Origin of the sequence: Archangium violaceum Cb vi76, from assembly GCF_000733295.1 — a bacterium.
GTDB lineage: Bacteria > Myxococcota > Myxococcia > Myxococcales > Myxococcaceae > Archangium > Archangium violaceum.
Map to the genome: position 1 here is coordinate 1 of NZ_JPMI01000062.1, position 45,837 is coordinate 45,837.

38 protein-coding genes and 1 tRNA gene are annotated in these 45,837 nt (G+C 67.7%); 32 read left to right on the forward strand and 7 right to left on the reverse strand.

Annotated elements, in window-relative coordinates; translation table 11 throughout:
• Positions 1-116: 116 nt before the first annotated feature.
• The 31 genes from rpmG (at position 117) to Q664_RS10370 (ending at position 39,745) form a co-directional block, all read left to right on the forward strand.
• Positions 117-281, forward strand: coding sequence for a 50S ribosomal protein L33 (gene rpmG, locus Q664_RS10220; RefSeq protein WP_043392848.1), 165 nt, complete (start codon positions 117-119; stop codon positions 279-281).
• Between the two features lie 24 nt (positions 282-305).
• Positions 306-381: transfer RNA gene (locus Q664_RS10225), tRNA-Trp, on the forward strand.
• Positions 382-467: 86 nt separating this feature from the next.
• Entirely contained in the window at positions 468-911 is a 444-nt protein-coding gene (gene secE, locus Q664_RS10230; protein WP_043392850.1) for a preprotein translocase subunit SecE, read from the forward strand.
• Positions 911-1,453: a transcription termination/antitermination protein NusG gene (gene nusG, locus Q664_RS10235; RefSeq protein WP_043392853.1), complete on the forward strand. Its 543-nt coding sequence runs from the start codon at positions 911-913 to the stop codon at positions 1,451-1,453. The genes secE and nusG overlap by 1 nt, the downstream gene beginning before the upstream one ends.
• Positions 1,454-1,555: 102 nt before the next feature.
• On the forward strand, positions 1,556-1,999 hold the full coding sequence (gene rplK / locus Q664_RS10240) for a 50S ribosomal protein L11 (protein WP_043392856.1): 444 nt from the start codon (positions 1,556-1,558) through the stop codon (positions 1,997-1,999).
• Between the two features lie 38 nt (positions 2,000-2,037).
• On the forward strand, positions 2,038-2,751 hold the full coding sequence (gene rplA / locus Q664_RS10245) for a 50S ribosomal protein L1 (protein ID WP_043392859.1): 714 nt from the start codon (positions 2,038-2,040) through the stop codon (positions 2,749-2,751).
• A 414-nt stretch (positions 2,752-3,165) separates the two neighbouring features.
• Positions 3,166-3,684 (forward strand): 50S ribosomal protein L10, encoded by a 519-nt coding sequence (rplJ, locus tag Q664_RS10250; RefSeq protein WP_043392860.1) that lies wholly within the window; start codon positions 3,166-3,168, stop codon positions 3,682-3,684.
• Between the two features lie 86 nt (positions 3,685-3,770).
• Complete coding sequence (gene rplL / locus Q664_RS10255) at positions 3,771-4,145, forward strand: 50S ribosomal protein L7/L12 (protein WP_043392862.1); 375 nt, start codon at positions 3,771-3,773, stop codon at positions 4,143-4,145.
• Between the two features lie 183 nt (positions 4,146-4,328).
• Positions 4,329-8,561: a DNA-directed RNA polymerase subunit beta gene (gene rpoB / locus Q664_RS10260; RefSeq protein WP_043392864.1), complete on the forward strand. Its 4,233-nt coding sequence runs from the start codon at positions 4,329-4,331 to the stop codon at positions 8,559-8,561.
• Positions 8,562-8,666: 105 nt separating this feature from the next.
• On the forward strand, positions 8,667-12,887 hold the full coding sequence (rpoC, locus tag Q664_RS10265) for a DNA-directed RNA polymerase subunit beta' (RefSeq protein ID WP_043392866.1): 4,221 nt from the start codon (positions 8,667-8,669) through the stop codon (positions 12,885-12,887).
• 293 nt (positions 12,888-13,180) lie between these two features.
• A complete protein-coding gene (locus tag Q664_RS10270; protein WP_043392869.1) occupies positions 13,181-13,525 on the forward strand; it encodes a phasin family protein in 345 nt (114 codons plus the stop codon).
• Positions 13,525-14,268: a lytic transglycosylase domain-containing protein gene (locus Q664_RS10275; RefSeq protein WP_043392872.1), complete on the forward strand. Its 744-nt coding sequence runs from the start codon at positions 13,525-13,527 to the stop codon at positions 14,266-14,268. Before Q664_RS10270 ends, Q664_RS10275 begins: the two co-directional genes overlap by 1 nt.
• Before the next feature lie 107 nt (positions 14,269-14,375).
• Positions 14,376-15,104, forward strand: a complete 729-nt coding sequence (locus Q664_RS10280; RefSeq protein ID WP_043392948.1) for a hypothetical protein — start codon at positions 14,376-14,378, stop codon at positions 15,102-15,104.
• A 19-nt stretch (positions 15,105-15,123) separates the two neighbouring features.
• Positions 15,124-15,591 (forward strand): hypothetical protein, encoded by a 468-nt coding sequence (locus Q664_RS10285; protein WP_043392875.1) that lies wholly within the window; start codon positions 15,124-15,126, stop codon positions 15,589-15,591.
• A gap of 38 nt (positions 15,592-15,629) precedes the next feature.
• The gene (gene tgl, locus Q664_RS10290; RefSeq protein ID WP_043392878.1) at positions 15,630-16,379 is read left to right on the forward strand and encodes a social motility TPR repeat lipoprotein Tgl; all 750 of its coding nucleotides are present in this window, start codon (positions 15,630-15,632) and stop codon (positions 16,377-16,379) included.
• An 18-nt stretch (positions 16,380-16,397) separates the two neighbouring features.
• Positions 16,398-16,787: a helix-turn-helix domain-containing protein gene (locus Q664_RS10295; RefSeq protein ID WP_043392881.1), complete on the forward strand. Its 390-nt coding sequence runs from the start codon at positions 16,398-16,400 to the stop codon at positions 16,785-16,787.
• Between the two features lie 9 nt (positions 16,788-16,796).
• The gene (recO, locus tag Q664_RS10300) at positions 16,797-17,531 is read left to right on the forward strand and encodes a DNA repair protein RecO (protein WP_043392885.1); all 735 of its coding nucleotides are present in this window, start codon (positions 16,797-16,799) and stop codon (positions 17,529-17,531) included.
• Between the two features lie 24 nt (positions 17,532-17,555).
• A complete protein-coding gene (locus Q664_RS10305) occupies positions 17,556-18,539 on the forward strand; it encodes a carbohydrate kinase family protein (protein WP_043392888.1) in 984 nt (327 codons plus the stop codon).
• 47 nt (positions 18,540-18,586) lie between these two features.
• Positions 18,587-20,788 (forward strand): serine/threonine protein kinase, encoded by a 2,202-nt coding sequence (locus Q664_RS10310; protein WP_043392891.1) that lies wholly within the window; start codon positions 18,587-18,589, stop codon positions 20,786-20,788.
• A 54-nt stretch (positions 20,789-20,842) separates the two neighbouring features.
• A complete protein-coding gene (gene glyQ, locus Q664_RS10315) occupies positions 20,843-21,823 on the forward strand; it encodes a glycine--tRNA ligase subunit alpha (protein WP_043392894.1) in 981 nt (326 codons plus the stop codon).
• Positions 21,813-23,912, forward strand: a complete 2,100-nt coding sequence (glyS, locus tag Q664_RS10320; protein ID WP_043392896.1) for a glycine--tRNA ligase subunit beta — start codon at positions 21,813-21,815, stop codon at positions 23,910-23,912. The genes glyQ and glyS overlap by 11 nt, the downstream gene beginning before the upstream one ends.
• Positions 23,913-24,028: 116 nt before the next feature.
• Positions 24,029-25,489, forward strand: coding sequence for a YncE family protein (locus Q664_RS10325; protein ID WP_160174376.1), 1,461 nt, complete (start codon positions 24,029-24,031; stop codon positions 25,487-25,489).
• Positions 25,486-27,693: a hypothetical protein gene (locus Q664_RS10330; RefSeq protein WP_043392901.1), complete on the forward strand. Its 2,208-nt coding sequence runs from the start codon at positions 25,486-25,488 to the stop codon at positions 27,691-27,693. Before Q664_RS10325 ends, Q664_RS10330 begins: the two co-directional genes overlap by 4 nt.
• 63 nt (positions 27,694-27,756) lie before the next feature.
• Positions 27,757-28,650, forward strand: a complete 894-nt coding sequence (locus Q664_RS10335; RefSeq protein ID WP_043392905.1) for an FHA domain-containing protein — start codon at positions 27,757-27,759, stop codon at positions 28,648-28,650.
• A gap of 109 nt (positions 28,651-28,759) precedes the next feature.
• Positions 28,760-29,296 carry an A24 family peptidase gene (locus Q664_RS10340; RefSeq protein WP_043392908.1) on the forward strand — a complete coding sequence of 179 codons (537 nt, stop codon included), beginning with the start codon at positions 28,760-28,762 and terminating at the stop codon, positions 29,294-29,296.
• A gap of 29 nt (positions 29,297-29,325) precedes the next feature.
• Positions 29,326-30,774 (forward strand): type II and III secretion system protein family protein, encoded by a 1,449-nt coding sequence (locus tag Q664_RS10345; RefSeq protein ID WP_043392911.1) that lies wholly within the window; start codon positions 29,326-29,328, stop codon positions 30,772-30,774.
• A 156-nt stretch (positions 30,775-30,930) separates the two neighbouring features.
• Positions 30,931-32,703, forward strand: a complete 1,773-nt coding sequence (locus Q664_RS10350; protein WP_043392914.1) for a TadA family conjugal transfer-associated ATPase — start codon at positions 30,931-30,933, stop codon at positions 32,701-32,703.
• A gap of 6 nt (positions 32,704-32,709) precedes the next feature.
• Positions 32,710-34,980 carry an FHA domain-containing protein gene (locus Q664_RS10355; RefSeq protein ID WP_043392916.1) on the forward strand — a complete coding sequence of 757 codons (2,271 nt, stop codon included), beginning with the start codon at positions 32,710-32,712 and terminating at the stop codon, positions 34,978-34,980.
• A 93-nt stretch (positions 34,981-35,073) separates the two neighbouring features.
• On the forward strand, positions 35,074-37,800 hold the full coding sequence (polA, locus tag Q664_RS10360; RefSeq protein WP_043392919.1) for a DNA polymerase I: 2,727 nt from the start codon (positions 35,074-35,076) through the stop codon (positions 37,798-37,800).
• Positions 37,800-39,170, forward strand: a complete 1,371-nt coding sequence (locus Q664_RS10365; RefSeq protein WP_043392922.1) for an AHH domain-containing protein — start codon at positions 37,800-37,802, stop codon at positions 39,168-39,170. Before polA ends, Q664_RS10365 begins: the two co-directional genes overlap by 1 nt.
• Positions 39,167-39,745, forward strand: coding sequence for an imm11 family protein (locus tag Q664_RS10370; RefSeq protein WP_043392925.1), 579 nt, complete (start codon positions 39,167-39,169; stop codon positions 39,743-39,745). The genes Q664_RS10365 and Q664_RS10370 overlap by 4 nt, the downstream gene beginning before the upstream one ends.
• A gap of 287 nt (positions 39,746-40,032) precedes the next feature.
• On the opposite strand, the gene Q664_RS10375 is transcribed toward Q664_RS10370, so the two are convergent.
• The 5 genes from Q664_RS10375 to proC all read right to left on the reverse strand — a co-directional run bounded on the left by Q664_RS10375 (position 40,033) and on the right by proC (position 43,669).
• Positions 40,033-40,560, reverse strand: coding sequence for a hypothetical protein (locus tag Q664_RS10375; RefSeq protein WP_043392927.1), 528 nt, complete (start codon positions 40,558-40,560; stop codon positions 40,033-40,035).
• Between the two features lie 229 nt (positions 40,561-40,789).
• Positions 40,790-41,983: a peptidase MA family metallohydrolase gene (locus tag Q664_RS10380; protein ID WP_043392929.1), complete on the reverse strand. Its 1,194-nt coding sequence runs from the start codon at positions 41,981-41,983 to the stop codon at positions 40,790-40,792.
• A 7-nt stretch (positions 41,984-41,990) separates the two neighbouring features.
• Positions 41,991-42,290: a DUF167 domain-containing protein gene (locus Q664_RS10385; protein WP_043392930.1), complete on the reverse strand. Its 300-nt coding sequence runs from the start codon at positions 42,288-42,290 to the stop codon at positions 41,991-41,993.
• Positions 42,291-42,293: 3 nt separating this feature from the next.
• The gene (locus Q664_RS10390; RefSeq protein WP_043392932.1) at positions 42,294-42,821 is read right to left on the reverse strand and encodes a DivIVA domain-containing protein; all 528 of its coding nucleotides are present in this window, start codon (positions 42,819-42,821) and stop codon (positions 42,294-42,296) included.
• A 20-nt stretch (positions 42,822-42,841) separates the two neighbouring features.
• The gene (gene proC / locus Q664_RS10395; protein WP_043392936.1) at positions 42,842-43,669 is read right to left on the reverse strand and encodes a pyrroline-5-carboxylate reductase; all 828 of its coding nucleotides are present in this window, start codon (positions 43,667-43,669) and stop codon (positions 42,842-42,844) included.
• Between the two features lie 119 nt (positions 43,670-43,788).
• Between proC and Q664_RS10400 the strand changes: the two genes are divergently transcribed.
• Entirely contained in the window at positions 43,789-44,337 is a 549-nt protein-coding gene (locus tag Q664_RS10400) for a J domain-containing protein (protein WP_043392939.1), read from the forward strand.
• Here the strand turns inward: Q664_RS10400 and Q664_RS10405 are convergent.
• Positions 44,328-45,002, reverse strand: a complete 675-nt coding sequence (locus Q664_RS10405) for a hypothetical protein (protein ID WP_152622017.1) — start codon at positions 45,000-45,002, stop codon at positions 44,328-44,330. The genes Q664_RS10400 and Q664_RS10405 overlap by 10 nt on opposite strands.
• A 17-nt stretch (positions 45,003-45,019) precedes the next feature.
• Positions 45,020-45,837 (reverse strand): PilW family protein (locus tag Q664_RS10410; RefSeq protein WP_043392945.1); only part of this gene is annotated, 818 nt, incomplete at its 5' end.

A 45,837-nucleotide genomic window follows, 5' to 3' on the forward strand; every position in this document is an offset into this window, starting at 1 on the left:
CGCCGAGATCATCGCCTAGTTGGCTGGCGGGCTTCCGGCCCGTCCCAACAGGTGGTTAACCCCGAGGGGGGAGCTGTGATAAACGGCTTTCCCCTCGTGCTTATCGAGTTCAAGCCATGCCCAAGGGTAACCGCAGCATCATCTCGCTCGAGTGCACGGTGTGCAAGGAGCGGAACTACTACACCACCAAGAACAAGCGGAAGAGCCAGGACAAGCTCGAGTTGAGCAAGTACTGCCCCCGCGACCGGAAGCATACCGTCCATAAGGAAGGTAAGGTCTAGTTCGGTTGTTGTGGTCGGGTGTTTAGGCCAGTAGCTCCAACGGTAGAGCAGCGGTCTCCAAATCCGCGTGTTGGGGGTTCGAATCCCTCCTGGCCTGCCAGTTGTTAGTTGCAGGGACCCTCGGTACCCAGGTACCGGGGGTCCCTGTGTTTCCGGGATCAGGCAGTTTTCAGTCAGCGAGGAATCATGGCAGCGGCATCCGAGGCCAGCCAGCAGGCGAACCGTTCAGGGATGGACCCGAAGCGGCTCGTGGTCATCTTCTTCCTCATCGCGGGTCTCATCTTCGCGCTCTTCCTGGAGCACGTCTGCGGTCTCATCTGGGCCCGGGCCGGCTGGAGCGACCCCGTCATCATCGACGGTGTCGACTGGCAGGTTTCCACCCTGGTGGGCTTCCTGCTCGCCGCGGGGCTCGTGGTGGGTGCCTACGTGCATCCCAAGACGCACGTCCTCTCGCTCGAGGTCGCCTCCGAGTTGATGAAGGTCACCTGGCCTTCCTGGGCGGAGACCAAGGCGTCGACCGTGGCGGTCATCGTCGCCTCCGTTGTGGCGGCCGTCCTGCTCTTCTGCATCGACACCCTCGCCTACAACCTTATGGTTGAGTGGATACCCGCCATCTGGGGGAAGTTGTAATGGCGATGAAATGGTACGTGGTCCACACCTACTCGAACTTCGAGAACCAGGCGAAGAAGAGCCTGGAAGAGCGCATTCGTCTCGAGGGGTTGCAGGACCTGTTCGGCGAAATCCTGATTCCGATGGAGCAGGTCGTCGAGATGGTGAAGGGCGAGAAGAAGACGTCCCGGCGCAAGTTCTTCCCGGGCTACATCTTCGTGCAGATGGAGCTCAATGACCGCTCCTGGCACCTCGTGAAGAACACGCCGAAGATCACCGGTTTCCCCGGTGCGGCGCAGAACGAGCAGCCCACGCCCATCTCCGACAAGGAAGTGGCCCGGCTCACCTCTCAAATCTCCGAGGGCACGCTCAAGCCCAAGCCGAAGGTGCAGTTCTCCGACGGCGACACCGTCCGCGTCATCGACGGCCCCTTCGCCAACTTCAATGGCACGGTGGAGGAGGTCAACGCGGAGAAGGGTCGCGTGAAGGTGCTCGTGAGCATCTTCGGCCGCGCCACGCCGGTGGAGCTCGATTTCATGCAGGTGGAGAAGACCACCGGCTAGCAGTCTTCCCCGGCGTGCGAGCGCTCGGGGATACCCAGGGTGGGAGGGCCGCCCGTCAAGCGGCCCGTGTGAACCACCGTCTCGAAAGGCAGTTTTCAGCAAATGAAGAAGGTCACAGGGCAGGTCAAGCTGCAGATTCCCGCCGGTAAGGCGAACCCCGCTCCGCCGATCGGCCCCGCGCTCGGTCAGCAGGGCGTGAACATCATGGAGTTCTGCAAGCAGTTCAACGCCAAGACCCAGGCGGAGGCCAAGGAAGGCCTGATCATCCCGGTCATCATCACCGTGTATCAGGATCGCTCCTTCACCTTCATCCTGAAGACGCCTCCCGCGGCCGTCCTCATCAAGAAGGCGGCGGGCCTGCACACCGAGAAGAAGAAGGGCTCGGGCGCCAAGAAGCCGGGCAAGGAGAAGGTGGGGCAGATCACCCAGAAGCAGCTCGAGGAGATCGCCAAGAAGAAGATCGACGACACGACCGCTGGTTCTCTGGAGGCCGCCAAGCGCACCATCGCTGGCACCGCGCGCTCCATGGGCATCGACGTCGTCTGACCCTCTCCCTCCACTCCTTCTGAAACAGGATATTTCCCATGCCTCAGACCGGTAAGAAGTTCCGCGCGTCCGCCGCCAAGGTGGACCGCAACAAGCGCTACACCATCGCCGATGGCTTTGCTCTCCTGAAGGAGACCACGGCCCTTCGCGGGACCAAGTTCGATCAGACCGTCGAGGTGGCGCTCAACCTCGGCGTGGACCCGAAGCACGCGGACCAGATGGTCCGTGGCGCCGTGGTCCTCCCGCACGGTACGGGTGCCACGGTGCGCGTGGCCGTGTTCGCCAAGGGCGAGCGCGCCACCGAGGCCGAGGGTGCCGGCGCTGACGTGGTCGGCGGCGACGAGCTGGCCAAGCGCATCGAGGGCGGCTTCCTCGACTTCGACACCGTCATCGCCACCCCGGACATGATGGGTGTGGTCGGCCGCCTCGGTAAGGTGCTCGGTCCCCGTGGCCTCATGCCCAACCCGAAGGTGGGCACGGTGACCATGGACGTGGCCAAGGCCGTCCGCGACGCCAAGGGCGGTAAGGTGGAGTTCCGCGCCGAGAAGGCCGGCATCGTCCACGTCAAGGTCGGCAAGGCCTCCTTCACCCCGGAGAAGCTCACCGAGAACTTCAACACCCTGGTGGACCTGGTGATGAAGCTCAAGCCGGCCACCGCCAAGGGCGTCTACCTCAAGGGCGTGGCCATCTCGGCCACCATGAGCCCGGGCATCAAGATCGACACCAACGAGATCCTCGCCCGCCACCGGTAGTCAGGAGTAGGGCAGGGGGGTCGTCGGTCCAGACAGAGGGGGGCCTCTTCATCCGGGAGGCCCCTTTCGTCGTCTGATTGACGCCCGCAGTCATAATTTGCTGGACGTTTCGCGAAGCCGCGGGTATAGCGCCCCGGCTTTTGCAATTGAGGCGCCACGTCGATGAGACGGGACGCTTCAACATCCCTGGTCCCAGACAGCAGGGACCCGGGGTGGGACTCGTGCCCTCCGTTGGCAACCGGACAACCGGTCGGAGTCACGAAGAACACCCAGGGTTCAAACGACTCGCGGAGTCGCCCTGCCGAGACTGGAGGTGCGGTGTGGTGCCTTACGGGGCTCCTCTCGCTCTGCCACTTGCGTGGCCCAGGTAATCCAGCCCGCCTTCGGGTGGGTGTCGTGAGGAGGTGAAACCAAGTGATCAAGAGCGAGAAGGAAGAACTGATCAAGGAGCTCAACGAGAAGTTCTCGAGGGCTCAGACCGCGATTGTCGCCGAGTTCTCCAAGCTGAACGTGGAGACCGTGACCAAGCTGCGCAAGAAGTTCCGCGACGGCAAGGTGGACTACAAGGTCCTGAAGAACACGCTGGCCAAGCGCGCCGCGAAGGGTACCCCGGTGGAGGTCATCGCCGAGGACTTCGTGGGGCCCGTGGCCATCGCCATCAGCTACGACGACGTCGTGGCCCCGGCGAAGATCCTCGTGGACTTCATCAAGGATCTCGAGACCATCAAGGTCCGCAGCGCGTCCGTGCAGGGCCGCCGTGTCGACGTCGAGGGCGTGAAGTCCCTGGCGAAGATGCCCGGTCTGCCCGAGCTCCGCGCCCAGCTGCTCGGCATGCTCAACCAGCCTGCCGGCAAGCTCGTTCGCACCATCGCGGCCCCCGGCTCCCAGCTGGCCCGCGTGCTCCAGGCGAACGTGGACAAGCAGCCCCAGTAATAGCCCCCAGAAGCAGACCCACCGCAAACCTCTGGCCTTTTCCTCCCCATGGGGAGGCAGGCCGCTAGAACAAGAAGGACATTGAAATGGCCGCTGACCTGAATGCGATCGTTGACCAGCTCTCCACCCTCACGGTGATGGAGGCCGCCGAGCTCGTGAAGCAGCTCGAGAACAAGTGGGGCGTCTCCGCCGCCGCCGTTGCCGTGGCCGCTGGCCCCGCCGCCGCCGCCGCCGCCCCCGTCGAGGAGAAGACGGAGTTCAACGTCATCCTCGCCGACGCCGGCGCGAACAAGATCAACGTCATCAAGGAGATCCGCGCCATCACCGGCCTGGGCCTGAAGGAGGCCAAGGACCTGGTCGAGGGCGCCCCGAAGACCGTCAAGGAGGGCGTCAACAAGGACGACGCCAAGAAGATCAAGGACCAGCTCACCGCGGCTGGCGCCAAGGTCGACATCAAGTAGTTTGTTGTGACTCAGGTTGGCGACGGGTTTCGGAAAATTCCCGCCGCCTCCTGACCGGATGAGCAGGCCGGCGTGCCCGGAAAGGGTGCGCCGGCTTTGCCCTTTCCGTATCTCTAAATTTTCCGCTGCCGCTGCGCGTTACCCAAGCTCGCCCCGCCTGAGCTTGCTCGCCCCGGAGTTCGAATGCCGACGCAGATCCAGAACAACTTCCGAGTGCGGAAGACCTTCGCGAAGATCGCGAAGACCATCGACATTCCCAACCTCATCAACATCCAGAAGCAGTCCTACGAGAAGTTCCTCCAGGCTGATATCCCGCCGGAGAAGCGTGAGGACATCGGGCTTCAGGGAGTTTTCAAGTCGGTCTTCCCCATCCGGGATTTCAACGAGACGTCCTCGCTCGAGTTCGTCAGCTACCACCTCGAGAAGCCCAAGTACGACGTGGATGAGTGCCACCAGCGTGGCATGACCTACTCGGCACCCATCAAGGTCGTCGTGCGCCTGGTCGTCTGGGACAAGGACGAGGAGACGGGCGCCCAGTCCATCCGCGATGTGAAGGAGCAGGAGGTCTACTTCGGCGAAATCCCGCTGATGACCCAGAACGGCACCTTCATCATCAACGGGACCGAGCGCGTGGTGGTCAGCCAGCTGCACCGCAGCCCGGGTGCCTTCTTCGACCACGACAAGGGCAAGAGCCACTCGTCGGGCAAGCTGCTCTACAACGCCCGCATCATCCCGTACCGCGGCTCGTGGATCGACTTCGAGTTCGACCACAAGGACATCCTGTACGTCCGCATCGACCGGCGCCGCAAGCTGCCGGCCACGGTGCTCATCCGCGCCTTGGGCGCGGTGGCGGACACCGCCAAGAAGAACCCTCTGGAGTTCCGTGGCTCCACCGAGGAGATCCTCAACTACTACTACGCCACGGAGACCATCTACCTCCAGAGCAACACCGACTTCGAGAAGTCCGTGGAGCTGGAGCTGTTGCCCGGTCAGCGCGCTACCCGCGACATCAAGACCAAGACGGGCGACATCATCGTCAAGAAGAACCGCAAGTTCACCCGCGCCGCCATCAAGAAGCTCGAGGCGGCCAAGATGAAGACGCTCCCCATCGACGCGGACGAGCTCTTCACCAAGGTGTCCGCCTACGACGTGGTGGACGAAAACACCGGTGAGGTCATCCTCGAGTGCAACGAGGAGGTCTCGCAGGAGAAGATCGACGAGCTCCTCAAGCGCGAGATCAAGGAGTTCAAGGTCCTCTTCATCGACAACCTCAACGTGGGTCCCTACCTGCGTGAGACGTTGATGCTGGACAAGATCGAGTCGCCCGAGCAGGCGATCATGGAGATCTACCGCCGCCTGCGCCCGGGTGATCCCCCGACGCCGGAGACGGCCACCAACCTGTTCAGCAACCTCTTCTTCAACCCCGAGCGCTACGACCTGTCCAAGGTCGGCCGCCTCAAGCTGAACTTCAAGTTCGGCCTCGAGGAGCCGCTCGACGGGCAGATCCTCACCAAGCGCGACATCCTCGAGGTCATCCGCTACCTGGTGGACCTCAAGAACGGCAAGGGTGTGATCGACGACATCGATCACCTCGGCAACCGCCGTGTGCGCGCGGTGGGCGAGCTGCTGGAGAACCAGTACCGCATCGGTCTGGTGCGCATGGAGCGGGCGATCAAGGAGCGCATGAGCCTCCAGGAGATCGAGACGCTCATGCCGCACGATCTGATCAACGCCAAGCCGGTGACGGCGGTCATCAAGGAGTTCTTCGGGTCCAGCCAGCTGTCGCAGTTCATGGACCAGACGAACCCCCTGTCCGAGGTCACGCACAAGCGTCGTCTGTCCGCCCTCGGGCCCGGCGGCCTCACCCGCGAGCGCGCGGGCTTCGAGGTGCGCGACGTGCACCCGACGCACTACGGCCGCATCTGCCCCATCGAGACGCCGGAAGGTCCGAACATCGGCCTCATCGCCTCGCTGTCCACCTTCGCTCGCGTCAACGAGTTCGGCTTCGTCGAGACGCCGTACAAGAAGGTGGAGGCCGGCTCGGTCACCGGTGACGTGGCCTTCTACTCCGCCCTCGAGGAGGAGAAGCATACGATCGCCCAGGCCAACGCCGAGACGGACAAGAAGGGCAAGTTCATCAACGCCCTCGTGTCCTCACGCCGCGGCGGTGAGTTCGTCCAGGCCAAGGCCGAGGAAGTGGACCTGATGGACGTGTCCCCGAACCAGCTGGTGTCGGTGGCCGCCTCCCTCATCCCGTTCCTCGAGAACGACGACGCCAACCGCGCCCTCATGGGCTCGAACATGCAGCGCCAGGCCGTTCCGCTGCTGCGCACCGCCGCTCCGCTCGTGGGCACCGGCATCGAGGCGATCGTCGCCCGCGACTCCGGCGTCACCTGCGTGGCCCGGCGCGATGGCATCGTGGAGAGCGTGGACGCCAGCCGCATCGTCGTGAAGGCGGACTCCGCCGCGGGCGCGTTCGACATCTCCAGCGAGGTCGACATCTACAACCTCCTGAAGTACCAGCGCTCCAACCAGAACACGTGCCTCAACCAGAAGCCCATCGTCCGCAAGGGCGACCGGGTGCGGAAGGGTGACGTGATCGCCGACGGTCCCGCCACCGAGACCGGCGAGCTCGCGCTGGGCCAGAACGTCGTCGTCGCGTTCATGCCGTGGCAGGGCTACAACTTCGAGGACTCCATCCTCATCTCCGAGCGCATCCTCAAGGAGGACGTCTTCACGTCCATCCACATCGAGGAGTTCGAGTGCATCGCGCGCGATACCAAGCTCGGCAAGGAGGAGATCACCCGCGACATCCCGAACGTGGGTGAGGAGGCTCTCAAGGATCTCGACGAGAGCGGCATCATCCGCATCGGCGCCGAGGTGAAGCCCGGCGACGTGCTCGTGGGCAAGATCACCCCGAAGGGCGAGACCCAGCTCTCCCCCGAGGAGAAGCTGCTGCGCGCCATCTTCGGTGAGAAGGCCGGCGACGTGCGCGACAGCTCGCTGCGCGTGCCCCCCGGCGTGGTGGGCACCGTCATCAACGCCAAGGTGTTCAGCCGCAAGGGCGTCGAGAAGGACGAGCGCGCCAAGCAGATCGAGTCCATGGAGGAAGCCAAGCTCCTCAAGGACCAGAACGACGAGATCAAGGTCCTGCGCGACAGCGCCTACGGCCGCCTGCGCCTCATGCTCCGTGGCAAGGAGATCCAGGGCAAGCTCGTGGACGACAAGGGCAAGATCCTCCTGAAGAAGGGGGACATCGTCTCCGACGAGCTGCTCGCCACCGTCCCGTACAAGTACTGGACGGAGATCTCCGTCGGCGATCCGCTCGACGGCAAGCTGCGCGACATCCTCCGCAACCTGGAGGAGACCACCGAGGCCGTGAAGCTGGCCTTCGGCGAGAAGATCGCCCGCATCAAGAAGGGCGATGAGCTCCCGCCGGGCGTCATCAAGATGGTCAAGGTGTACGTCGCCATCAAGCGCAAGCTGGCGGTGGGCGACAAGATGGCCGGCCGCCACGGTAACAAGGGCGTCGTCTCCCGCATCCTCCCCGAGGAGGACTTGCCGTACCTCGAGGACGGGCGTCCGGTGGACATCGTGCTCAACCCGCTGGGCGTGCCCTCGCGCATGAACATCGGGCAGATCCTCGAGACGCACCTGGGCTGGGCCGCCAAGGGCGTGGGCGAGCAGCTCCAGCGCTACATCGAGGAGAACTACAGCGGCGAGAACCTCAAGAAGCAGCTGAAGGTCGTCTACGACGACAAGGCCTTCGGCGACTTCGTGGACGGGCTGTCCGACGACGAGGTCAAGAGCCTGTGCTACCGCCTGAAGAGGGGCATCCATGTCGCCACGCCGGTGTTCGACGGCGCGCGCGAGACGGAGATCCACTCGCTCTTCGACGAGGCCCGCCTGCCGCGCACCGGCCAGATGGTGCTCTTCGACGGCCGCACCGGTGAGCCGTTCGACCAGAACGTCACCGTCGGCGTCATGTACATCCTCAAGCTGCACCACCTGGTGGACGAGAAGATCCACGCCCGCTCCATCGGGCCCTACTCGCTCGTCACGCAGCAGCCCCTGGGCGGCAAGGCCCAGTTCGGCGGCCAGCGTCTGGGAGAGATGGAAGTGTGGGCGATGGAGGCCTACGGCGCGGCGTACACGCTCCAGGAGTTCCTCACCGTCAAGTCCGACGACGTGGTGGGCCGCACGCGCATGTACGAGGCGATCGTCAAGGGCGACAACGTCCTCGAGTCCGGCCTGCCCGAGTCGTTCAACGTGCTCCTCAAGGAGCTCCAGTCGCTCGCGCTCGACGTCGAGCTGCTGGAGAGCGCTCCCCCCGAGCGCCAGCGCTCCTTCTCCGGAGACTTCGGTGGTGGTGGTGGCGACGGCGAGGACCGCGTGAAGACCGGTACCGAGGCCTAGTCCAGCGTGCCTGACCCCCGGCGCCCGCTCCCTCAGCGGGCGGGCGCTGGCGGCCCAGGCGAAACGAATTCGCGCTCACGCGCTCAGAAGAAATTCGGAGGCACCGTGAAGGACATTTTCAACTTCTTCGAGAAGCCGAAGGATCCGCTCTCGTTCAACGCCATCCGCATCGCGCTGGCGTCGCCGGACAAGATCCGGCAGTGGTCGCACGGCGAGGTCAAGAAGCCGGAGACGATCAACTACCGCACCTTCAAGCCGGAGCGGGATGGTCTGTTCTGCGCCCGCATCTTCGGCCCCGTGAAGGACTACGAGTGCAACTGCGGCAAGTACAAGCGCATGAAGCACCGCGGCGTCGTGTGCGAGAAGTGCGGCGTGGAGGTCATCCAGTCCAAGGTGCGTCGTGAGCGCCTGGGCCACATCACGCTCGCCACGCCCGTGGCGCACATCTGGTTCCTCAAGTCGCTGCCCTCGCGCATCGGCAACCTGCTCGACATCACGCTCAAGGAGCTCGAGAAGGTCCTCTACTGCGAGAGCTACATCATCATCGACCCCAAGGCGACGCCGCTGCAGCGCGGCGAGCTCGTCAGCGAGGAGAAGCTCCACCGGCTCTACGAGGAGCACGGTGAGGACTCCTTCTCCGCCGGCATGGGCGGCGAGGCTGTCCGCGAGCTGCTCAAGTCGATCGACGTGAACCGGCTGTCCGAGGATCTCCGCCGCGACATGCGCGAGACCAACTCGGAGGCCAAGAAGAAGAAGTACGCCAAGCGCCTCAAGGTCGCCGAGGCCTTCCGGATGTCCGGCAACAAGCCGGAGTGGATGATGCTCGACGTCATCCCAGTCATCCCGCCCGACCTGCGTCCGCTCGTCCCCCTGGACGGTGGCCGCTTCGCCACGTCGGACCTCAACGACCTGTACCGCCGCGTCATCAACCGCAACAACCGCCTCAAGCGGCTCCAGGAGCTCAACGCCCCGGACATCATCATCCGCAACGAGAAGCGGATGCTCCAGGAGGCCGTGGACGCGCTGTTCGACAACGGCCGCCGCGGCAAGACGATCACCGGCCCCAACAAGCGGCCGCTGAAGTCGCTGTCCGACATGCTCAAGGGCAAGCAGGGCCGGTTCCGTCAGAACCTGCTCGGCAAGCGCGTGGACTACTCCGGCCGTTCCGTGATCGTCGTCGGTCCCGAGCTGCGCCTGCACCAGTGCGGCCTGCCGAAGATCATGGCGCTCGAGCTCTTCAAGCCGTTCATCTACAACAAGCTTGAGGAGAAGGGGTACGTCACCACCATCAAGAGCGCCAAGAAGATGGTGGAGAAGGAGCGTCCCGAGGTCTGGGACATCCTCGAGGACGTCATCCGCGAGCACCCGGTCCTCCTCAACCGCGCGCCCACGCTGCACCGCCTCGGCATGCAGGCCTTCGAGCCCGTGCTGATCGAGGGCAAGGCCATCCAGCTGCACCCGCTGGTGTGCGCCGCCTTCAACGCGGACTTCGACGGTGACCAGATGGCCGTCCACGTGCCGCTCTCCATCGAGGCTCAGATGGAGGCCCGCGTGCTGATGATGTCCACCAACAACATCCTCAGCCCCGCCAACGGCAAGCCCATCATCGTCCCCACGCAGGACATGGTGCTCGGCATCTACTACATGACCCGCGCCCGCGAGTTCGCTCACGGCGAGGGCCGTGTGTTCGCCTCGCCCGACGAGGTCCGCGCCGCGTACGACCACGGCGAGGTGCACCTGCAGGCGAAGGTGGTCTGCCGCATCCTCGGCAAGCGCAAGGAGACCACCGTCGGCCGCGTCCTCCTCTGGGACATCGTGCCGCGCAAGGTGGGCTTCGACGCCATCAACAAGGTGCTCGACAAGAAGTCGCTCGGCGCCCTCATCGACCTCTGCTACCGCCTCACCGGCGAGAAGGAGACGGTGCTGCTCGCCGACCGCATCCGGTCGCTCGGCTACACCAACGCCACCCGCGCCGGTATCTCCATCGCGCTCAAGGACATGATCATTCCTGCCAAGAAGCAGGAGTTCCTGGACTTCGCGCGCAAGGAGGTCGCCGAGATCGAGAACCAGTACCTCGAGGGTCTCATCACCGACGGCGAGCGCTACAACAAGGTCATCGATATCTGGGCGGAGATCACCGAGAAGGTGGCCGCCGAGATGATGCAGCAGATCTCCCAGGACGAGGCCGTGGGCGAGAAGGACGGCAAGCGCGAGGTGCGCAAGCAGCCGTCGTTCAACCCCATCTACATCATGGCCGACTCCGGTGCCCGCGGCTCCGCCCAGCAGATCCGTCAGCTGGCCGGTATGCGCGGCCTCATGGCCAAGCCGTCCGGTGAAATCATCGAGACCCCCATCACGGCCAACTTCCGTGAAGGCCTCTCGGTGCTCCAGTACTTCATCTCCACCCACGGCGCCCGCAAGGGTCTCGCGGACACGGCCCTCAAGACGGCCAACTCCGGTTACCTCACCCGCCGTCTCGTCGACGTGGCCCAGGACGCCATCATCAACGAGTACGACTGCGGCACCATGGACGGCCTGTTCATCGGCGCCCTCGTCGAGGGCGGCGAGATCATCGAGCCGCTCGGCGAGCGCATCCTGGGCCGCGTGGCCCTCGATGACATCCTCGACCCGGTCACCAATGACGTGCTCGTGCGCGCCAACGAGGAGATCGACGAGGACCGCGTCAAGAAGATCGAGAACAGCGGTCTCGACAAGGTGAAGATCCGCTCGGTGCTCACCTGCCAGGCCAAGCGCGGCATCTGCGTGGAGTGCTACGGCCGTGATCTGGCCCGTGGCCGCAAGGTGTCCGTGGGTGAGGCCGTCGGCGTCATCGCGGCGCAATCCATCGGCGAGCCGGGTACCCAGCTCACGATGCGCACCTTCCACATCGGTGGTGCGGCCACGCGGCGCGCCGAGCAGTCCAGCCTCGAGAACCGCAACGCCGGTACGGTGAAGTTCTCCGGCCTCGTCACGGTCCAGAAGAAGGACGGCAGCCTCGTCGCCATGAACCGCAACGGCGAGCTCGTCATCGTCGACGAGACCGGCCGCGAGCGCGAGCGCTACCAGGTCATCTACGGCGCCCGCATCCTCGTGAAGGAGGGCCAGAAGCTCGAGGCCGGCACCCTGCTGGCCGAGTGGGATCCGTTCGCCATCCCCCTCCTCACCGAGGTGGGCGGCACCGTGCGCTTCGAGGACATCATCGAAGGCGTCACGATGAACGAGTCGCTGGACGAGGTGACCGGCCTCAGCCGTAAGACGGTCGTCGAGTCCAAGGACCCCGAGGCCCGTCCGCGCATCACCCTGCGCGACGAGGAGGGCAACACCAAGAACCTCATCTCCTCCAAGGCCCCGGCCAGCTACTTCCTGCCCCAGGGCTCCATCATCACCGTCAACGACGGCGATGAGATCCACGCCGGTGAGGTCATCGCCAAGGTGCCTCGCGAGACCACGAAGACCAAGGACATCACGGGCGGTCTGCCCCGCGTGGCCGAGCTCTTCGAGGCCCGCAAGCCCAAGGACGCCGCCGCCATCGCGGAGATCGACGGTGTGGTGTCCTTCGGCAAGGACACCAAGGGCAAGCGCAAGCTCATCCTCACCCCCGAGGTGAACGGCGAGCTGCGCACCGACCTGGCCAAGGAGTACCTGATCTCCAAGGGCAAGAACATCAACGTGCACGCCGGTGACCGGGTGAAGGCCGGCGAGGCGCTGATGGAGGGCTCGGCCAACCCGCACGACATCCTCAAGGTGCTCGGCGAGAAGGCGCTCGCGGGCTACCTCGTGGATGAGGTGCAGGAGGTCTACCGGCTCCAGGGCGTGAAGATCAACGACAAGCACATCGAGGTGATCGTCCGGCAGATGCTCCGCCGCGTGCGCGTCACCGACGTGGGCGACACCAGCTTCCTCGTCGACGAGCAGGTCGAGAAGTATGTGTTCGAGGAGGAGAACGAGAAGGTCATGGCCAAGGATCAGCGTCCCGCCGTCGGCGAGCCGCTGCTGCTCGGCATCACCAAGGCCTCGCTCTCCACCGAGTCGTTCATCTCGGCGTCCTCCTTCCAGGAGACCACCAAGGTGCTCACCGAGGCCGCCATCAACGGCAAGGTGGACTACCTGCGCGGCCTCAAGGAGAACGTCATCATGGGCCGGCTCATCCCCGCCGGTACGGGTCTCCCCAACTACAAGTACCTCGACATCGAGGTGGAGAGCCCCGCCGACGAGATCTCCGAGATGGAGGCCGCCCTGGCCATCGCCCACGAGGACGACGTGGCTCCCAGCCTGCCCCCCACCGGCGGCCGGCCCGAGGGCTCCCAGACCAGCGGTGCCGCCTAGTCCGCACCCACCGTCTTGATGTCTCCGCCGCCACTCCGGTTGCTCTGGGGTGGCGGTTTTCTTTTCGGCTCTTTACGGTTTCACGGCTTGACGGTTGACGCGCCGGTGCACTAAGCCGGAGGGAACCACGGAGGTCGACCCGGGCCCCCCGGGCGAGCATCCAGCAGTGGACGCCTGGAGCAGGCGGGCGAGCATGGGCGGCGTTTTCTTCAATCGAAACGTGTGCTTACCTCGGTTGTCCTTACCCCGCTTTCCGGGACTCGAGCCCGGGGAGCCGTGCTGGAGAGCGTTGCATGGACAAGGTGGAGACCCCGCAGAAGCGCCCGCTGGCGGAGACGTTCGAGCGGGTGTGGAGCCAGGCCTTGCTGGCCGTGTCCACCGCTGAGGACGAGGCCGCCCGTACCGTGCAGCGCGTGGCCGATCTGGCGGGCTGGAGCCAGGAGGAGATGAGCCGCCAGGGCCGACTGCTGACGGAGCGGTTGGCGGGTCATCGCAAGGACCTGGAGCACAACGTGGAGGAGGGTGTGAAGCGCGCCCTGCTCACCATCAAGATTCCCCGTCGGGAGGAAATCCAGGACATCGAGGCACGGCTGATCCGATTGGCCGAGCGCATCGACGCTCTGGGGCAGCGCAAGTGATGGCCACCCCCTCCGCTCCAGGTGGGCGGCGTGGGGAGGGGCTGTTCCGCTGGCTTCACGCACTCGGCTCGGGGTGTGGAAAGCTGCCCCTGGTGGCCGGAGTGGCCCTGGTGCTCTCCGCCCGGGCCGTGCCCCTGTTCACCCCTCCCGAGGTGCCGCTGGTGGCCGAGCCCTCGCGCTTCGAGGTGACGCCCCCCGACGCGGCGCTCATCGACGCGGTGCTCGCCAAGCGGGCTCCGGACCTCGGTCTCACCCTGCGCCGGCAGATCGTCCACGCCATCGCCGAGGAGTCCGGCCGATCCGGGTATGACCCGCTGCTGATCCTCGCCATCATCGACGTGGAGTCGGACTTCACCGAGGAGGCCGTCTCCGAGAAGGGCGCGCGGGGGTTGATGCAGATCAAGCCCAGCACGCTGCACTTCCTCGCGGAGAAGCAGGGGCTGCGCCTGTCTCGCGAGGAGGTGGCCTCGGATCCGGCTCTGGGTGTGCGCCTGGGCATCCGCTACCTGCGCGAGCTGAACGACCGCTTCGGCGACCTGGACCTGGCCCTCATGGCCTACAACGCCGGCCCCACCCGCATCTGGCAGGCCAAGAAGGCGGGGGAGCTGGACACCTTCCGCCGCTATCCCCGGCTCGTCCGCCGTGATTTCAAGCGGTTCCGGGAAGGGGAGGGGCTGGGCGGTGACTGGGCGCTCGCCCAGCGGGAGTCCCTGGAGAAGAGCCCCGAAGAGAAGGCTCCCTGAGCAGGCAGCCGTCTGAATTTCCGGGCGGCTGCCCCGGTCTCCGGTGACACGCGCTTGTCCACCCCGGGCGGGTGCGCTATCGCTTCTACCCCGGAGGAGTCTTCATCATGCCGCGCCGCTCCATCCCCGCCCTCGTCCTCTCGGCCCTGCTGTTGCCCGTCTCGGCTCTCGCCGGCTCGGTGTTCCTCAACGGCGTCCGTATCGACGGCGTGACGAACCAGAAGTTCGAGAAGGTCGCCTCGGTCCGCATCGACGACAAGGGCAACGTCCACATCGACGCTCCCGCCTACGCCGTGAAGCTGGTGAACGCCCCCGTGGCCCCGGCTCCCGCTCCTGTCGCCGCGGCTCCGGCTCCCGCGCCCGCTCCGGTGGCTCCCGCGACCCAGCCTCCCGCTCCGGCCGCAGCGGCCCCGGCGCCCGCTCCAGCCGTCGCGACCCCGGCTCCGGCGCCCGCCCCGGTGGACACCGCCCCGGCGCGCATCACCCGGCGTTACTGGCTCGTGACGGAGCAGCCCGTGGTGGGTATGGCGGAGTACGACGTCGACCTCTACGTCAACTCCCGCTGGGTGCGGAAGCTGCGCAGCGCCGAGGACCAGGTCATCGCGGAGATCACCCGCGAGCTCCAGCCGGGGAAGAACACCCTGCTGATGATCGCCCGCAAAGTGGCGGCCGGCTCGCGGCGGAGCGAATCTCCCCAGCATGTGTTCAAGGTCATCATCGGCGAGGGCAACGAGGGCGGCGGCAACGTGATGATCGACAACCCGCTCATCCGCTACCAGCGCACCGCGGCGGAGACGGAAGATCTGTCCGAGGAGTTCACCCTCATCACGCGGTAGCGCGGGGGTAGCGCCGAACGTGTTCTCCATCGACGAGCGGTTCCGAGGCCTGCCCGCCAGCCGCGAGCAGGTCCTCGCGTTGTACCAGTCCATCAACTCGCCGCACCTGGCCATCCCCGGCAAGCCGGCGGGGCCGGCACAGGCCTTCGTGTTGGGTCTGCGCGGCGCGAATGGCTTCGCCGTCTTCATCTACCTGTACCTCTCCGAGGCCCAGGACTGCGCCGTGTACGTCCCCGGCCGGCGCGCCGCGAGCCAGGATGACTACCAGCAGGACGAGGCCGAGGCGCTCGCCTTCGTGGAGTCCATGGGCTTCATGATGGACGACGCGCACTTCCGCTCCCTGCCGCCCCCGGGCCAGGACGAGCTGCTCAAGACGCTGCCCGTCTTCTACAAGGACCCGAAGCTGGTGCCGGGCGCCGCCAAGAGCCGCGCCGACGAGAAGCGCACCGCCTCGATGAACCTGGGCCGCCTGCTGGCCTCCTTCTGAAGCACCCCCTACCCGTCGTGAAGAGAAGAGCTGAACCCATGCACCGCCGTCTTTCCTCCGCCTGGCTCCTCGCGCTCGCCCTCGTGGGCTGCAAGCACGTCCCCACCGAGCAGGAGCGCCGCGGCGCCGAGCTCCGCTACGAGCTCGGCCTCCAGGCCCAGGCAGCGGGCAACGTGCAGGAGGCCTACAAGGAGATGGAGAAGTCCCTGGCTCTGGATCCGGAGTACCCGGAGGCCCACAACGCCATGGCCATCCTCCTGCACCTGGCCTTCAACCGCCCCGAGGAGGCCATCCAGCACTACAAGAAGGCGCTGGAGTACCGTCCGGGCTTCTCCGAGGCCAAGACGAACCTGGCCAACGTGTACCTCTCCCAGGCGCGCTACGACGAGGCCATCAAGCTGTACGAGCAGTCCCTCAACGACATGCTGTACCCCACGCCCTTCATCGCCCAGGGCAACCTCGGCTGGGCCCTCTACAAGAAGGGTGACACGGAGCGCGCGCTGCAGAACATCAAGGCCTCGGTGACGACCAACCCCGGCTTCTGCATGGGCTACAAGAATCTGGGTGTCATCCATGAGGAGACCGGTCATGTTTCCGACGCATGCCGCTACTTCGGACGTTATCGTGAGGCCTGCCCGGACGTAGCCGATGCCTACCTGCGCGAGGGCGCCTGTCAGGTGAAACAGGGGAAGATGGAGGAGGCGCGGCAGAGCTTCGCCGCCTGCGAGGCCAAGGCGAAGAGCCAGGTCCTCAAGGACGACTGCCACCGGCTCCTCGAGGCCTTGTAACCAGAAAGTCCCACCGCCGTGGACCACGTCGAATTCGGCAAATACCTCTCCCAGCAGCGCGAGCTGCGCGGCCTGTCCCGCGACGAGGTGTCGCAGGTGACGAAGATCTCCCCGAGCCTCATTGCCGCCCTCGAGGAAGGGCAGATGGAGCGGCTGCCCTCGCGCGTCTTCGTCGTCAACTACATCCGCGCCTACGCGACCGTCATCGGTCTGGCGCCGGAAGAGGCCATCCTCCGTTACGAGGAGGTGGACAAGGCGACGCCGGAGCCGAGCCCCGTGGTGCTGGAGCGCGAGCGGCGGAGGCGGGCCTGGGTGGCGCTCGCGGTGCTGCTGGTGGTGGTGCTCGGCGTGGGGGGGTACGTGGCCCTGGTGATGACCGGGAAGGCACCCAACCCCCTCGCGCGTTGAAGGGGATTCATGGAGCGTTTCGTCGATGAGGCGCTGGTCCTCTCCACGGTGGACTACGGAGAGTCCGACCGGCTGGTCACCCTCCTCACGCGCGAGCACGGCAAGCTGACGGCCTTCGCGGCCGGCGCCCGCAAGAGCAAGCGGCGCTTCGCCGGCGCGCTGGAGCCCTACATGCGGCTGCGCGTGCAACTCGTGGAGACGCGCGGCTCCACCGTGCGGTTGGACTCGGCCGACATCGTGGCCGGCTACTACGGGGCCCGCGAGGACCTGGCCCTCATCGCCCGCGCCCTCTACGCCGTGGAGCTGTGCCGCGAGCTGACGCGTGACCACGAGCCGCACCTGGAGCTCTTCGAGCTGTTGGAGGCGTACCTGGGCAAGCTGGACGCGAAGGAGGCCGGGCCCACCTCGCTGCTGGCCTTCGAGCTGTCCGCCCTGGCCCAGGCCGGGTTGATGCCCCGCTTCGACTCGTGCTCGCTGTGTGGTGGCCCTCCAGGGGAGCGGCCCCGGTTCGATCAGGCCCATGGCGGCGCCGTGTGCGAGCCCTGCGGCTTCCGGGCACGCGACGCGGTGGCCGTCCCCGCGGAGCTGCTGTCCGGGCTCCGCGCGCTGCAGGAGGGCCAGCGCACCCCGTTGCCGGCCGAGCTCCGGGCCCGGGCGCGCGGGGTGCTCAACGTCTTCATCTCCCACCACCTGGGCCGCCGCCTCAAGAGCGTGGACTTCATGGCCCAGGTGGGGCTGGACTGACGGGCGGCTTCCAGGAGACGGCTCATGGACGTGGTGTGTGTCGGGGAGAGTCTGGTGGATTTCCTCCCCGCGGAGTCCGCTCAGCGCGTGCGCGACGTGACGGCGTGGAAGCCGAGCATCGGCGGCTCGCTGGCCAACGTCTCCGTGGGCGTGGCGCGGTTGGGCGGCCGCTCGGCCTACGTGGGCGTGGTGGGCCAGGACGAGTTCGGCCACTTCCTGCGCGAGCGCCTCGCCGCCGAGGGCGTGGACGTCAGCCACGTGCGCCAGACCGCCGAGGCCAGGACGGGGCTCGTCTTCATCTCCATCGACGCGCGCGGCGAGCGCAGCTTCACGTATTTCCGCACGAACTCGGCCGAGTTCCTCTTGAGCGAGCGGGACGTGGACCCGGCCTTCCTCGGGAGCGCGCGCGTGGTGCACTTCGGGACCAACTCGCTGAAGCTGCCCGAGGCCCGGGCGGCCATGCTGCGCACCGTGGAGGCCGCGCGCTCCGCGGGACGCATCGTGAGCTGTGATCCCAACCTCCGGCTCCACGCGTGGGAAGACCTGGAGGTGCTGCGCGAGCAGCTCCGGATTCTCCTGCCCCGGTGCTCGGTGGTGAAGCTCTCCGAGGAGGAGATCGCCTTCGCCACCGGCCGCACGGAGCCGGAAGATGCACTGCGTCACCTCTCGGGGCTGGGCGTGGCGCTGCCCGTGGTGACGCGAGGCGAGGCCGGCGCCGTCCTCCTGTGGCGCGGTGAGGTGGTGCGCGTTCCGGCACCCCGGGTCCGCGTGGTGGACACCACCGGGGCGGGGGATGGTTTCACGGCGGCCTTCCTCCATGGGCTCTCGCGGCGCTACGCGGATGACGCGGCGCTCGCGGAGGCCTCGCGCGAGGACCTGGAGGCTCTGGCCACCTTCGGCTGTGCCGTGGGCTCCCGGGTGGTGGAGCATCTCGGGGCCGTGGCGGGCTTGCCCGGCAGGGAGGCGATGGGCGGCGTGTTGCCCCCCTGGCTACGGGACCCGGCCTGAGTCACGTTGTCGACCCGGTGCGACCCAACCGCTAGAATGCCCCCGCAATGGCCAACCCAGGGGACCCAGGAATCGCGGGTCTCGACCCCGATCGCGGACGCCGCATCGGCAAGTACGAGATCGTCACCCGCCTGTCCGTCGGCGGGATGGCCGAACTGTTCCTCGCCTTCACCGCCGGGCCCGGTGGGTTCCGCAAGTTCGTCGCGCTGAAGCAGATCCTCCCGGACGTCCAGAAGGACGAGCACTTCGTCCGCATGTTCCTGGACGAGGCCCGCATCACCGCCGCCCTCGCGCACGCCAACATCGGCCAGGTCTTCGATCTCGGCCAGGAGGACGAGGAGCTGTACCTGGCCATGGAGTTCCTCGCCGGGCAGAACCTCGAGCAGATCCTCCAGGCCTCGCTCAAGCAGCAGCGCCCGCTGCCCCTGGGCTTCGCGGCCCGCGCCGTGAGGGACGCGTGCCTCGGGCTCCACTACGCGCACCACTTCACCGACCCCTCGGGCAAGCCCCGGCCGGTGGTGCACCGGGACGTGTCACCCAAGAACGTGATGGTCACCTTCGAAGGCCAGGTGAAGGTGATCGACTTCGGCATCGCCAAGGCGAAGGGCCGGCTCGGCCGCACGCAGGTGGGCATGGTGAAGGGCACCACCGGCTACATGTCCCCCGAGCAGGTGAAGGGCTCCGAGCAGCTCGACGGCCGCAGCGACCTCTTCTGCGCCGGCATCATCCTGCACGAGCTGCTGTGCGGACGCCGGTTGTTCTCCGGCGCCCATGAGGGGGCGGTGATGCTGAAGATCGCCGCGGCGGAGGTGCCCCCGCCCTCGGGCCTCAACCCCCGCGTGCCCGAGGCGCTGTCCCAGGTGGTGATGCGCGCGTTGGCCCGGGAGCCGGAGCGGCGCTTCGCCACGGGCCGGGAGCTGGCCCGTGCCATCGAGGCCGCATGTGGGCCGGAGTTCTTCCACGAGGAGCAGATGGCCACGGTGATGCGCCAGCTCTTCGAGGACAAGCTCCAGAAGACGCGCGCGCTGCTGGAGAGCGCCAACGAGATCGATCGGGACACGGGAGTCGCGAAGCCCGCCGTGCCGCTCGGTGCTCCCGACAAGGAAGATCCCACGGAGCGGGTGCGCCGGGTTTCTCCTCCGGTTGCGGCTGGCACGACGCGTGTCGTGAAGTCCCCCTCGGGGCAGGTGGCCCCCCTGGTGGCCCCTCCGGCGAAGACGCCCGCTCCCATTCCGCGCCGGGCCTCTTCCGTGGCCACCCCCGTGCGCTCTCCCTCCCGGGGAGCGTTCTCCCGCCCCGTGGCCGTCGAGCCCGAGCCCGAGGAGGACGAGGAGGATCCGCTCGACAAGACGCAGCCGGTCCGCAGGGCCCCCGGAGGGTTCCGGCCCGTGGCCATCCCGGAGGAGACCGAGGCCGAGGCCGCCGGGACCGAGGAGCGCGAGGTGCTCCCTCCGCCCGCGCGCGCCCGGCTGTCCCCGGAGGCCCAGGCGGAGCTGGCGAAGCAGCGAAGGGGCTGGGGCGGGTTGCTCTTCCTGTTGCTGCTGCTCGTGGCCGTGGGCGTCGCCTTCTACCACCCGCCGACGCGGGCCCTGATGACCCCGCTGTTCGCCACCGCGCTCGAGCGTCTGAAGGGGGAGGAGCTGCCTCACGGGCCACCCCCGGCGGAGCCGTTGCCCGTGCCTCAGACCCCCACGGAGCAGGCGGCGGGGGAGGGGACCCAGGCCCAACAGCCCCCGCAGAAGCCCGCGGCGCAGCAGGAGCCGGTGGCGGCCCCGGAGCCCGTGGTGGCCCAGGCTTCGGAACCCGCGCCGGAGCCCACCCGTGCCGTTTCCAAGCGGACGCGCAAGCCGGCCACCCTCGCCCCGGCCGAGACCGTGCCGGAGCCCAAGCCGAAAGCCGCCGCGCCGGCGAAACCGGCCACTGCCCTGGCGAAACCGGCCACCGCCGAGGCCGAGCCGCCGGTCGACGGCGAGCCCGAGATCATCGACACGCGCACCGCCAAGGGCGCGGCGAAGGCGGAGCTCGGCTGGCTCACGCTCCGCACCATCCCCCGCGCCGCGGTGTTCGATGGTGAGAATCAGCTCGGCACCACGCCGCTGCGCAAGGTTCCGCTGCCCGTGGACACCTACCGGCTGCTGGTGGTGGACCCGGATGGCGTCAACAAGATGATCTCCGTCCCCATCAAGCCGGGTCAGGTGACGGACATGACGGTGCGTGTCTCCGATCTTCCCGACTGGCAGGCGCAGTGAGCGTCACGGCTGTCCTTGACGCTCCCGGACCCCGTCACTAGGGTCCGCGCCGCCATGTACTTCCAGGATCTCATCCTCACGCTCCAGAATCACTGGGCGAAGCAAGGGTGCATCATCACCCAGCCCTATGATCTCGAAGTGGGTGCGGGCACCATGCACCCGGCCACCTTCCTCCGCGCCCTGGGCCCCGAGCCCTGGAACGTGGCCTACGTGCAGCCCTCGCGGCGGCCCGCCGACGGCCGGTTCGGCGAGAACCCCAACCGCCTGTTCCAGCACCACCAGTTCCAGGTCATCCTCAAGCCCGCGCCCAAGAACGTCCAGCAGCTCTACCTGGACTCCATCCGCGCGTTCGGCATCGACCCCCTCGAGCACGACATCCGCTTCGTCGAGGACGACTGGGAGTCTCCCACCCTGGGCGCCTGGGGTCTGGGCTGGGAGGTGTGGTGTGACGGGATGGAGATCACCCAGTTCACCTACTTCCAGCAGTGCGGGGGTTTCGAGTGCCGGCCCGTGGCGGCGGAGCTGACGTACGGCCTCGAGCGCATCGCCATGTACCTGCAGAACGTGGAGAACATCTACGACATCGAGTGGGTCAAGGGCGTCAAGTACCGCGAGATCTTCCACGCCAACGAAGTGGAGATGAGCCGGTACGCCTTCCAGGAGTCGGACCCGCAGATGCTGTTCGGCCTGTTCGACGCCTACGAGAAGGAGTGCAAGCGCCTCATCGAGCGCGAGGTGCCGCTGCCCGCGTATGACTACGCGCTCAAGTGCTCGCACGCCTTCAACCTGCTGGACGCGCGCGGCGCCATCTCGGTGACGGAGCGCGCCAACTTCATCAAGCGCGTGCGCGACAACGCGCGGCTGTGCGCCGAGGGCTACCTCAAGATGCGCGAGAAGCTCGGCTACCCGCTGCTCAAGACGCCGTGGACGGTGGGCGAGCAGCCGCCGGTGCTCGAGGGCAAGGCCGCCAGCGAGTACTGGAAGACGGTGACGTTCAACAAGCCCGCCGAGGCGGAGGTGGCCCGTGGCAAGTGATCTGCTGCTGGAGATCGGCGCCGAGGAGATCCCCGCGTCGTTCATCCTTCCGGCGCTCGAGGATCTCAAGCGCATCATCACGGAGCGCGCGGCCGAGGCGCGGCTGAAGCACGGCGAGGTGCGCACCTACGGCACGCCGCGGCGGCTGGCGGTGTGGGTGAAGGACGTGGCGGAGCGGGGCGAGGACATCACCCGCGAGGTGCTCGGCCCGAGCGCGAAGGCGGCCTTCGACAAGGACGGCAAGCCCACCAAGGCGGCGGAGAAGTTCGCCGAGAGCCAGAAGCTCTCCGTGGACGCGCTGCTGCGGGTGCAGACGCCCAAGGGCGAGTACCTGGGCGCGAAGGTGGAGGAGAAGGGCCGCCCGGCGGCGGACATCTTCAAGGACGTGCTCCACGCGGCGGTACACGGCATCAACTTCCGCAAGACGATGCGCTGGGGCGACGTGGACCAGGCCTTCGCGCGGCCCGTGCAGTGGCTGGTGACGTTGCTGGGCGGCGAGGTGCTGCCGGTGGTGCTCGGTGACGTGAAGAGTGGCCGTACCACGTACGGACACCGCTTCCTGTCGCCCGCGGCCATCGAGATCTCCAAGCCCTCGGACTACGAGGCGGCCCTGGAGAAGGCGAACGTGGTGGCGGACATCTCCAAGCGGCGTGCTCAGCTCCTGGAGAAGGTGCGCGCGGCGGCCCAGCAGGCGGGCGGCAAGCTCATGGAGGACGAGTCCCTGGTGGATCAGGTGACCAACCTCGTGGAGCTGCCCAACCCGGTGGTGGGCTCCTTCGAGGAGCGGCACCTGGAGCTGCCTCCCGAGGTGCTGGTGCAGGAGATGAAGAGCCACCAGCGCTACTTCTCCGTGGTGGACGGCAACGGCAAGCTGATGCCGCGCTTCATCGCCGTGTCCAACACGCCGGTGCGTGACGTGAACCTCTCGCTGCGCGGCTATCAGCGCGTGCTGCGCGCCCGCCTCGCCGACGGACGCTTCTTCTTCGACGAGGATCGCAAGACGCCGCTCGAGAACCGCACCGAGAAGCTGGCGCGCGTGGTGTGGCAGGGCCAGCTCGGCAGCTACGCCGAGAAGGTGGAGCGTTTCCGCTCCCTGTCCGTGAAGCTGGCCGGGTGGACGGGCCACGGTGGCCTCCAGTCCACCCTCGAGCGCGCCGCCACCCTGGCCAAGGCGGACCTCGTCACCGGCATGGTGGGCGAGTTCCCCGAGCTCCAGGGCGTCATGGGCCGCGAGTACGCCCGCGCCGGCGGTGAGCCGGAGGCGGTGGCCCTGGCCATCTTCGAGCACTACCTGCCTCGCACCGCCGAGGACTCGCTGCCCACGCAGGACCCCGGTGCCCTCATCGGCCTGGCGGACCGGCTGGACACGCTGTGCGGCATCTTCGCCATCGGCAAGGGCCCCAGCGGCGCGGCGGACCCGTTCGCCCTGCGGCGCGCCTGCCTGTCCGTCATCCGCATCGTCCTGGGCCGCGGCTACCGCTTCTCCCTCTCCCAGGCGGTGGACGCGGCGCTGGAGCAGCTCGGGCCGAAGATCGCCAACGTCAAGCGCAAGGCCGGGGAGCCCGCGCCTCGCGAGCAGGTGCTCGAGTTCTTCCGCGGCCGCCTCAAGGCACTGTGGACGGAGCAGTACCGCACCGACGTGGTGGAGGCCGTGCTGTCCGCCGGCTACGACGACCTGGTGGCCGCCCACAAGCGGCTGCAGGCGCTCGCCAGCATCGTGGGCCAGGCGGACTTCGCGCCCCTGGCGGCCGCCTTCAAGCGCGTGGCCAACATCGTCGAGAAGCAGGGCAAGGACGTGTCCCGCGGCGGCGTGGACTCCAACCGCCTCACCGACGAGGCCGAGCGTCAGCTCCACTCGGCCTACGTCCAGGCGCGCTCCCGCGTCACCGACCAGGTGAAGGCCGATGACTTCTCCGGCGCCCTCAAGGAGATCACCGGCCTCAAGCCCTCCGTGGACACCTTCTTCGACAAGGTCATGGTGATGGCCGAGGACAAGGACCTGCGCGAGAACCGTATCCGGCTCCTCGTGGAGATTGGCACCCTGTTCAATCAGGTGGCCGACTTCTCGAAGATCCAGTCCGAGGCCTGATCTCGGCTGGAGGGTAGGCGGCCCTCCACCGGGGGGGCATATGGCAGGTAGGGAATAGCCGGGGACCTTTGTAGTTGCCCGGCGTTGGGGCGGTTCCTACACTCCGCCCCCCTTCCATGCGCCCCCTTTTCCTCAGTCTCGCGCTCCTTTCCGCCGCTGCGTGCTCACGAACCGACGCGCGGCTCCCGCCCACGGATCGCTTCGTCTATCCGAGCGGTCTCGTGCACCGCTCGGTGCCCGGCTCCACCAACGGCGTCCTCTATGTGGCGAGCGCCAACTTCGACCGGTGCTTCGACCAGGGCACGGTGATGGCGGTGGACCTGGATCGGGTCTCCGGTGCCGGCAACGAGCCCCTGCTGCCCCTTGGCACCTATCCGGCCACCGCCGAGACGGCGGAGCTCGGGCAGCTCAACGTCGCCCCGGAGTCGTTCCGCTACATCGAGAACTTCGCGGGAGAGATGGCGCTCTGGGAGCGCACGGACGCCGCGCCCCGGCTCTTCATCCCCGCCCGTGGGGACGGAAACTATCTCCACTACATCGACATCACGGCGCCCACGCAGCTGTCCTGCGTGAACAGTCCGGAGAGCAACGACTGCACCGCTGGTGCCCTGTCGCTCGCCTCGGGAGTGCCGGGGTCCCAGGCGGGGCAGCCGCGCGCGGACGCTCCCTTCGGCGCCTTCGTGGATACCTCCGGCATCATCGAGCCCCAGCCGGGGAAGGAGGGGGTTCGCGTGTGGGTGACGCACCTGAACCCCGTGGACTCGCCCGCGCGGTCTCAGACGAACTACGCCTCGTATCTGGTGGACGTGCCCGCGCGGGACCCCGGCGTGTCCAGCTTGGACTTCCACCCCATGAACGTGTCCGGCTTCCCCGTGGGTGGCACCAGTTCGGTGGTCGCCGATGAGCGGTACGTCTTCGTCACGGGCCGGCTCAACAACTTCATCTCGGACACCTCGCTGGCCCGGCGGTTCCTGCTGCGCGTGCTGGACAAGGAGAACCTGGAGGAGAACCAGCTCATCGATCCTGGCGTGGATCTGGGCTTCGCCGGCTCGGAGGCGCGGGGGCTCGCGCTGACGCCGCGCTCCACGCTGACGCCCTCGGCGCCCCGGCGGCTGTACGTGGCGGTGCGCGACCCGGACACGTTGCTCATCGTCAACGTGGAGGGCATCGAGAAGGAGTCCGCCACGCCCCGGTTCACCGTGGTGGGCGCGGTGCCCCTGCCCAACGGTCCCACCGAGGTGGAGCTGGTGTCCCGTGGCGAGTCGCGCAGCGAGCTGGCGTTGGTGTCCTGCAGCGACGCGGGCGTGGTGGCCATCTATGACCCGGAGGTGGGTCAGGTCGTGGCGCAGGTGTCGGTGGGCGAGGTCAGCGGCACGCAGTCGCCCCAGCCCTTCGGGCTCGCCGTGCAGCAGCAGGGGGGGGGGCGGCGCATCTTCGCCAGCAACTTCGGGGATGGGCGCATCTCGGTGATCGACATCGCGGATCTCGGCAGCCCGCAGCTGGCCCGGCTGGTGGCTCATCTGGGAGTCCGTCAGGACGTGGGCCAGTCGGCGCAGTGCCAGGAGGAGCAGCTGTGAAGCGCTTGATCGTGTCGTTGATGGTGGTGGCCGGGGCGCTGTCGTCCGCCTGCACCGAGGAGGCGCAGTTCGAGCAGCGGGTGGGCCTCGCGGGCACGTATGACGTGGCCCTGGTGACCTATCCGCCCCAGCAGGGCGAGGATGAGCCGACGCGGCTCCTGTTCGTCACCTCGACGGACGCCAACGAACTGCGCGTCCTCTCGCTCACGGAGGAGGTGGCCGAGCGGCGATTCCTGCGCGCTCCCAACCCGTTGCAGCCGCTCTCCATCCCGGTGCTGCCCCGGCCCCAGGCGCTCACGCAAGACGTGCGCTACGACGCGAGCGGCGTGGAGCAGTCCGGCCGTCTCGTGTTCGCGCGCAGCAGCGGCACGACGCTGATCTCCGTCGTGGACGCGGACCGCGAGGTCCTCGAGGAGGTGCGGCGGCTGGACACCCGGGAGATCACCCGGGTGGAGGGTTCCCCGGTGGTCCCCGCCGCGGGACCGGTGACGGCCTTCGCGGCCAGGGCCCCCGAGCAGGAGGGCGGCAGCACCACGCTCTACTTCGCGACCCAGGAGATCGCCGGCGCCCGGCTGTGGTTGGCGCAGCTGCCGGCCCGGAATGAGCTGGGCTCCGGCGCGGCCATCACGGCGACGCCTCTGCCAGGGGTGGAGCTGCCCGCCAACGTGGCCGTCAACTCCCTCGTCGTGCTGCCCAATCCGGTGGGCGTGTCCCATCGCGGAGTGCTCGCCGTGGCCACGCGTGGCGCGGCCGGTACCGTGTACAGGATGGACCTGGGGACGGAGGGCGGCCCGACGGTCATTCAAGAGCTGGACTTCGGGGGTGCACAGGTGCTCCAGCTCGCCACCCATGGGCGCGTGGAGTACCGCGAGGTCCGGCAGCTCGCCGACGGCACGCGGACCACGGAGCCGCCCCTGGTCGTGGAAGCGGGCTCGCGCCTCTTCGGCGTCCTCGACCCCTCCAACTGTGGCGTGCTGCTCCAGTGCACGGGAGTGCTGGCCGTGGACGTGGCCTCGGGCCGGGTGGCCAAGGAATTCTCGAGCTGGGACGAGCTGGGCAACCCCGTGCGCCTGTATGACATGCTGCCCATCAGCGCGGGTACCGGGTTGCCCACCGGCCTGTCCGTGGCCACGGACAGGAACCTGCAGGTCGCCGCGGGGGAGCCCCTGGATCGCCTGGACCCGGACCCCACCGTGACCGCCCGGAGGCAACGCGGCCTCACCCTGCCCGTGCTGGGCATCGTGCCGCTCTCCAACGGCACCATCCTGTTCTTCGACGCGGCGAGGCTGACGCACCTCAACACCGACGCCATCTGGAGCGAGACGCAGAAGCAGAACATCGCCACCGCGTCCATCGCGTTCATCAACGCCCTGGGCACCTCCACGGATGGCTCGTTGGACATCCGGATCGAGCAGCACGCGCAGAAGGACGATCCGGCGCCCCAGGAGGATTTGACGTTCGGTGTCACCCGGGACCAGACGTACCTGCTGACGTACCAGGGAATCCTGCCCGAGATGTCGGCCGTGGCCATCAGGGCCAATGACTCCTTCCAGGTCCCCTTCGTGCCGCGAACGGGCAAGGGGCAGGTGGTGTTCCCCGGGGACCTCATCATCCTGTTGACGGCGCGCACGGGCGGGCAGGCATGTGCCACGCCCGTGCCGGTGCTTTCGGTCCAGGCGCCAACGGGTGGAGGCACCCTGGCCACCCTGATTCCCTCGGGAGCGCTCCCGGCCGACTGCCCCACGAGCCAGTACTCGTACTTCCAGGTCCGCGCCGCGGGCCCCAAGCCGCTCGTGTTGTCCAGCGCCAGCGAGGACTACATCGCCCGGGTGGGCTCGGGTGACACCTATGAGATCCGCGGGCCGTACTTCTTCCACCCCCCGGGCTACCAGGGGCAGACCGATGGGGTGGCGCTGCGCTTCCGCGTCACCCGGTCCAACCTGGACGACCCGAACGGAGGCCTCCTTCGTGGGGAGCGCTACGTCATCTCGACCGATTCCCACTTCTTCCCGTACCTGGTCTCGGTGTCGCAGGTGCAGGATCTGACCAACTTCCGGCTGCCGGGACCCGTGGTGCAGACGACGGTGGGCAACAAGGACTACGCCTACCTCGCCTATCCCTCGGCCAACGGCGTGCTCGAGGTGGACCTGACGGCCATCACCGCGGGTACGGCCAACAGCAATGGCCTGGTCACGTACCTGTGAGATTTCGCGTCCCTGGGCGGCTCTGGTAGAGTCCCGGGGTCCAGGATTCGAGAGTCAAGACAGATGATCGATCAGAACACCCGCCCCGCCCGTAAGGTCGGCATCGCCGACCATTTGTGGGAGACCTACGAAGACATGGCCCGCCAGATGGGCTCGGATCGTGACGCGCTCATCAACCAGGCGCTGTTCATGTTCGCCCGTCTCAACGGCTTCATCGAGGTGGCCCGGTCCGCCGAGGCCCCTGCTCCACGTGTCGCCGCCGCGGCCCCGGTCTCCGGCAAGTCCGCTCCGCCCGTGCTGCAGCCCGTCTCCGGGGGCGCGTCCGCCAAGGCGGCGCCTCCTCCCCGCGATGACACCCCGCTGCCCGCCCCGCCTCCCCAGCGGTCCTCCCGCTCCGCCGCCGTCGAGGAGCGTGCTCCCGCCAACGCCCTGGACAACGACCCCGCCCGCCGCGAGGTCGCCGAGCGCGTCCTGGAGACCGCCGCCGAGCTCGAGCGCCTCATCAAGGGCAAGAGCAACGAGCCCCGTGAGGAGATCGACGAGGAGCCGCTGCCCGACGACGATCAGGACGACTCCGGCATGGACATGGCCGCCGACGAGCCCATGGACCAGGACGAGCCCATGGACCAGGACGAGCCCATGGACCAGGACGAGCCCATGGACGAGGAGCCGGGTGGTGCCGCGCTCATCCTCGCCATGGACAACGCCGAGCCCCAGACCATCACCAAGGAGCGCTTCGTCATCGGCCGCGGCAAGCACTGCGACCTGATGATCAACTCCGGCAAGGTCTCGCGCGAGCACGCCGTCATCGTCCGCGAGGGCGACGACTTCTTCATCGAGGACCTGGGCTCCTCCAACGGCACCTGGTTCAACAAGCAGCGGATCAAACGCCGCAAGGTCGAGGACGGCGACGAGTACTTCATCTGCAGCGAGCGCGTCCGGCTCTCCTACGCCTGAGTGCCTGCCCGTACGTCGGGGACCGGGCTGTTGGCCAATTGACGGAGAGCGGCCCTCCCTGATTTAGTTCCCAAATCCGCCTCTTTCCGGATTGAGGGGCGGATTGGACATGACTTCCTCTCACATCGCGCTCTGGATCGTCCTGGGAGTGGCGCTGGTGATCTCGGTGGCCACGGACGTACTGAGCCGCCGGATCCTGGACGTCGTCACCTATCCCTTGATGGCGGTGGCCCTGGGGATGCGCTGGTGGAGCGAGGGCGTGGGTGACCTGGAGACGGGGCTGGTGAGTGGGGTGGTGTCCGGGCTGGGGCTGGCGCTGCTGCTGGTGCCGGCGGCGACGGGCGGGAAGATGGGGTGGGGCGACGTGAAGTTGATGGCGGGGGTCGGGGCGGTGCTGGGCTTTCCCACGGTGATGGCGGCGGCGGCCTTCATCTCCCTGGCGGGTGCGCTGCAGGCGGTGGTGACGCTGCTGTGGCATGGCGCCGTCTGGGAGACGCTGGGCCACATGGTGCGGCGGTGGGCGGTCCGGGTCCGGCTGATGGACGAGAGCGCGAGCAGCACACCGGGGCGCCACATCCCCTACGGCGTGGCGATTGCCCTGGGAACTTTCTGGGCCATGTACTGGCAGCACGACAAACTGGGGTAGTTCGGATGCGACGCGAAGGGACTCTCACGATGCTTGGACGCTTCACGCAGGTGGCCGCGCTCGGCACCCTGCTGGCCCTGTTCGCCGCGGGCTCCGCCTGGGCCCAGGATAGCAGCACCATCAACCTCGGCGTGGGCACCCAGAAGGTGATCACCGTGCCCGGCACCACCCGCATCGCGCTGGGTGATCCGAGCGTGGCCGAGGTGAAGGTCATCGGTAACAACCAGATCCTCCTGCAGGGCCAGGCCGAGGGAAAGACGACGCTGCTCGTCTGGAAGAGCTCCGGCCAGCGCGTGAGCTACCTGGTCACCGTGCGCAAGCAGGACCCCAACGAGGTCATCTCCGAGCTCAAGAAGCTGCTCGGGGAGATCGAGGGCGTGTCCGTGCGCATGGTGGGTGACCGCATCTACCTGGAAGGTCAGGCGTACACCGCGGGTGACGCCGAGCGCATCGATCAGGTGGTGTCGCTCTACCCGAACGTGAAGAGCTTCGTGAAGGTGGCGCCCAACGCCAAGAAGCTGGTGGCGCAGAACCTCACCGCGGCCTTCCAGAAGGCGGGCCTGCGCAACGTGCAGGTGAACGTGGTGGGCTCCACCATCTTCCTGGAGGGCTCGGTGGAGAGCCAGCAGGACCTGCAGAAGTCCGAGCTCATCGTCAAGGCGGTGGGCGAGAAGGTGGAGAACCTGCTCGTCGTCGGCATCAAGCGGATGATCCTCTCCGAGGTGCAGTTCGTGGAGATCCGCCGCAACTCGCGCGATCGTTACGGCATCAAGTATCCCACCGACATCACCGGCAGCGTGTCCGCCACGGCCTCCTTCACCCAGGGCCTCTATCCCGGCACCTTCGGCACGGGCAGCGGCCTGATGGGCGTGGTGGGCAACTCGGACTTCTCCATCGGCTTCCAGGGCAACGACGGCTACGGCCGGCTCCTGGCGCAGCCCAAGCTGGTGTGCGCCAGCGGCGAGAAGGCCGAGTTCCTCGCCGGCGGTGAGGTGCCCATCCCCCTCATCACCCAGAACCAGTTCTCGGTGGAGTACAAGCCCTACGGCGTCATCCTCAACCTGCGCCCCACCGCGGACCGCAACGGCAACATCCAGACGGAGATCGAGGCCGAGGCGAGCGAGCTCGACACCTCGGTGGCCGTGTCCTTCGGCAGCTCCGCCGCCATCCCCGGCTTCCGCTCCCGCAAGGTGAAGACGAACGTCACCGTGCGCCACGGTGAGACGATCGTCCTGTCGGGCGTCTTCAGCCACGACGAGCAGAAGGCCGTCTCCAAGCTGCCGGGCCTGGGTCACATCCCCATCATCGGCGAGCTCTTCAAGAGCCGCGCCTTCGACTCCACCAAGCGCGAGCTGGTCATCTTCGTCACGCCCCGCATCGTCAACCCGGACTCGGACAAGATCCGGACGATCATCGAGGACGTGAAGAGCCGCTACAAGCAGGCCCGCTCCGAGGTCAACTTCAACATCTTCGACTGAGCGCCCGCCCGGCTGCTCGGCTGCTCGAGGCCGGCCTCGTCCCCCAGGGGATGGGCGCCGGCCTCGCCGCTTTCCGGGGCCGTCCGGCCGCTGTTTCATGGCCCGACGCGTTGCCTCCTCTTTGAGGGGACGTGCGCGCTTGGTAGCATCCGCGCCATGTTTCTCGTCACGCTCGAGGAGAAGGGCGGAGGTACCGAGCAGATCGAGTTCGAGAAGAACGAGATCACCATCGGCCGCCTCGCAGGCAATGACATCGTCCTCGCCAAGGGCAACGTCTCCAAGTACCACTCGAAGATCGTCGAGAAGGACGGCAAGCTCATCGTCGTGGACATGAAGTCCACGAACGGCACCTTCGTGAACGGCAAGAAGATCGCCGGGCCGCAGGTGGTGAAGCCGGCCGATCAGATCTTCATCGGCGATTACATCATCAACGTGGAGCCCCTGGAGGAGCAGGGCTCCATGACGCGCACCGCGCCTCCCGAGGAGGAGTACTACGAGGAGGAGGAGGGGTACGACGACGGCGGCCAGGGCGCCTACGAGGAGGAGCCGTACGAGGAGCCTCCGCCGCCCCAGGCCCCGGCCGCCAACGCGCGCATGCCGGCCTCGCTGGCCTCGGCGCTGGCGAAGAACAAGAAGCGCGTGGACCCCCGGCTGGAGGCCTATACCCGGCTCCAGAAGGAGATCCACGACCGGTTGATCGAGTACCTCGACTTGCGCCGCATGGACATGGACCGGCTCGGCGACGACGAGCTGTGGCGGCGCACCGAGAAGGCCATCCGCGACATCATCGATCAGATGGAAGCGGACGGAGAGCTCCCGCCCGAGGTGGACCGGGAAGAGCTGCTCACCGACGTCATCAACGAGGCGCTGGGCCTGGGGCCCCTCGAGGCGTTCCTCGCGTCGGATGAGATCAGCGAGATCATGGTGAACCACGCCAACCAGATCTACATCGAGCGCAAGGGCAAGCTCGTCCTGTCCGAGAAGACGTTCAGCTCGAACCAGGCGGTGCTCGGCGTGATCGAACGGATCGTCGCGCCCATCGGCCGGCGCATCGACGAGTCCAGCCCGCTGGTGGACGCGCGCCTCAAGGACGGCAGCCGCGTGAACGCCATCATCCCGCCGCTGGCGCTCAAGGGACCCTGCATCACCATCCGCAAGTTCAAGAAGGACTCGCTGAAGATCCAGGATCTCATCAAGTACAAGACCGTCACGGCGCAGATGGCCGAGTTCCTGGAGATGTGCGTCAAGGCGCGCAAGAACATCGTCATCTCGGGCGGAACGGGCTCGGGCAAGACGACGACGCTCAACATCATCAGCTCCTTCATCCCCGAGGACGAGCGCATCGTCACGGTGGAGGACGCCGCCGAGCTTCAGCTGCCCCAGGATCACTGGGTGCAGCTGGAGAGCCGCCCGCCCAACCTGGAAGGCAAGGGCGCCATCACCATCCGCGACCTGGTGAAGAACTGCCTGCGCATGCGGCCGGACCGCATCGTCGTGGGAGAGTGCCGCGCGGGCGAGACGCTGGACATGCTCCAGGCGATGAACACGGGCCACGACGGCTCGCTCACCACGCTGCATGCGAATACGCCTCGTGACGCCATCGCCCGGCTGGAGACGATGGTGCTGATGAGCGGCATGGAGCTGCCGGTGAAGGCCATCCGCGAGCAGATCGCCAGCGCCGTGCACATCATCGTGCAGCAGACGCGCTTCTCGGATGGCACCCGGAAGATCTGCTACATCACCGAGATCGCCGGCATGGAGGTGGACATCGTCACCCTCCAGGACATCTTCTATTTCAAGCAGGAAGGCTTCACGGAAGACGGGAAGGTGCGCGGGCGCTACGTGGCCAGCGGCTTCGTGCCGAAGTTCTACGATGACCTGCAGCGCAAGGGCATCCCCGTCAACATGAGCATCTTCCGCGAGGACTGACGCCCCATGCCTACCCTGGTCGTCCGTCACCCCGACGGCAGCGAGAGTGAGCACGAGCTTTCCGGTGAGCTGAAGATCGGCCGCCAGGAAGGCCAGAATGATCTGGTCCTTGCCGAGGGCGGTGTGTCGCGCCGCCACTCCCGCTTCGTGGTGGAGGGCGGCAAGGTGATGGTGGAGGACGTGGGCAGCGCCAACGGCACCTTCGTGGATGGCCAGCGCATCACCGGCATGACGGTGCTCACGTCCAAGTCCCAGGTGCTGCTGGGCGACTACGAGCTGCGGCTCAAGGCGCCCGCGGGTCCGCGCTCCACCGGTGTTCGCAAGCAGGTGAAGCCCTCGGACGAGGGGGCGGCGCCCGCGGAGGGCGGAGGCGTGCCCATGCCTCGCTCGGCCACCCGGGCCATGCCCGCCATCAAGCGGCCCGCGCCGGGCGCCGGAGGCCCCTCGGCCCTGGCGAAGCGTCCCCGGCCCGGGAGCCCCGGCGCGGCGGGCGCGGGCGCGGAGCCGGAGGGGCTGGTGCTCAAGGGCCTCACCGGTCCCTGGGCCAACAAGCGCTACCCCGTGAAGGGCAAGCTGTTGGTGGGCCGTCAGGCGCCCGCCACGGTGGTGCTGGAAGACGACTCGGTGAGCCGCAAGCACGCCGAGGTGGCGCAGACGCCCGATGGCGCGGTGCTGCGCGACCTGGGCAGCGCCAACGGCACGTTGATCAACGGCGAGCCCACGGGCACGGAGCCGGTGGTGCTGCAGCCCGGTGACATCATCACCTTCGGCATGGTGGAGGTGGAGGTCGAGGGCGCCGTCGGGAGCTCCAACCTTCCCGCGCGGCGCGGGCGGGACGTACCCTCGCGGCGTGGCACGGGCGCGGAGGGCGCGCCACCGGCCGAGGCGGCCCCGGCCGAGGGGGCTCCGGCGTCGCGCAAGCGGATACTGGTGGTGGTGGCCAGCGTGGTGGGCCTGCTGCTGGTGGCGGGGATCGTCAAGAGCACCCAGGGCAGCGGCACGGCCGGGGGCAATTCGTCCGGCAAGCTGGCACCTCCGCCTCCGAGCCCCACCGAGCTGGTGCAGGAGTCGCTCAGCCAGTGCCGCTCCTACGCCTCCATGGAGGGCGGCGAGCCGGATTGGGTGAAGGCGGAGGCCGCCTGCTCCAAGGCGCTGGACATCGATCCGATCAACGCCGAAGCCAACACGCTGATGCGCCGCATCAAGCTGGAGAAGGAGTCCGCGGACCTCTACGTGCTGGGCCAGAAGGCCCTCGGGCGCCTCAAGGAGGAGGAGGCGCTGGATCTCTTCAAGAAGATTCCCAAGGAGAGCGCCTACTTCCGCCGCGCCAAGCCCAAGGTGCAGGAGGCGGTGGCCCAGGTGGTGAAGCGCGCCGAGGACGACTGCAAGCGCTACCTGCGCGACTCCCAGTGGTCTCCCGCGGTGCAGACGTGCGGCCGCTACATGGGCTTCGCCTGCCAGAAGATGTCCCGCGAGGAGCTGGAGCCGCCCATCGGCTACACCCTGGTGCTGGAGAAGAACAGGCGGCTGAGGCGCACCGAGTGGCGGCCCAAGCACAAGATCTACCTGGACTTCCTCATCGCCCGGAAGCGGGTGGAGCCCAACGCCCCGCCGTGGCACTGCCCGGTGTCCGACATCTTCTTCGAGGACGAGGCCGCGCCGGATCCCAAGAAGCTGGTGGAGGAGACCTTCAAGCAGCGTCTGCCCAACAAGTTCCTCGTCGCGGCGATGATGGACTACTGGGGCGGACGCGGGAACGAGTCGTTCGCCACCCTGCAGAAGCTGCGCTCCAACTACGAGCTGGCCCAGTACCACGGCACGGCGGACGAGCTGCTCACGGCCGTGAGCAACGTGGATCAGCTCTTCAAGATCGGCCAGGGCCACCTGCAGAACGAGGACGTGGAGAAGGCCGCCGACCCGCTGATGGAGGCGCTGGAGGTGGACAAGCGGCTGATGGGCGATCTGGCCGACACCCGGCCGTCCTTCTACAAGCGCAACATCCAGCAGGACATGGCGGCCAAGGCCATCACCCGGGGCACGTACTGGGATGACCGTGGAGATCCGCGCCGCGCCTGCCGCATCTGGAAGCTGGGCTTCCGCTTCTACGCGGGCAACACGGACCTGAACTTCCAGGTGGGCCGCTGCTCCACGCGTGGCCTCAAGGCCTTCAAGGTGGCCGGGAGCTGCGCGGAGCTGGATGCCGTGCTGGATCTCGCCGTGCCGGGTGACGGGCTCGAGGAGAAGGTGGCGGCCCTGAAGAAGGAGAACAACTGCTGAGCCCCGGGGCGCCCCGGGAGCGTTGACGGGTGCTCCCGGCGTGCGTCCCCACCATGGACAGGGGGCAGGGGGCTCGATTATGGCCGGGGACCTATGGTTCCCAGCCCTCCGAGCGGCTCGCCCCGCCTCGTCCTGATCGACGCCTCCAGCTTCATCTTCCGCGCCTATCACGCCATTCCTCCCCTGACGAACCGCAAGGGGGTGCCCACCAATGCCACGCTGGGCTTCACCCGGCAGGTGCTCAAGGCGCTCAAGGAGCTGAACCCCACCCACGTGGCGCTCGCCTTCGACAAGGAGAGCCGCACCGAGCGCCAGAAGATCGACCCCAACTACAAGGCCAACCGGAAGGAGACGCCGGAGGACCTGGCGCAGCAGTTCCCCTTCATCCGCCAGGTGGTGGAGGCCCTGAACCTGCCCGTGCTGGAGGTGGCCGGTTGGGAAGCGGACGACGTGATTGGCACCCTGGCCCGGCGCGCCACGGCCGAGGGCTTCTGCGTCCTGGTGGTCACCGGCGACAAGGACTTCGTGCAGATCGTCGACAAGGACGTGCACCTGTACGATCCGCAGAACGAGCGCTACACGGACCCCGCTGGAGTGAAGGAGCGGTTGGGCATCGAGCCCGGGCAGATGCGCGACTACCTGGCGCTCATCGGCGACGCCGTGGACAACGTCCCCAAGGTGCCGGGCATCGGTCCGAAGTCGGCGGTGGAGCTGCTGACGCAGTTCGGCTCCGTGGATGCGCTGCTCGAGCGGCTCTCGGAGGTGAAGAAGCCGAAGATGCGCGAGGCCATCGCGGCGCACCGCGAGAGCCTGCTGCGCGCGCGCGACCTGGTGACGTTCCGCACGGACCTGCAGCTGGACGTGTCCATCGAGCAGTTGAAGCGCCAGCCGCCGCATGACGAGCAGATGCGCCAGCTCTTCACCGAGCTGGAGTTCTCCGCGCTGCTGCGCGAGCTGCCGCCGAAGGCGGCCACGGGCGGCGAGGTCTCGGGGGAGGGCACGGGCGCGAGCGAGGCCCCGAGGACGGCCGCGACGCTGCCGGCGAAGACGGAGCTCGTCACCACGAAGGAGACGCTCGAGGCGTTGGCCACGGCGATCCGCGAGGCGGGCGCGGTGACGCTGGTGCCCGCGTACGAGGGCCTGCCCTTCGCCTCGTCACTGGTGGGCCTGGGGGTGGCGCTGAAGGACGGCACCACGCGCTATGTGCCGCTGGCCCATGAGGGGCTCGTGCAGCAGGTACGGCCCGCGGACTTCAAGGCGGCGCTCCAGGGCGTGCTGGAGGACGAGGCGGTGAAGAAGGGCGGGCATGACCTCAAGGCCCTCTGGCTGCTGCTCAACCGCGAGGGAATCCAGCTGAGGGGAGGGGAGGACGACGTCGAGCTGCTCAGCTACCTGCTGGATGCGTCGCGGAGGGATCACAGCGTGGAGTTCCTCTCCCGCGAGCGGCTCCAGGTGGACCTGCCCGAGCTGCCCACCACGAGTGGCCGCAAGGCCCGTGCGCTGAAGGAGCACGCGCCCGAGGAGGTGGCACTGGCGTACGCGGTCCGCGCGGAGGCGGCGCGGCAACTGGCCCCCGGGCTGTGGGAGGAGCTGGAGCCGCTGGGGCTGGCGAAGCTCGCGCGGGAGCTGGAGCTGCCGCTGGTGCCGCTGCTCGCACGGATGGAGTCGCGCGGCGTGAAGGTGGACGTGAAGGTGCTGCGGCAGATCTCCGACAAGGTGGGGGCGGAGTGTGAGGCGAAGGTGAAGGAGATCCACGAGCTCGCGGGCACCGAGTTCAACGTGGGCTCCAATCCGCAGCTGGCGGAGGTGCTCTACAAGAAGCTGGAGCTGCCGGTCCTCAAGCGCGGGAAGACGGGCCCCTCCACGGACCAGGAGGTGCTGGAGAAGCTGGCCGAGGTGCACAAGTTGCCGCGCGCCATCATCGAGTACCGCTCGCTGTCCAAGCTCAAGAGCACCTACCTGGACACGCTGCCGGAGCTGGCGAGGAACGGGCGCATCCACACCACCTTCCACCAGGCGGCCACCGCCACGGGGCGGTTGTCCTCGTCGGATCCCAACCTGCAGAACATCCCCATCCGCACCGAGCTGGGAATGGAGATCCGCCGCGCCTTCATCGCGGAGGAGGGGAACCAGCTCGTCTCGGCGGACTACAGCCAGATCGAGCTGCGGTTGCTGGCGCACATCGCGGAGGATCCGGTGCTCATCGACGCCTTCGCGCGGGACGAGGACATCCACAGCCGCACGGCGGCGGAGATCTTCGGCGTGGCGCAGGACCAGGTGACGAGGGATCAGCGCCGGGTGGCGAAGACGGTGAACTTCGGCATCGCCTACGGCCTGAGCTCCTACGGCTTGTCCACGCGCCTGAACATCCCGGACGAGGAGGCGCGCGACATCATCGAGCGCTACTTCAAACGCTACGCGGGCATCAAACGCTACCTGGAGGAGACGGTGCGGGTGGCGCGGGAGCGGGGCTACGTGGAGACGCTCTTCGGGCGGCGCCGGCCGATGGCGGATCTGCGCGCGAAGAACCGGCAGGTGGTGCAGGCGGCCGAGCGCGCCGCCATCAACATGCCGATCCAGGGCACGGCGGCGGACCTCATCAAGAAGGCGATGCTGGCGGTGGACGAGGAGCTGAAGAAGCAGGGGCTGCGCACGCAGATGCTGCTGCAGGTGCACGACGAATTGCTCTTCGAGGCGCCGGAGTCCGAGGTGGAGCAGGTGAAGGAGCTGGCGCGCCGGTGCATGAACGCGGTGATGCAGCTCAAGGTGCCCCTCAAGGTGGAAGTGGGGGCGGGGAGGACGTGGGCGGACGCGCACTGATGCTTCCGCGTGCGGTCCTCGCTCTGGGCCTGTTGCTGCTGGTGCCGCAATGGGCCCGAGCTGAATCCGAATCACGCCTTCCCGTGCTGGAGGGCGTGTTGGTCAGAGAGCACCACAGCCCCACGTACGGTCATGGGCTCGAGCTCACCTTCAAGCAGCTCGAGCCGGACCCGGCCCTGGCACGGTTCTCCGTGGAGGATGCAGGGGCATTCGTGGAGGCCCTGGAGACGGCATTCCAGACGCCCATGCCACGGTCGGTCAGGTCCTGGCAGTCGGGACTCCCTCGGGCCACGGTGACGGTGGACCTTTTCTCGGAACCATCGCCAGGCGCACGTTTGTCTGATCTGGAGAGGCGTGTGCGTGAGGCATACGTGCAGATGTACGGTCCTCCGCCCAGGCCGTTGCTGTCCGAGCTCGAGCGCAGCCGGTGGTTCCTGGCACTCAAACTCTCACCTCGCTACATGGACGACGGCGTACGTGATGCGGCCATGGAACTGCTCAGCTCGCCGACCGTCGCGTATTCCATGGCGTTGTCGATGATGCTTTACATGGCGGCATGGGCCGCGCCCGAGCCAGTGTTCAGCAAGGCATGGGCCGCGGCGGTAACCCTCGGGTTGTTGATGACCTACAGCGCGGCGGAGCTCTACACCGTGGGTCAGGCGTGCCTGAATCTCTACCAGGAGGCGGAGGCGGCGAGGACGCAGGCGCAACTCGAAGCAGCCGCCGAGCGCTTTGGCAGGGCGATCGGTGGCGTGGGGTTGCGCGTACTGGTGACGGTGGCTGGGGCAAAGCTGGCCAAGGGTCTGCCGGAGGCGCCGAAGGGCGGGATGTGGGCGCGCCTTTCTCCTCCACGCTTCGCTTTCGCAGGAGGAGGCAGTCGAGGTGGCTTCTCCGTCGGTGCGGGCTCGCGTGCCCACGTGAATGTGGCGCATGGCACGGTGGTGCTCATGGGCGTGTCCGTGAATACGGCGGCCTCCGCAATGACCTCGGCAGTCACTTCCGCTCGGACGTCAGGGGCCTGCCGGGATGCGTCCGACAAGGGAGACGCCAAGCGTCACCACCTCGCGACCAACAAAAATGACATCTCAGACGTCAACGGTGGGCCGTGGACCCCGCTGTTCAAGCGCCTCTTCGACCGAGCAGGGATGAGCCTCGACGATCCAGCGAACATCGTCTATCTCGTGGGCCACGTAGGTCCACACCCCGAGGCGTATCACGAGGAAGTATTCAGTCGGATCCGAGCCGCGCTTGGTGACTGTAAGGCTCCGGCGGACTGCCGAAATCGGCTGACCAATACGCTCAATAGGATTGCCGGTGAAGTATGCACGTCCGGCTCGGACCTCAACAAGCTCGCCACGAGAACGCCATGAGCACACCTCAGCGTTATTTCGAGTTGTGGGACAAGATGAATGTTCCGGGCCGTTGGGTGTTGTATCAGAAGGACATTGATGAATACGGGAATAGAGTGGAGCCCTGGTTGTTTGATAAAGGTAGGCTGGTCCAATTGGAGGGACGCCCTGTCCTTGGTATCGCCCATCCTGGTCGTGCATTGGATTTCAGCCTGACCGAGCTTGCCACACCCGTGGTGACCGGGCGCGTCGTCTCACTCTTCGAGAGACTGGATCTTGGAGAGGAAGTCCAATTCATTCCAGCTCAGGTGGAAGGGCAGTCTGAGCCGTTCTTCATCCTCAATGCTTTGCATGTCATCCGGTGTATCGACGACGCCCGATGCGAGCATGTGTCGTACTGGACACCCGAAGATGGAGAGCCAGAACTGGTAGGCAAATATCAGAATGTCAGGGGGTTGAAGGTGGATCCAGCCAGGATGGGAAACGTCAGAATCTGCCGTCCCTGGGGCTGGACGGGAGCCCTCATCGTCACCGAGCGCATCAAACTGGCCATGGAGAGCGCGGAAATTACCGGTACCCGGTTCAGGGAAGCCTGACGTGAGTGAAGTCTGAAAAAAACCAGGGCGGACGCATACCGACGTACGCGTCCGCCCGGAGAACAACGCCGACCCGTCCGGCCGTCGAGGCGCGTGAACCCCCATTCACGCGGCCTCCAGCGGCCACTCCTTGCGCGCTCACCGCACCCCCGCGCGGGAACACGCCCCCTTTTCGCGCCTCGGGCCCCCCAATTCGCCCGTCAGCGCGCCCCCTTCAACCGCCTCGGCTCTCGGACTCCTCCCAGCATTGGAGCAGTCAAGCCGGACGGGTCGGCACCCCCTCGAACTCAATGCATCGCCAGCCGCTCGTGCTCCTCGTTCAGCGCCGGCCGCTCGTGAATCGCCACCGGCTGCTTCTCGAAGAGCTGCACCACCAGTCCCGCGAAATGCACCCGCGGCCTCGGCGCCAGCGGATTGCCCAGGCGCTCCATCAGCGCCACCGACGAGTCCACCGCCTCGTCCAGCGCCTGGTTCACCACCGCCCGCTCCGCGTCGCCCCCACCCAGGGTCTCCACCGCGTCCACCAGGCAGCGGCGCAGCGCCGCGAATTCCTCGTGCAGCGCGCGCGCCCCACGCCCCGGTGCCAGTCTCAGCACCGCGCGCGTCCGGCTCCACGGGCTGCCTTCCTTGCCCTCCAGCTTCTTCCCCACCTCGCGGATGAAAGGCTCCACCACGCTGTCCAATTGGTTGCGCGGCGGTCCCCCATCCTTACGAGCCTCGGCGAAGCGCACCCGGCGCCATGCCGCGGCCAGCCGCTCCGGCTGCCCCGCGAACACCCTCGCCACCCCTGCTCCCCGCCGCGCCCGTTCCATCATTCCGCCGCCCTCCGCTCTCGTGGCGCCGTCTAAAGCAAGCCGGTTGCCAACGTCCGCTCGTCGCGGGTGGACAGTGAAATCAGCCGTTTGCCTCGGCGCCTGGGCGCTGAGCGTTCCAACGGGCTGTAGTTTTTTCGCCGCGCCCGGAGAAAGGGTGAGGGCATGGGTCGCGCGGTCTCCTCCGTGGGCAGGTTTTTTCCCACCGGAGGGACACGGCGTGATTCCCGTTTCAGTGCACTGTCGGCTTGGGCGGACGCGGCTCGCCTTCCTCGTCGTCCTCGAATTCCTGGCCGTTCGTCACGAGCGGCTCTCCGGGCTCGTTCCACTCGGAGGCCAGCGCATCCGCCGGCTTCGGCGTGTCCGCTCCGTTGCCCCCGTCCACTGGCTGCGGCGGGGGCGGGTACAGGGCGCGCTGCTGGGCCAGCTCCGCCTCGAGGGCCGCGCGCAGCTCCGCCTCCTCGGCCACGTCCCGCTCCTCCATCTCGGCCAGGTGCTCTTCCTTCTGCTTGCGCCGCCGCACGTACGCCGCCACCACCAGCCCCGTCATCCCCAGCCACAGCAGCGAGGAGCTCGTCGTCAGCGGCAGCCAGCCGTAGCGCGCCGCCAGCCCCTCGCGCCACGCCATCTCCTCCACCCACAGCGACGACTTGAACGCCTTGCCGAAGGCCTGCTCGAAGGGTTGGCCCGTGGCCACCTCGTCCACCAGCCGGCCCATGCCCTCCGGGCCGTACTTCGCCGACAGCCACGCCACGAAGGCCGCGCTCTGCGCGTAGGCGATCTCCACGTCCGACGGCAGGTCCGGCCACGCGCTGTGCAGGTGCTCGAAGCGGAACACCTTCTCCTGCTTCACCGCCCGGAAGAGCGCCGCGTAGTGCGTCATGGACCAGTTCTCGCCCGTCAGGTTCTGCGCCAGGCCCTCCTGGAACCACCGCGGCCAGCCGCGCGCCAGTTGCCCCAGCGCCACGTGCGCCAGCTCGTGCCGCAGCGTCACCATGCCCTCGGCCCCCGCCAGGGTCAGCGCGTTGAGCAGGACGATCCGGTGCGACGGGTACGCCAGCGCCACCGCCCAGCCCGGAGGCGCTCCCCCGGGCAGCGCCAGCGCCTCGAACTCCTCGCGGCCCACGCCCACGCGGATCTCCGTCACCCCCGGCCAGTCCCGCCCCAGCACGCCCACGAAGGCGTCCCGGATGGACTCGATGCTCCCGGCCAGCTGGCGCGCGGAACCCTCGGACCTCGCCGTGTAGAGCAGGCGGAAGCGGGGGGTGGACACCTCTCCCACCACCAGCGCGGGGCGGGGCATGGGCACCATCGCCGGCTCCACGCCTCCATTGGCGTGGCCAGCCTCCGGGGTGGGGAGGGTGAGCTCCTGCGCCCGCGCGAGCGGGGCCAGCAACAGCATCAGGAGCAGGAGCAGGTGGCGCATGGGAGCCTCACGTGGCTCCAGACATAACAGCCTCGGCGTGTGCCGCGCCAAGCCCCTCGACTCGCACCCGTTTACGACGCGAGGTGTCACCCGACACCAGGCTCACCTGCCGCCTGGGCACCCCCAGCTGCTTCGCCAGGAACTCCAGCAGGGCCGCGTTGGCCTCGCCATCCACCGGGGGGGCGGCGAGCTGGATTTTCAGCAGGCCGTCGTGCTCGCCCACCACGCGCGTGCGCGAGGCCCTCGGCTGCACCACCAGGGCCAGCTCCACCGCGCCGGGCACTTCCTTCACCCAGGGGGCCGCCATGGGCTACTCGGCGTTCTGCGCCTTCTTCTGCGTGAGGTACGCCACGTTGTCCTCCACGCGGGCGTAGTCCTTGTCGGCGAAGGTGCGGCCGCTGAACGTCTCCAGCAGCTTCTGGTGCGCCTCCACCACCGACTTCACCTGGGACTCGAACTGGGCGCGCTGGCGCTTCAGCTCGTTGATGTCCTCCACCACCTGCACCAGCCGCTGGTGCGCGCCGTGGACGATCTTCTCCGCCTGGTGCTCGGCGTCCGCGAGGATGATCTCCGCTTCCTTCTTGGCCGCGGCCTTCATGTCCTCGCTGATGCGCTGCGCGGTGACCATCGTCTCCTGCAGGGTGCGCTCGCGCTCCACATGCTGCTCCAGCTTGAGCTGGGTGCGCTTGAGCTCCTCCTTCAGGCCGATGTTCTCCTTCACCACCTCCTCGAACTCTCCGGCGATGAGCTCCAGGAACGCTTCCACCTCCCGCTTCGAGAAGCCGCGCAGGGCCGTCTCGAAGCGCTTCTGCCGGATGTCGAGCGGGGTGATCTTCATGCCCCCAGTATAAGCCAGCCCTAGGACTTCTCCAGGAACTGCTCCCCCAACTCCCTGGCCCGCCGGGTGGCGGCCTCCACCGCGTTGATGAGGGTGGTCCGCAGCCCGCCTGCCTCCAGGGTATGCAAGCCGGCGATCGCCGTGCCCCCGGGGCTCGTCACCTGATCCTTGAGCTGTCCGGGGTGGGCCCCCGTCTCGATGAGCAGCTGGGCGCTGCCCAACACCGTCTGCGCGGCCAGCTTGAGCGCGGTGTAGCGGGGCAGTCCCACCTTCACGCCCGCGTCCGACAGGGCCTCGATGATGAGGAAGATGTAGGCGGGGCCGCTGCCGGACAGGCCGGTGACGGCGTCCAGGAGGTTCTCGTCCACCACGGTGGTGGTGCCCACGGACTGGAAGATGCGGGTGGCCACCGCCAGGTCCTCCTCGCTGGCGTGCTCGCCCGGGGACAGCGCGCAGGCGCCCATGCCCACCAGGGACGGGGTGTTGGGCATGGTGCGGATGATGCGCGCCCCGGCCCCCAGCCGCCGCTCCATGGCCGCGATGGGCACGCCGGCCGCCACGGAGATGATGAGCTTGTGCGGATCCACCGCCGTGGCCACCTGGACGAGCACCTTGTCCAGCGCCTGCGGCTTCACGGAGAGCACCACCACGTCCGCTTCGCGCACCGCGGCCAGGTTGTCCTGCGTCGTCCGCACCCCGTAGGTGCGCTCGAGCGTCTCCAGCCGCTCCTTCCGGCGCCCGGTGGCGATGAGGGACCCGGGCTTCGCGTTGCCGGCGCGCAGCAGGCCCTTGATGAGCGCCTCGGCCATGTTGCCGGCGCCGAGGAAGGCGATCGTCTGTTCGAGCATCCGCCCGCTTCTACCAGCGCGACCGTCTGGTTGCAGATTTCTTGACGGGCGATCGGATCGTGGGACCTTGACACCCACAACAGGCCTGTAGCGCCTGCACGGGAGAGGTCGAGAGCACCATGAGCGCGGCGGCTGCGACGAACTGGAACTGGCGGACCCTGGAGAACGTGGAGGTCGAGTGCACCCACTGCGGTGTGCGCATGAGCGGCCACTCGGGGCCACGGATCAAGTACTTCCGCTGCGGCTCGTGCCACCGCTGGGTCTCCAGCGTCTACACGGACGTCTTCCGCGCGGACGCGAAGATGCGCACCCACCCGGTGAAGGAGAAGACGGACGGGGACGCCCAGTTCCTCGCCGTGAAGGATCGGCTGGAGGCGTGGCTGGCCGCCATCGACGACCAGGATCCCTACCGGGTGCTGGGGGTGTCGCCCTCGGACTCCCCCGAGGTGGTGCGGGCCCGCTTCCATGAGCTGGCGCTGGTGCGCCACCCGGACCGCGGTGGCTCCGAGGCGAAGATGCGCGAGCTGAACCTGGCCTACGAGAAGATCCTCCGCCACCGCCAGCGCAAGCGCATCGAAGCGCTGGAGGCGGGGGCGGCGGTGCGTGGGGCCTCGGCGCTGCCCGCCGCTCGCGGCCGCCAGGCGCGCGGGGAGGGGGATCAGTTGTAGATGTTCTGGTCGCCGCTGGAGCCGCCGCCGCGTTGACCCGCCCGGTACTCGTTGCCGGGCGTGTGGATGAGGACGATCTCCACGACCTTGTTCTTGCGCGTCTCGTTCGTCTCGGCGAGCACCGGGCCGCGCCAGTGGTTCGGGTCTTCCTCGGCCTTCTTCTCCAGGTTCTCCACCAGCTTCGGCGTCGCGATGGCGAGCCGGGGAATCAGACACTCCGCCCGGATCACCACCTGGAGATCATTGTCCCGGGTGGGGTTGGGATCGTTCGGCGGGAACTCGTCGATGTTGTCGGAGATGGTGACCCGGAAGTCGGGGGGACGGCCCGGCATGACGACCGGCTGCCCGTCGATGCGGCCGTAGGAGCCCGCGCCCCACTCGTCAACGAGGTCCTCCACCTTGGACTCCGGGTTGTTGTAGCGGGCCCCGGAGGTCGCCGACAGCATCAGGTTCCACTCGTGGTACTTCTCCCCGTAGAACTTGCGGCCCCACTGGGCGGCGGACTCGGAGCACGTCTGCGCGTCGATGTCGCGCACGGAGCGGCCGCTGCGCTCCTGCTCCGCCCCCGTGTACGCGAGGGCGCCGAGGATGATCAGGGCGATCAGCAACGTCACGCCCAGGGCCGTCAACAGGGTGGAACCACGACGAGGGACTCGGGGCTTCATGGCACGCTCTCCAACCATCAGATACGGGTTGCGGCGACGTTCTTGAGCAGGACCACGGTGCTGAGCACCCGGCGGCGGTGTCCGCTGGCCTCGGGCCGGGGGGCTCCTCCGAGGTCGATTCCCCGCTCGAACGGGGTGTCCTCCTGCACGACGTACTCCCCCTCGTCGCTGACCAGGGTGCTGCTCGTGCGCGCCGAGATGGAGATCCGGGCGAAGGTGAGCCCCGGGTCCAGCAGGGTCTCCGTGGGCCCCTGGTCGCTGAAGCCGTCATCCGCCACGCCATCGTCGTTGCGGTCGTAGCCCCACTGCACCTGGAAGTCCTCGATGTCCTTGGCCAGCACCGTCCGCTCCGGAGGCATGAGCGGCGCGAGCGTCCGCGGATTCAACGTCTCCATCACCAGGTCCGCCCGTGCCGGGGTCTTGCCCACCGCGTCCACGTACATCACGTGGAAGCGGACGACCCGGACCGGGAACACGGTGGCTCCGGGCTGGATGGGGATCAGCGGATCCTGCAGCTGCAGGGGATTGACGGTGCCGGGCATGTCCAACTGGACGACGTTCCTCGCCACGGAGCCATCCATGGTGAGGTTCTTCGTCTGGATGGGCACCAGCATGGCGCGCTGGAAGTTGGTGATCAGCGCGCTCTCCCCGTCCTGGAAGATCTCCGCCTGGACGCCGGGCGTCGTCGTCAGCCGCCCATCCGGTGCCACGCTCACCCGGTCCGAGGCGAGCGGGGTGACCAGCACGGTGCGCCGATCCGCGCCGTAGCGGACCAGCGTCAGCGTGTCGGGCCTCTGCGGCATGTCCCCGTCGTGCAGGGCCGAGATGCCGTTGG

What these genes read in the sequence shown, in the direction of transcription:
- rpmG (WP_043392848.1), top strand. Translation starts at nt 117, where the DNA reads ATGCCCAAGGGTAACCGCAGCATCATCTCGCTCGAGTGCACGGTGTGC.
- secE (WP_043392850.1), top strand. Translation starts at nt 468, where the DNA reads ATGGCAGCGGCATCCGAGGCCAGCCAGCAGGCGAACCGTTCAGGGATG.
- nusG (WP_043392853.1), top strand. Translation starts at nt 911, where the DNA reads ATGGCGATGAAATGGTACGTGGTCCACACCTACTCGAACTTCGAGAAC.
- rplK (WP_043392856.1), top strand. Translation starts at nt 1,556, where the DNA reads ATGAAGAAGGTCACAGGGCAGGTCAAGCTGCAGATTCCCGCCGGTAAG.
- rplA (WP_043392859.1), top strand. Translation starts at nt 2,038, where the DNA reads ATGCCTCAGACCGGTAAGAAGTTCCGCGCGTCCGCCGCCAAGGTGGAC.
- rplL (WP_043392862.1), top strand. Translation starts at nt 3,771, where the DNA reads ATGGCCGCTGACCTGAATGCGATCGTTGACCAGCTCTCCACCCTCACG.
- rpoB (WP_043392864.1), top strand. Translation starts at nt 4,329, where the DNA reads ATGCCGACGCAGATCCAGAACAACTTCCGAGTGCGGAAGACCTTCGCG.
- Q664_RS10270 (WP_043392869.1), top strand. Translation starts at nt 13,181, where the DNA reads ATGGACAAGGTGGAGACCCCGCAGAAGCGCCCGCTGGCGGAGACGTTC.
- Q664_RS10275 (WP_043392872.1), top strand. Translation starts at nt 13,525, where the DNA reads ATGGCCACCCCCTCCGCTCCAGGTGGGCGGCGTGGGGAGGGGCTGTTC.
- Q664_RS10280 (WP_043392948.1), top strand. Translation starts at nt 14,376, where the DNA reads ATGCCGCGCCGCTCCATCCCCGCCCTCGTCCTCTCGGCCCTGCTGTTG.
- tgl (WP_043392878.1), top strand. Translation starts at nt 15,630, where the DNA reads ATGCACCGCCGTCTTTCCTCCGCCTGGCTCCTCGCGCTCGCCCTCGTG.
- recO (WP_043392885.1), top strand. Translation starts at nt 16,797, where the DNA reads ATGGAGCGTTTCGTCGATGAGGCGCTGGTCCTCTCCACGGTGGACTAC.
- Q664_RS10305 (WP_043392888.1), top strand. Translation starts at nt 17,556, where the DNA reads ATGGACGTGGTGTGTGTCGGGGAGAGTCTGGTGGATTTCCTCCCCGCG.
- Q664_RS10310 (WP_043392891.1), top strand. Translation starts at nt 18,587, where the DNA reads ATGGCCAACCCAGGGGACCCAGGAATCGCGGGTCTCGACCCCGATCGC.
- glyQ (WP_043392894.1), top strand. Translation starts at nt 20,843, where the DNA reads ATGTACTTCCAGGATCTCATCCTCACGCTCCAGAATCACTGGGCGAAG.
- Q664_RS10325 (WP_160174376.1), top strand. Translation starts at nt 24,029, where the DNA reads ATGCGCCCCCTTTTCCTCAGTCTCGCGCTCCTTTCCGCCGCTGCGTGC.
- Q664_RS10335 (WP_043392905.1), top strand. Translation starts at nt 27,757, where the DNA reads ATGATCGATCAGAACACCCGCCCCGCCCGTAAGGTCGGCATCGCCGAC.
- Q664_RS10340 (WP_043392908.1), top strand. Translation starts at nt 28,760, where the DNA reads ATGACTTCCTCTCACATCGCGCTCTGGATCGTCCTGGGAGTGGCGCTG.
- Q664_RS10345 (WP_043392911.1), top strand. Translation starts at nt 29,326, where the DNA reads ATGCTTGGACGCTTCACGCAGGTGGCCGCGCTCGGCACCCTGCTGGCC.
- Q664_RS10350 (WP_043392914.1), top strand. Translation starts at nt 30,931, where the DNA reads ATGTTTCTCGTCACGCTCGAGGAGAAGGGCGGAGGTACCGAGCAGATC.
- Q664_RS10355 (WP_043392916.1), top strand. Translation starts at nt 32,710, where the DNA reads ATGCCTACCCTGGTCGTCCGTCACCCCGACGGCAGCGAGAGTGAGCAC.
- polA (WP_043392919.1), top strand. Translation starts at nt 35,074, where the DNA reads ATGGTTCCCAGCCCTCCGAGCGGCTCGCCCCGCCTCGTCCTGATCGAC.
- Q664_RS10365 (WP_043392922.1), top strand. Translation starts at nt 37,800, where the DNA reads ATGCTTCCGCGTGCGGTCCTCGCTCTGGGCCTGTTGCTGCTGGTGCCG.
- Q664_RS10370 (WP_043392925.1), top strand. Translation starts at nt 39,167, where the DNA reads ATGAGCACACCTCAGCGTTATTTCGAGTTGTGGGACAAGATGAATGTT.
- Q664_RS10375 (WP_043392927.1), bottom strand. Translation starts at nt 40,560, where the DNA reads ATGATGGAACGGGCGCGGCGGGGAGCAGGGGTGGCGAGGGTGTTCGCG.
- Q664_RS10380 (WP_043392929.1), bottom strand. Translation starts at nt 41,983, where the DNA reads ATGCGCCACCTGCTCCTGCTCCTGATGCTGTTGCTGGCCCCGCTCGCG.
- Q664_RS10385 (WP_043392930.1), bottom strand. Translation starts at nt 42,290, where the DNA reads ATGGCGGCCCCCTGGGTGAAGGAAGTGCCCGGCGCGGTGGAGCTGGCC.
- Q664_RS10390 (WP_043392932.1), bottom strand. Translation starts at nt 42,821, where the DNA reads ATGAAGATCACCCCGCTCGACATCCGGCAGAAGCGCTTCGAGACGGCC.
- proC (WP_043392936.1), bottom strand. Translation starts at nt 43,669, where the DNA reads ATGCTCGAACAGACGATCGCCTTCCTCGGCGCCGGCAACATGGCCGAG.
- Q664_RS10400 (WP_043392939.1), top strand. Translation starts at nt 43,789, where the DNA reads ATGAGCGCGGCGGCTGCGACGAACTGGAACTGGCGGACCCTGGAGAAC.
- Q664_RS10405 (WP_152622017.1), bottom strand. Translation starts at nt 45,002, where the DNA reads ATGAAGCCCCGAGTCCCTCGTCGTGGTTCCACCCTGTTGACGGCCCTG.